The sequence below is a fragment of the Aerococcus sp. HMSC062A02 genome, assembly GCF_001809535.1.
Taxonomy (GTDB): Bacteria; Bacillota; Bacilli; order Lactobacillales; family Aerococcaceae; genus Aerococcus.
The window spans coordinates 101,092-158,453 of record NZ_KV797921.1; the positions used below are offsets into that span (position 1 = coordinate 101,092).

Below are 57,362 nucleotides of genomic sequence, written 5' to 3' on the forward strand. Positions count from 1 at the left end.
GACTTCACCCAATCGGAACGACCGGCTAAAGCCGTTCTTATCCGATTGGGCTCCAGTCATTCAAGTCTAGACGCAACTGCTCACACCCTTGTTAGTTGGGTTTGCAAGAGCAGCTTTGGCGTGCTTTCGCAAGTTGGAAACGTGCAAGCCTGGCTTGCCCTTATTCCAACTTACTCCAAGCAGCCAAAGCTAACCGCTCTTGCTCACACCCTTGTTTTACCCGGCGTAGTAGCCGTAGAGGGCCATGGCGGTGGCGAAGACGACGGAGCCGATGATGGCGATGAGGCCGATCCAGATTAAGATTTGGCCACGACGTTTTTTCTTCTTTTTGTTATTGTACATTTTAGATTTTGGCATGTGCTGTGGCATAAGAAACCTCGCTTTCTCTTGTAAGCTGTACGCTTTTTATTATAGCATAGGGATATATGAATTGCTTAAGGAATATTTTTTCACAAAAACTAAATATTATGGAGATGGAGTGTGAATGAGATGAGTGAAGAAGCAACACGTGTATTAATTATTGAAGATGAAAAGAATTTAGCCCGTTTCATTGAATTGGAGCTGAAATACGAGGGCTATGAAGTGGAAACTTGCTACAATGGACGGACGGGACTCAAGGCCGCTCTTGAAGAAGACTGGGATATTATCCTGCTCGACCTCATGCTCCCAGAAATTAATGGGGTGGAAGTCTGCCGCCGCCTGCGCCATGAGAAGACGACACCAGTGATTATGATGACTGCTCGCGATTCTATTATTGACCGGGTGTCTGGTTTGGATCAGGGTGCCGATGACTATATTGTTAAACCTTTTGCGATTGAAGAACTCCTGGCACGGATGCGGGCCTTGCTTCGTCGCATCAATATTGCAGAGAGTGAATTCCAAGTGAAACAAACCAAGCTGACCTTTAAGGATATCACGGTCGAAAAAGAAAACCGGATTGTTCACCGGGGGGATGATATCATCGACTTGACCAAGCGGGAATACGAGCTCTTAGTCACTTTGATGGAGAATGTCAACGTCGTCCTCTCCCGCCAGGAATTACTCAATAAGGTCTGGAATTATGACACTGAGATTGAAACTAATGTTGTGGATGTTTATATCCGTTACTTGCGCAATAAGATTGACCGCAAAGACCAACCTTCTTATATTCAAACTGTGCGCGGAACAGGCTATGTGATGAGGACTGAACAATGAAATTAGATAATCAACCTGATAACCAAGAGAAGAAAAAGCGAATTTCACTTTTTTGGAAATGGGGGCTCTGCCTATCAGGGATTATCTGGCTCATTGCCATGCTGGTACCAATAGCGATTGTGATCTTGAGTCCGGGAGAATTGGTGGTCTCGCTCACTTTTATCGCTTTTTTCCTCCTCTTTGCTTCAGGGGTGGCAGGTTTCTTAACGGCATCTTGGATGCTCCAGCCCATCCGCGATATTAAATTCACCCTGGACCGGATCTCCTTTAAGAGCATTGCCGATACCCGGGTGATCATCCGTGATAGTCAGGACGAGCTGACGGATATTTCCCTGGGGATTAACCAGCTCTTAGACCGGATGACCCATTATATCGACCAGCAGGTGCATTTTGTCGAGGATGCTTCTCACGAGCTGCGGACTCCAGTTGCGATTGTCCAGGGGCACTTAAAGATGCTCAACCGCTGGGGCAAAGATGATCCAGAAGTCTTACAGGAATCCATCCAATCGGCTCTGAGTGAGATTGAGCGCATGCGCGTTTTGGTCCAAGAGATGCTCGACCTGTCGCGGGCTGGCCAAGTGGAGATTCACTACCAAGATGAGGCGGTTGATGCCGGTATGGTGGTGGAAGAGTCTTATGAGAACTTCAAGATGCTCCACCCTGACTTCACCTTCATCTTGAATAATGAGCTCTCTAAGCCTTATTATGTGGCCATTAACCGCCACCATTTAGAGCAGTGCCTCATTATCTTATTGGACAATGCAGTCAAGTATTCCACCGATACCCCCTTGATTCATATTACGGTATCTACGGATGTGATCCGCTATGTGGAAATCGCCATCCAGGACTTTGGCGAAGGACTTTCTCAAGAAGACCAGGATAAGATCTTTAACCGCTTCTACCGGGTGGATAAGGCCCGGTCTAGGGAAAGAGGTGGCAATGGTCTCGGCCTTCCCATTGCCCGTCAGCTGATCGAGGGTTACAAGGGTCAGCTCTTCGTAGAATCTTCCTTGAATAGCGGCTCGGTCTTCCACATCCGCCTGCCCTTAGCTGAGGAAGTTGATGATAAGGTCCGGTCAGTGGAAGAAGACTCAGATGCAAATTAAAAAAATGCCTTAAAGCAGGACAGAGTGTGCTGCTTTAAGGCATTTAATTTTGTTTTTGTGATAAGTGAGCATCCGTTCTTTTTTTGAATTTGGTCATTAAGTTACAGATGTTCAAGAATTGCTAGCGTCTACTTACGCTTTTGCTTGCCGGCATTCCGACCTTTTTTCGGACCCTTGTCAATTTGACGAGGAGCGTCGTCTTTGACGCTTTGGGTGACGTCTTTGGCTTGTGTGCTTGGACTAGTTTTCACTTTAACTGGATTTTTCTTCATCTCTTCTTCAATACGGGCTGTGATGCGTGGCCGGTAGATGAGATTGGTGTAGAGCGATTGGAGAACACCCCAGAGCGCTGATACAATGAAGTAAAGGGTCAGACCAGCAGGTGCGCTGAAGACGATGAAGCCCATCATAATTGGCATCATAAACATCGACATCTTCATTTGAGCCCGTTGCTCTTCTGGAATACCTTGGAGAGAAACCCAAGATTGCAGGGCATAGAGGGCAATCGTAATGATGGCGAAGAGTAGGCTTGGTTCGCCTAGAGGAATGCCAAAGAAGGTGTAGGCCTTGATTTCAGGGCTGGTTCGGATTGCTGCATAGAGGCCAGAGAAGATCGGTAATTGAATGAGGAGAGGCAGGCAGCCTTTCATCCCGCCTAGCATGGAGATATTATTTTCTTTAAGAAATTCTTGCTGCTCCATGGCGAGGCACATCCGCTCTTCGTCAGAGCTGGCATTCTTTTGCCGCTCTTGCATTTCTTTCATATAGGGCTGGAATTCTTTCATCCGGACCGAATGTTCCATAGTGGAGTTCAACTGGCGCATGGTGAGCGGTAGAAGAACCAGACGCACCAGGATGGTCATGGTAATGATGGCTAGGCCATAATTTCCATTAAAGATCTCAGCAAACCAGTTGAGTAAACGGTTGATCGGCATGGCGAACCAACGGAAGCCAAAGCCGTCCGGATTATTTGGGTTGGCACAGCCAGCTAGTAATAGGCTACTAGTTAGCGTCAGGGCAAGCAGTTTGGCCCGCTTGCCTGTCAATGATTTAAACAATATGTCACGTCCTTTAATCTTTGATAAAACTTACCCTATTATTCTATCGAAACTCGCTTATGATTTCAATAAAGCGTTTCAAAAGAATCTTTAAAGTCTAAGTCTTCCTCGGCTATCAGGTCGACCTGGTCAATCCGCGCATAGGGATTGGCTTTTTCGAGGGCTTGGAGAAATTCCTCTCGGGTCTGGGCATCTGCTTGGAGGACCAGGCTGACACTGCCATCTGCCTCGTTCTTAACCGAACCCCCTAAGTGCCACTGGCGGGCTAGTTGACTGCAGTGAAAACGGAAGCCGACCCCTTGGACCCGGCCGCTGATACGAAGTTTACTGGTTAACATCTTGCAACCTCCTTTCCTTAATCATAGCATGCTTTGTTGGGCTGGGGGAATAGCTAGTAAAGAAATCTAACTTGTGGGGAAATTATTCCTAGCCCATAAGCTGCGTAAAAGCTGAAAATTGTATATAATATAGAGTGTATAATCGTCGAATCGATTAGTCGAGAAAGGATGTTGTCGGAAGTCAATGGCAAAAAGAAGAAGGAAAAAAACAAAAAAACGTACATTTAAAAATGAAGCGGTTGCCCTTGGCATGCTTGTGGTGACTTTATTTGGCATTTTCCGCTTAGGCTTTGTCGGCCGGCTCATTGCCCAGGTTATGCGCTTATTGGTGGGCGAGCTTTACTTGCCGGTCTTTGTTGGCTTGGCCTTGGCCATGGTCTGGCTGATTCTAACAGGTCAGGGCCCTAACTTGCGCAACCGTCTGTCCCAAGCCTGTCTCTGGCTCTTGCCCCTGCTAGCACTGATCTTACATTCTTGGTATTTTTCAGCCTTTGCGGATCAGGGCCAGTCTCTGATTAATGTGACCTGGTCTTTAGCGGCGGAAGCCCTCCGCCAGGGGACCTTCAGCCAGAGTTTGGGTGGGGGCATGCTTGGGGCCTTGCTTTACACTGTCTCTTATTTTACTCTGGGCCAAGTGGGGACCTATGTTCTCATCTTTATCGCCATCCTGGTCCTGCTCTGCTTTGTCATGAATATCTCCTGGCAGGAATTCTTGGAAGGCATCCAGATGCTCTGGACGGTCTTTTCAGATTGGTTCTCCAATTTCCTGGCAGACAGTAAGGAGAACTTGCAGAAGCAGTCAGAGAAGCGCCAGGCCAAGGCCAAGCAAAAGGCTAAGCAGTCTGAGCCCAAAGAAAAGAAGAACCGCATCCGGCCTAAAAAAGAAAGGACTGACCAAGAGGCCCAGCCTGCACCAAGAGAGCCGGTGGAAATCGTCGGCCTATCCTCTTCCCAGTCTTCAGGAGGGAGCCGGGCTAAGTCGAGTCCGAGTCAACAAGAAGCTCCTGCTCAAGCCGGCGCGCCTGCCCAAAATATTCCCTTAAAATTTGAATACGATGAGGAAGAAGAGGAGGACCATGAAGACCTGGCTGACATGAAAATGGAAGCCGAGGAAGAGAATCCTAATTATCGCCTGCCTCAGCCTGATCTCTTGAATGATCGGGAAGAAACGGACCAGTCCGGCGAATATAGTGTGATCCAACACAATATTGAGAAATTAGAGGAGACCTTCGAGAGCTTTAATGTCGATGCCAAGGTGGTCAAGGCTAACCTGGGTCCGGCCGTAACCAAGTTTGAAATCCAGCCAGCTATCGGGACCAAGGTCAGCAAGATCACCAACCTAGCGGATGACATTGCCCTGGCCCTAGCAGCCAAGGATATTCGAATTGAAGCGCCAATTCCTGGCAAATCGGCCATTGGGATTGAGGTTCCTAACCAACAAGTCAGTTTGGTCGCCCTGCGTGATAGCTTGGAGAATGCTCCCAAGTCGCCCAAACTCTTGGAAGTTCCCCTGGGACGGAGTATCGCGGGCTCCATCCAGATGGCTGACCTGGCCAAGATGCCCCACTTGCTGGTAGCGGGGTCTACGGGATCGGGTAAATCGGTTTGTATTAACGGGATTATCATCTCGATCTTGATGAAGGCCAAACCTCATGAAGTTAAGTTAATGATGATCGATCCTAAGAAGGTGGAATTGAATGTCTACAACGGCATCCCCCATCTTTTAACCCCTGTTGTAACCAACCCTCGTAAGGCTGCCCAAGCCCTGAATAAGATTGTGGCAGAAATGGAAAGGCGCTATGAACTCTTTGCTGAAACGGGGGCTCGGAATATGAAGGGCTACAACCAACATATCCGTGAAAAGAACCGGGAAGAGGGGACGGACGATCCCTGCCTGCCCTATATCGTTGTCATCGTTGATGAATTGGCTGACCTGATGATGGTCGCCTCCAAGGAAGTGGAAGCCGCCATCATCCGTCTAGCTCAGATGGCCCGAGCAGCTGGTATCCATATGATCCTGGCCACCCAGAGACCTTCTGTTGACGTTATTACAGGGATTATCAAGGCTAATGTGCCTTCTCGGATCGCCTTTGCGGTCTCCAGTGGGACAGATTCGCGGACTATTATCGACCAGAATGGGGCCGAGAAGTTGCTAGGTCGCGGCGACATGCTCTTCATGCCGATGGGTGAGGGCAAGCCGATCCGAGTCCAAGGGGCCTTCATTGATGATGATGAAGTGGAACGCGTAGTTGATTTTGTGAAGTCCCAGCAAGAAGCAAATTATGTTGAAGCGATGATGCCCAGTGAAGCCAGTGAAGATAATCCAGCTGATGAACTTGATGAGATCTGGTCTGACGCCATGGAATTTGTCAAGGGTCGGGATACAGTATCCACGTCCATGATGCAGCGCCGCTTCCGCATCGGCTACAACCGGGCCGCCCGTATCATTGATGATATGGAACAGCGGGGAATTATCGGACCGGCTAATGGATCTAAGCCACGGGTTGTCAACATTTCCGATAACAGCGATGAGCCTTCACAAGCAAATTAAAGGAGAATTGAGAGATGAATTTACCTAATAAATTAACGATATTTCGGATTTTACTGATTCCCGTCTTCCTGCTCTTAGTGGAATTCCCCTTGGATTGGGGGACCTGGCATTTCTTAGGCAGTGCGATCGACCCTCATTTGTTTTTAGCGGCCTTGGTCTTTATCTTTGCTAGCTTTACTGATTGGTTGGACGGCTATATTGCTCGCCGCGACCACTTAGTCACTAATTTCGGTAAGTTTGCGGACCCCATCGCTGATAAAATGCTCGTCGCGACGGCCTTGATTGAATTGGTGACTCTGGGTAAGTCCCCAGGTTGGGTGGTCAGCCTGATTCTCATGCGGGAATTAGCTGTTTCTGGCCTGCGCTTGATCTTGGTCCAAGAAGGGGAGGTCATGGCAGCTAAATTTATCGGCAAGGTTAAGACTATGACGCAAATGTTCGCTGTCATCTTCCTTTTGGTTGATGATGCGCCCTTTGGCTTCCTACCCTTCTCAATCGGTCAGGTCTTGCTCTACCTCGCCCTCTTCTTCACCCTCTATTCGGGCTTTGACTATTTCATTAAGAACAAAAAAGTATTTAGTGATGGCCTCTAAGGGCTCAGCATAGAAAAAAGAAAAGTGATTAGGTCAAGCTCCTAGTCACTTTTTTATCAGGCAAGGACTTTTGGCCCAAGCTTTTTTTAAAAATTTGTTAGAATAAAAGTGAATTTTGGAAAAAATGGTCTATATATGAATAAGGAGGAAAGAAATGAAAGCTGAAATTATTGCGATTGGGACGGAAATTCTTATGGGGCAAATCCTGAACACTAATGCCCAATTTTTGGCCCAACAACTGACAGAACTGGGGGTGGGGCACTATATCCAAACGGCTATCGGTGACAATCCCGACCGCCTAGCAGCGGTCACCAAGCAGGCAGAAGAGCGGTCTGATATAATTATTTATTCAGGCGGTATCGGGCCTACCCGAGATGACCTGACCAAGCAGGCCCTGTCTGCCTATCTCGATGAGCCCTTGGTCTATGATGAGGAGAATCTAGATCGGGTCCGCCAAGATTTTAGCCGGCGTAAAGCGACCATGTCGGACTTGAACCAACGCATGTCCCTCTATTTTAGCCGGGGGAAAAGTCTCAGAAATCCTGTGGGGCAAGCGGTGGGCACGGCCCTGGTCAAGGATGGTCGACTTTATATAGTCCTACCTGGCTTCCCTAAGGAGATGCGGGCCATGTTCCTTGAAGAGGGCAAGGCCTTAATCCAAGACTTTATAGCTGAAGATAGCCGGCAGGTACTGAGCTCGCGCTACTTGAATTATTATGGGCTGGGGGAGTCCCAGCTAGCCGAAAGCTTAGATGACTTGATTCAAAGCCAGGAAAATCCCACCATCGGAACTTATTCTAAGCATAATGTTCTGACCCTGCGCTTGACGGCTAGTGGCTCGGATGAAGGGACGACCCAGGCCCTCTTAGATACCCTCGAAGAAACAATTAATGACCGCCTCGGGGCTTACTATTATGGCCAAGGCCTGGACTATATGCCCAGCCAGGCCCTGGTCCAGACCCTCAAGACCCAGCAAAAAACAGTCTCAGTTGCTGAAAGCCTAACGGGTGGGATGGCGGCAGCTGCTATTGTTGACTGCCCAGGCGCTTCAGAAATTTTTGAAGGGGGCGTCGTGACCTATAGCCTCCAAGCCAAGCGCGATGTCCTAGGCGTCTCCGCTGAAACATTGGACCAAGAAGGCATGGTTAGCCAGGCTTGCGCCAAGGAAATGGCAGAGAGGTGCCGCCAGCTCTTTCAGACGGACTATGCCTTGAGTTTTACGGGGGTTGCCGGTCCAGACCAGATGGAAGGTCAGGATGTCGGAACGGTCTTTATTGGCCTAGCCGGTCCCGCCGACTGCCAAGTCCACCGTCTGCACTTATCAGGCCAGCGTGAGAACATCCGCCGGTCAGCAGTCCATGCCGCTTGCCTGGCCCTTATCCAAAAATTAAATTAGAACAACCGTTCGCTTTTTGCTTGCTATTTGAGCAGAAGCCCGCTACAATATAGCTAGAGTAAATGTACGACAAGGAGGAAGTACTGTGAGTAAATCCAACAACGATTCCAACCGTCAAAAAGCCCTTGACGAAGCCCTCAAAAAAATTGAAAGAAATTTTGGTAAGGGTGCCATTATGAAGTTAGGTGACACGGCCGACCAAAGAATATCAACAGTACCGTCTGGGTCACTGACTCTCGATATCGCCTTAGGGGTCGGCGGTTATCCTCGGGGCCGGATTGTTGAAGTCTATGGTCCAGAATCTTCAGGTAAAACAACGGTGGCCCTTCATGCGGTCGCTGAAGTCCAAAAGCGGGGTGGCATTGCAGCCTTTATCGATGCGGAGAATGCCCTAGACCCTGAATATGCCAAACACTTAGGGGTCAATATTGATGAATTGCTCCTGTCCCAACCTGATACGGGTGAACAAGGCTTAGAAATTGCCGATGCCTTGATTTCATCAGGGGCCATCGACATTGTAGTCGTTGACTCTGTCGCTGCCCTAGTGCCCCGGGCTGAAATTGAAGGGGAGATGGGGGATGCCCACGTGGGTCTACAAGCCCGACTCATGTCGCAAGCCCTCCGTAAACTATCCGGGACTATTAACAAGACGAAGACCATTGCCATCTTTATCAACCAGATCCGTGAAAAGGTGGGCGTGATGTTCGGAAACCCTGAAACTACACCAGGTGGTCGGGCTCTGAAGTTCTATTCTACCGTCCGCTTAGAAGTTCGACGCGGTGAACAACTGAAAGCCGCAGGGGAAGTAATCGGTAACCGGACCAAGATTAAAATTGTCAAAAATAAGGTAGCCCCACCTTTCCGCGTGGCAGAGGTTGATATCATGTACGGCCAAGGAATTTCCCAAGCTGGCGAATTGGTTGACCTAGCCGCTGACTTGGATATCATCCAAAAATCAGGCTCTTGGTATTCCTACGGGGATGACCGGATCGGCCAAGGTCGCGAAAATGCCAAGAACTTCTTGAAGGAAAATCCGGATATTTTCCAAGCGGTGGACCAACAAGTCCGTGCCCATTATGGCTTTGGCGGTGAAGCCGCTGAGTCTGACTCAGAAGAAGCCACTGGGCAAGCTGCTTTAGACGTGGACGAGAAGGAAGACAATAAGGAATAGGGCCAGAGCTGAAGACCTCTTAGTCCTTCAGTAGCAACAATTAACCGCACTGCCAAAGATTAAGAATAAGCGTTCGTAAATCATAATTTTTACAAAGAGACTGGGAGTTTTCCTAGTCTTTTTTGTGCTTAGTCATTGGTCTAAATTGAGGGGCCGTTAAAGAACAATTGACAGATTAGAAACAAAAATATACAATATATAATAGGTGTAAAAGTTTTTACACTGAGTAAAAATATTTAAAGTATTTAAGACTACAATTAAATAGAAACGGAGGTGAACTATGCAGTTTACAGGAATAGCCTTCGTTATCGTTGCTTTAATTGTTGGCCTTTTAGTCGGGAACTATGTTGGGGACAAGCGTCGCCAGGAACGGATGGAAGCCGACCTCGCTGAAGCTGAACGTTCAGCCCAGGATATTATCAACCGTGCCGAGCGTGATGCCAAATCCCAATATAAAGAAATGATTGTTGAAGCGAAGGAAGAAGCCCAAACTTATCGAACCGAAGCTGAGAAAGATTTAAAAGCTGATCGTGATGAACTTAAACAACGTGAAAACCGTTTGAACCAGCGGGAAGAAAGCATGACCCGCCGCGAAAACACGCTAGATAATAAAGAAGATCAGCTCAACTCCAAAGAACAATCCTTGCGTGACCGCATGACCAATCTTGAAGAAAAAGAAGCCCATGCGGACCAATTGATCCAAAAACGTGAAGAAGAAGTTCAAAGAGTATCGGGTTTAAGCCAAGAAGATGCGAAAAACTTGATTTTATCTGAAACAGAACGTGAATTGAGTAATGAAGTTGCGATTAAAATTCGTGATGCTGAACAAGAAATTCGTGAAAAAGCTGATAAAATCGCTAAATCGATTATCCTTCAAGCCATTGAAACGAGTGGGGCGGACACTGTATCTGAAAGTTCAGTGACAGTTGTCCACTTACCTAATGACGATATGAAGGGCCGGATTATCGGTAAAGAAGGGCGGAACATTAAGACGCTAGAATCCTTAACGGGGATTGACTTAATTGTCGATGATACCCCTGAAGCTGTCGTCTTGAGTGGTTTCGACCCGGTGCGCCGAGAAATTGCTAAGATCGCGCTCGATGCCTTGATCGCAGATGGTCGGATCCACCCGGCCCGGATTGAGGAAGCAGTGGAAAAAGCCCGCAAAGAAATGGATACCCGTATCCGTACCATTGGGGAGGATACCGTCTTCGACCTCGGCATCCATGATATGCATCCGGACTTAATTAAGCTAGTGGGACGCTTGAATTATCGGACCAGTTATGGCCAAAGTGTCCTGGGCCATAGTATCGAAGTGGCTAAATTAGCGGGTACTCTGGCTGGTGAATTAGGCTTAGATGAAGCCTGCGCCAAACGTGCCGGTCTCTTGCATGATATCGGCAAGGCCGTGGATCATGAAATTGAAGGGACCCACGTTGAAATTGGTGTCGAATTGGCCCAACGCTACCATGAGAATGACCTCGTGATCAATGCGATTGCAAGCCACCATGGGGATGTAGAAGCCATTTCACCAATTTCAGTGCTTGTCGCAGTTGCCGATGCGCTATCTGCTGCACGTCCAGGTGCCCGGTCAGAATCGCTTGAAAATTATATCCAACGCCTACGCAGCTTGGAAGACATTGCCAACCGTGCCGACGGTGTCAGCAAGTCTTATGCGATTCAAGCGGGACGTGAGATCCGCGTCATGGTCCAACCTGACCAGGTAGATGACCTTGAAGCAGTGAAACTCTCGCATGACTTAGCCAAGCAAATCGAAAAAGAACTTGACTATCCAGGTCAAATTAAAGTAACGGTAATCCGTGAAAAACGTGCTGTCGACTATGCACGTTAAGTCGTATTACCCCTTATAATTTGCAGCAAAAAGAGCTTGGGAATTTCCAAGCTCTTTTTGCTATCTTTACTTGCTCCAGTGAAGGAAAGCTAAACGCTCTTGCTCTCACCCTTTAGCCCTCTGCTTCTTCCATTTCGGCGGCGAGGTTGTCGTAGTCGATGTCGTTTTCCATAAATTCCGTATAGTCTGTTGCGAAGTGTTGCTCTAGGCTATCGATGGTTTGGATTTGGACCTTGGCATCGGTGACGATGTAGTCCAGGATGTGGCCGCCAAACTTGCGGTCATCGCTAATGAAGTGGCAGTGGAAGCCGCCCTTGGCTACGCCATCGTAGAGGTGGGGCGTATAGATGCCGACTGCCGTCCCCATGATATCGTATTGTTCGAATTCAGGTTGGACCCGGGTGGCTTCAACTAAGCGCGGATAGGGTTTCTCTTGCTTTGGTACCGCCCGGGTATGGACATAATCGAAGTGCCCGTCAATCCGAATCACTGAGAAGACGTTCTTGCTTTGGACCATCTGTCCAATCTCAGAACGCATTTTTTTCAGGGTCGTGGGCCGCTTGATTTCTTCAAAGCGGTCTGGTTTGAAGAAGGTGACGGCAGCATAGGGGCTGGTCAATTCAGGCTCGACCTCTACGACCTGGCCGGAAGCTTGAATTTGATAAGCTTGGCCGTCGACCATGATAAACTCCCCGTCGAAGGCGTGGAAGGTGCCAAGACCGGTATCGCCATGGTCAAGGAGCTCACCGAAACGGATACTGCCATCAAAGAACCCCGCCATCAAATCGCCTAAGCTTTGGTGTTGAAATAATTTAGACATATAGACTCCTTTCATTAAATGGGACGAAAGCCAGAGAAAACTAGTTTTTTGTAGCCTAAGAAGCGAAAGAGTCCAATCTCCCAGTCGCCCCGGTCAGAGAGACGGACAGATCGGTGCAGGAAGATCGTTACCGGCCCGGCTTGGTAGCTCTGATAGTTCTCCGGATGGTCGGGCTGTCCGCACTTGACCTCAGGCTCAAAATTACTAGCTTCACAGCAAGAATTGAATACAGACTGGGGGTATTCCACCCGTAAATCATGGATCCCCTCAGCTTCTAAATAGTCTTGAGCTGCCTTGGAAATCATCGCATCCTCCTTTTATTATCCTTAGTTATTTAAGCTTATTTTAGCACAAGGGATGAAGGCAGAGCAAAAAAGGGAAGGCCCTAAAGTTTGGCTCTAGGGTCCGATAAAATATGTATGCACTTTAAGAAAGTTAGCATTTAAAATTGAAAATTAATGGCCTGGCTTTGAATCATGGGGTCCATGGCATTCTCGTCCATGGTCATAGCAGTGGTCATTTCGAGAGAGAAGCCAGAAAAATTTTCAGTCGGGACGCCAACCAGCATGACTTGGTCAGAGGCTTTAGCTTTAGGAGCTAATTCAGTCGTTTGATTGAGGAGGACATGGTCATCGATTTGTTCACCATTATCTAAAATTAGCCGATCAAAATGAGGACCAATAATTTCTTGATCTGATAGGTTTTCAATGGAATAGACAATTTGTAAGAAGTAACCCTCTTTTGGATTGCCCCCAACCATGTCCCAAACAGGGTCTGCCTCGCCTTTATCAGACTGAAAAAGTTTGACACTATGAATGGTCGCTTTTAATTCGGGAGCAATATCTAGCGTTTCTTCGGGTTGGGCGATTTTTTTGAGTTCGAGACTGCCAAATTCTGGATCATTTGATTTTTGCCCGACTTCTGTGAGTTCTTCAGGCTTATTTTCTTTACTCTCTTCCTGCAGTTCAACCTTCCCAGCAGGGGCTTCCTTAACCTGATCACCGCAAGCACTTAAAGTAGCAGCGGCTAGCGCTAGTAATAACAATTTCTTCATTTCTTTTCCTCCTCGTAAAATATAAATATTTTTATTCACAATACCAGGTGGAAATAAAATGTCAAGAAATATAACGATGCCTGCCTAAGTACTTTTTTGGTTATATAGTATAATAAAAGTGCAAAAAAAATTAAATTCTTAGTTGTGCTTGAAATATAGGGGAGCAATGATTGAAATGCTAGACCGTCTACTATTCGTATTATATGTGTTGTTTGTATCTTTCGTAACGCTAGCATGGTTCTATTTCTGCAAACATTTAACCTTAAGAGGCTTTTGGTCAAGCTTCTTTAAGACAAAAGATGGCGATAATAATGACCAAGATAATTAATTGACTTTGTTTCCTTTAGATAGAAATAATCAAATGAGATGGATGAACAGAAAACAAGCAGCCTTGCAGATTGACCTGCTGGGCTGCTTGTTTTTTTATGGACGCTATTCATCAGCTGATTTAGCTGGTTAACGGTCCAAAAGTTATAGAAATGTTATAGAATTCCGAGTAAAAACTAGCATTTATTAGACATTACTGGCTATTAGTAAGTGTGATAAAGCCCGATAAATCAACATTGGCCTTTACTAGCCCTCACTAGAATTCACAAAAAGGAGACGAAGGGATTCGAACCCTCGTGCCGGTAGTCACCGACAAGTTGATTTCGAGTCAACCGCGTTATGACCTCTTCGCTACGTCTCCATAGAATAAGTACAAGAATTATCTTAACGCTAATCGGCTAAAAATTCAAGTGGAAATCGGCATGCGCCTGGAAAATCAGGCAGCGTCCAGAAAATCTTCCTTGCTTGCCTAGGCGGTCTCGAGAGATTTGTGTTAAAATGGGGAGATGAATCGTTTGGCCAAGCTCATTCTCGCTTGGAAGGCCTAGGTATAGATAAAGATACAAGCAAAGGAGTGCATGATGGTTCAAAAGACAAAGAAAACCCCCATGATGGAACAGTATGAGGCCATGAAGGCTAAGTATCCAGATGCTTTTCTCTTTTTTAGGCTGGGGGACTTTTATGAATTATTTAATGAGGATGCCTTGAAAGCGGCCCAGTTGTTAGAGATTACCTTGACGAGCCGCAATAAGAATGCAGAGAACCCCATTCCTATGTGTGGGGTGCCCTACCATGCGGCGGGGGACTATATTCGCCAGCTGATTCGCTTAGGCTATAAGGTGGCCATTGCTGAGCAGATGGAAGACCCTAAGCAAGCCAAGGGGATGGTGCGTCGGGAAGTGATCCGCTTGATTACGCCTGGGACCTACCTGGAAGAGGGCAGCCAGCAGACCAATAATTACATCTGTGCCTTGGTCAAAGCAAAATCAGGCTATGCTTTGGCCCATAGTGACCTAGGGACTGGGGAGTTGCAGGTGACCCAGCTTGGGAGCTTGGAATCCCTCTTAACGGAGTTTGCCCAGCTTCAGCCTAGTGAGTTAGTGGTAGAAACAGAGCTTGAAGAGGATTTCTTAGACAAGCTCAAGCGCCTAGCTGACTTCACGCTTTCGGTTTACAAGCCGGACCCAGCAGTCATTGAAGGCCAGGACCATCTCTTGGCGGACATAGAAGCAGCAGATGAGCGGGCAGCTCTGACCCTGCTTTTGGCCTATGTGCAAGCTACGCAGTTCCAGATGGTGGACCACTGGCAGGAGGCGGAGCACTATGAGGTGGACCACTACTTGCACTTGGACCACTATGCCAAGCGTAACTTGGAACTGACGGAGTCGATTCGGACCCGTCAGCAGGCTAATAGTCTCTTGGCCTTCCTTAATCAGACCCGGACCGCTATGGGGAGCCGGCTCTTGCGTCAGTGGCTCGACCGTCCTTTGATTATCGCGGCTGATATTGAGCGCCGGCAGAATTGTGTGGCTGATCTCATGGACCAATATTTCGTTCGTTTAGAGATCCAGGAGCAATTGAAAGGGGTCTATGACTTGGAACGCCTGGTGGCTAAGATTTCCATGGGCAGTGTCAATGCCCGGGAACTTCTCCAGCTTAAGCAGTCTCTAGCCAAGGTGCCAGCTATTGTCCATAATCTTCAAATCCTATTAGGAGAGGATGAAAGTCGCCAGGCTCACTGGCAGCCAGTCTTAGAGACTTTGACGGCCCTACCGGAAGTGGTTGACCTGATTGACCGAGCCATTGATCCCAACGCCAATGTGCAGGTTACAGAAGGTGATATCATTCGTGATGGCTTCAATGACCAGCTCGACCACTACCGGGAGGCCATGCGCCACGGCAAGGCCTGGATTGCCCAGCTCCAGGCGGACGAGCGTGAGCGGACAGGGATCAAGTCGCTCAAGCTGGGTTATAATAAGGTTTTTGGCTACTATATTGAGGTTACTAAGGCCAACCTCCACCTTCTTGATGATTTGGAGGAGAATAACTATGAGCGTAAACAAACTCTAGCCAATGCGGAGCGTTATATCACCCCTGAATTAAAAGAAATGGAAAGAACCCTTTTAGAAGCGGAAGATAAGTCCATTGACTTGGAATACCAACTATTTATCCAGGTTCGGGACCAGGTCAAGGCCTATAAGCAGGACTTGCAGGCCCTAGCCAAGTCAGTAGCTAGCCTAGACGTTTTGCAGAGCTTTGCCCAGGTCAGTGAAGACCATCAATTTGTCCGTCCAAAAATTTCTCTAGACGACCGGAATTTAGAGATTATTGACAGCCGCCATCCGGTCGTGGAAGCGGTGATCGGCAAGGACCAATTCGTTCCCAATTCCATTGAAATGGACGACAAAACCAATGTCTTACTGATCACAGGCCCCAATATGTCCGGGAAGTCAACCTATATGCGCCAATTAGCCCTGATTGTGATTATGGCACAGATGGGCTGCTATGTTCCCGCCAAATCGGCCAAGATGCCGATTTTTGACCAAATCTTCACCCGGATTGGGGCAGCTGATGACCTGATTTCAGGCCAGTCTACCTTTATGGTGGAGATGTTGGAAGCCAACCAGGCCATCCAATATGCGACCGACCGCAGCCTTTTGCTCTTTGATGAGATTGGCCGGGGGACCTCGACTTATGATGGGATTGCCTTGGCCCAGGCCATTTTGGAATACCTCCACGACCATTTAGAGGCCAAGCTGCTCTTCTCTACTCACTACCATGAGCTAACCAGCCTAGAAGAGCGTCTGCCAGGCCTGCGTAATATCCATGTGGGAGCGAGTGAGAAGGATGGGGAACTGGTCTTCCTCCACAAGATTTTCCCTGGCCCTGCTGACCGCAGCTACGGGATCCATGTGGCTAAGCTGGCAGGCATGCCAAAAAGTCTCCTAGCCAATGCCGACCGGATCTTGAAAGACCTCCAAGCGAGCCACGGGGAGGATCAAGGGGGACAGTTGAGTCTCTTTAGTGTGGCAGAAACCAGTCCCCAAGCTGAAGACCCGACAGCGACCTGGGTCATGGACCAATTGGACCAGGTGGATTTAAATGATACCACTCCTATGCAGGCCTTTGAGCTCTTACGCAAGCTAGTAGCTAAAGTGGAAGGAGGGGATTAAGCATGGCGATCCAACTCTTACCTAGCCAAGTGGCGGACCAGATTGCAGCGGGCGAGGTGGTGGAACGGCCCGCTTCCGTTGTGAAGGAATTGCTGGAAAATGCCATCGATGGCCAGGCCCAGGAGATTGAAATCCGAGTGGAAGAGGGAGGACTCCGCAGCATCCAGGTGATTGACGATGGTATCGGCATCGCTTCTGATGAGGTGGAGTTAGCTTTTAAGCGCCATGCCACCTCTAAGATCCACCAGAGTCAGGACTTGTTCCGGATTCATTCGCTCGGCTTTCGTGGGGAGGCCCTGCCGAGTATTGCCTCCGTTTCTGAAATGACCTTGGAGACTTCAGATGGCCAGACGGGGACCTGGATCTACTTGCAGGCCGGTGAGCTGGTGGACCGGCGCGACAGCCATCTCCGTCAGGGGACCTCGGTTCTAGTGGAGAATCTGTTCTACAATACGCCAGCGCGCTTGAAGTATATCAAGAGCCTGCCAACTGAGCTCTCCCATATTTCCAATATTATTAACCGCCAGGCACTGGGCCATCCCCAGATTCGTTTTCGTTATTTTAATGAGGACAAGCTGGTCTTTGAGAGTAATGGCAAGGGCCGGCTCCAGGAAGTTTTGGCGGCTGTTTATGGCTTTAAGCAGGCCCGGGAGATGTACCCGATCGAAGCCGAGAGTTTGGACTTCAAGTTGACCGGCTATGTGTCCCCACCGACCTTGACGCGGGCCAGCAAGAACTATATCTCCCTCTACCTGAACGGCCGCTATATCCGCAATTATAAGTTAAGTCAAGCGGTCATCGATGGTTACCGGGAGAAGTTAATGATTGGCCGCTATCCAATCGCTGTCCTCCATATCGAGGCCGATCCCCAGCTCCTGGATGTCAATGTCCACCCCACTAAGATGGAGGTGCGGATCTCTAAGGAAGACGTCCTCTATGATCTGATCAAAGAGAGCCTGGACCATATCTTCCAACCCCTCCAGCGGATACCTGAGGCCAACCAACCCCTCCAGTATACCGAAGAAGCCAAGCCAGAGCCCTTCCGCTTAGAAGAAAGCTATGAGCAGGGCCACTTGCCCTTGTCCAGCCCTCGCCCTCAATCGCCATCAAGGAGAGAAAGCCAGCTAAGCGAGCTGGTTTCCTCAACAAATGACCCTTGGAAAGAAGCGGGAAGGCCAAGTGGAAATGCTAGCCTTGATTCAGAAGCTAGCCCAAGTCAGGCTCAGCCGGTTTCTTCAGAGACGATCCAACCTTCAATTGAGGAGCGCCAGCACAAGCACAGTGAAAAAGAAGTCTGGCGGGACGTGGACCGGGTTACGTCCATTGATGCTAAACAGGTCGACCAGTCCCCGCGCTTTCCTGACCTGGACTATATCGGTCAATTGCACGGGACCTACCTCTTAGCTTCAGACGACACGGGCATGTACCTACTGGACCAGCACGCCATGCAGGAGCGGATTAAGTATGAATACTACCGGGACCATATCGGAACTTACGGGACCGCTATGCAGGAATTGCTGATCCCCGAACTTTTTGAATTCACCCAGGATGAAATGCTTGAGATCCGTCCTCTCCTGCCTAAATTAAAGGAGATGCAGCTTGACTTTGAACTCTTTGGCAGCCAAACCCTGCAATTATCTGCCCATCCCACTTGGATTCGGTCTGACCAAGTCCATGAGACGGTAGAGGAATTGATCCAACTGGCCCTGACCGATAAGTCAGCCAGTGTGAGTAAGTTCCGCCAGGCGACAGCCATCATGATGAGTTGCAAGCTCTCGATTAAGGCCAACCACTACTTGTCCGACGACCAAGCCAAGCAACTGATTGCTGACCTGAGCCAGTGCCAGAATCCTTTTAACTGCGCTCATGGTCGACCAGTCCTGATCCACTATTCGACTTATGAGATCGAGCGTTTGTTTAAACGGATCCAGGATAGCCATTAGTCCCGGGCACAAATGTTCGCATTCGGCAAGCTTTATGTTAGAATGAGAGTGACAAAACCTTAAAGGAGTGACTGAAATGGACCAAGCCAATAAAGAAGCACGTTTGAAAGAATTAGATGATATCCAATACCGGGTGACCCAAGAAAGTGGGACTGAAGCACCTTTTTCAGGTAAGTATGATGACCATTATGATAAGGGGATCTATGTGGATATTGTCGATGGGAGTCCGCTCTTTGCCTCAACGACTAAATTTAATGCGGGGTGTGGTTGGCCTTCCTTCTCTAAGCCGCTCTTTGACGACCAAATTAAGGAAAATACCGACACCAGCCACGGCATGGTGCGAACCGAAGTGCGGAGCCAAGCCGCAGATTCTCACCTCGGCCATGTCTTTAATGATGGGCCTAAAGACCAAGGTGGTTTGCGCTACTGCATCAATTCCGCAGCCTTAGACTTCATCCCTTATGAAGAGATGGACGAAAAAGGTTACGGCGACTATAAGAAATTTGTAGAATAGGAGCATTCCGTCATGTATGCTTATTTTAAAGGAAAGATAACCAGCATCTTACCGAATGCGATTATCATTGAAGTGAATGGGATTGGTTACCAAGTGATTATGGCCAATCCCTATCGCTTTTCTAGCCAGGTGGGGCAGGAAGCAAGGATCTGGCTCTACCAAGCAGTCAGTCAAGATAGCATCCGCCTCTATGGTTTTAGCGATGAAGCGGAGAAGGACTTATTCCTGCATCTGATTTCGGTCTCAGGGATTGGACCTAGGAGTGCCTTGTCTATCCTCAGCTTGGACGACCACGAAGGCTTGATCCGGGCCATTGACCAGGCAGATAGTCAATTCTTGACCAAGTTTCCTGGTGTCGGCAAGAAGACGGCCCAGCAGATTATCCTCGACTTGCAGGGTAAACTAACGAGTGATGTTGAAGATAAAGCGGCATCCCAAGCCGCTTCGGCGAGTCCTTCCCATCCTATTACCCAAGAACTAGAAGAGGCCCTGGACAGTTTGGGCTATTCCCAACGCGATATCCAGCGTGTGGTCAAGCAGATGGACTTTGACCAAGTGGCGACTACTTCGGACGCTATCCGTCAAGCCCTGCGCTTGATGACTGCTCGCTAGTTGATTCAGGACAAAGAAATTTGAAAGGAGGCCTGCAGTGGCAGAGCGTATACTAGATGAGAATAACCAAGGCCTAGGGGAGGAGAAGTTTGAAGGCTCGCTCCGTCCCCAGTACTTAAGGGAGTATATTGGGCAGTCTGCTCTCAAAAAGGAGCTAGCTGTCTATATCCAAGCTTGCCAGGCCCGTGATGAATCCTTAGACCATGTCCTCCTCTACGGCCCACCTGGCTTGGGGAAGACGACCCTGGCTTATGTCTTAGCTAATGAACTCGGGGTAGGGGTCCACACGACCAGCGGCCCAGCGATTGAGAAGACAGGGGACTTACTCGTCTTACTCAATGAGATGGCGCCGGGGGATATTCTCTTTATTGATGAGATCCACCGCCTGCCCCGGGTGGTGGAAGAGATGCTCTATTCGGCGATGGAAGACTTCCGGGTGGATATTATTGTGGGTCAGGATACCGAAGCCCACGCTATCCAGTTCGACCTGCCCCCCTTCACCTTACTGGGGGCCACCACACGGGCAGGGGCCTTATCAGCGCCTCTGCGCGATCGTTTCGGTATTGTCAAACAGTTGCGCTACTACAGTCCTGACGAGCTCAATGCCATTGTTCAGCGGACCAGCCAGGTGCTCAATAGTCCCATCGATGACCAGGCCAGTTATGAGATTGCCTTGCGCTCGCGCGGGACGCCACGGATTGCCAACCGTTTGTTGAAGCGGGTCCGGGACTTTGCCCAGGTCTTCAATGAGGACCAACGCATTGACCTGGCCATTACCCAGAAGGCCTTGGACATTTTGGAAGTGGATGCCAAGGGACTGGACGCTGTTGACCGAAAGATCTTGGAAACCATGATTTTTTACTACCAAGGCGGCCCGGTCGGCTTGTCGACAATTGCTGCTAATATTGCCGAAGACCCCCTCACCATCGAAGATATGTATGAACCCTACCTGATCCAGAATGGCTTTCTCCAACGGACGCCTCGGGGACGGATCGTCACCTCCCTAGCCTATAGCCATTTAGGGATCGACCCAGAAGAAAGCAAGTGAAAAAGGAAGCGAATGGAATGACATTAAAAACTTCAGACTATGACTATGACCTACCCGAAGAACTGATTGCCCAGACCCCAAGCAAGGACCGGTTAAATTGCCGGCTTTTGACCCTCGATGCCCAGACTGGCCACTATGCAGACCATATGTTTGCTGACTTGCTCGATATCTTGGAAGCTGGAGATGTGCTCGTCCTCAATGACACCCGGGTCCTCCCTGCCCGGCTCTTGGGCACCAAGGAAGAAACCGGCGGCCATGCCGAGCTCTTATTGCTAAATAACTTGAATGGGGACCGCTGGGAAGTTCTCGCCAAACCAGCCCGCCGCCTGAAGACAGGGACCATTATCCAATTTGGAGACGGCCAGCTAAGGGCTAAGGTGGTGAAGGAATTAGACCACGGGGGACGAGAAATTGAATTTCTTTATGAGGGCATTTTTATGGAAATTCTGGAAGCTTTGGGAGAGATGCCCCTGCCTCCTTATATCAAGGAGCACTTGGATGACCCGGACCGCTATCAGACGGTCTACGCCAAGGAGAATGGGTCAGCAGCGGCGCCTACAGCCGGTCTGCATTTTACCGAAGACTTCCTAGACCAGGTCCAAGCTAAGGGCGTTGACCTGGCCTATCTGACCCTCCATGTGGGCCTAGGTACCTTCCGCCCTGTGAGTGCCGATGATTTAACTGACCATGAGATGCATTCGGAATTCTACCGTTTGGACGAAAATAATGCCCAGAAGATCAAGACTGCTAAAGCAGCGGGCAAGCGGGTCGTTGCGGTGGGCACCACCTGTATCCGTACCCTAGAGACCATCGCTCAAAAATTTGAAGGTCAGCTGCAAGCAGACTCAGGTTGGACCTCTATTTTTATTTACCCAGGTTTTGATTTCAAAGTGGTTGACGCCATTATTACCAACTTCCACCTGCCCAAGTCGACCTTAGTGATGTTAGTTAGTGCCTTCGCCGGCCGCCAGCATGTCCTGGCAGCCTATAAGCACGCAGTGGAAGCCTCTTACCGCTTCTTTAGCTTCGGGGACGCTATGTATATCCAAGGTCCCCAATACCGTGAAGACGATTAACTTGTGACCATACGGGGAAAGGAGAGAGCTTATGTTTGCCCCCTTGCATGTCAATAGCGCCTATACCTTACTCAAGAGCCCCATATCCCTAGCTGACTATGTGACTTTTGGCAAAAAATTGGGCTACCAGGCACTAGGCTTGGCCGATGTCAATGTCCTGTACGGCGCCTGTGAATTCTACGACCTCTGCCAGGAAGCGGGGATTAAGGCCCTGATTGGTTTATCCCTCCAGCTCCCTTCTGAATTTATGGGCCAGGACTTTGAAGAATATGTGGTCTATGCGCGCAACCAGGCAGGCTACCAGGTCCTCATGCGCTTGTCTACCCTGGTTAAAACCGGGCGTTACGCAGAAGCCTTGGATCGATTAAAAAAGGAGAATGATGACCTCCTAGTAGTCCTATCCGCCGTTTATGGCCCCCATATGGCACGGATTAAAGAGAATCAAGACGCAGAAGCTCTGGCCTGGTGCCAGGGCTTTAAAGCGCATTTTAAGGCAGATAATCTTTATATTGGGCTGAGTGCCCAGGCCTTTGACCGCTACCACTTGGATAGCATTAAAGCGCTGAGCCAGAAGACTGGCTTAGACCTCCTTGCCTTGCCCTATGTTGCCTACTTAGAGACGGAGGACTCTTTCTACAAGCAAGTCCTAGCAGCTATCGATCAGAACCAGCCGCTAGACGATATTGAAGCTAGCCGGGAGGGACGGGGCCCTCACTTTCTAAGGTCGCCGGCAGATTGGCGGGCTGAATACGCTGAAATCGGATTAGCGGAGGCGGTGGACCTTCTGTCTGACTTAGTCGCTGATCTGAATGTAGAGATGGTCTACCACAAGGAACTCTTGCCGCGCTTTCCCCTGGATGAGGGGGAGGATGCCCAGACCTACTTAGCCCAACAGGCAGCCCAAGGTTTGGCCGAGCGCGTGGGCGACCAGGCAAATTTTAAAGCTTACCAGGAGCGTTTGACCTATGAACTCCAAGTGATTCACCGGATGGGCTTTGATGATTATTTCTTGATCGTTTGGGATATTATGCGCTATGCCCGGGCCTCTAAGATTACTGTAGGGCCAGGCCGGGGGTCAGCAGCAGGCTCCTTGGTCGCCTATGCCCTCTTCATTACCCATGTCGATCCGATTGAAAACGACCTGCTCTTTGAGCGCTTTCTCAATCCGGAGCGCCACAGCATGCCCGATATCGACTTGGATTTTCCCGACAACCGCCGCCAGGATATCCTCCACTATGTCTTTGAAAAATATGGGGCCGACCATGTGGCCCAGATTGCTACCTTCGGAACTTTTGCTGCGCGCAAGGCCTTGCGCGATGTGGGCTCAGCCCTAGGTAAGAGCCAAGCCGAAATCAGCACCTGGGCCAATCAAATTGAGGGGCAAATCAGCTTGCGTGAGGCTTATCAAGGATCCAAAGACTTCCAGCGTTTGCTAGAGGAAACGGAAGATGGCAAGCTCTGGCTCCAGGCAGCACTCAAACTGGAAGGCTTGCCCCGCCATGTCTCAACCCATGCGGCAGGGGTCCTGATTAGCGACCGGCCCCTGGTGGCGGATATTCCCCTCCAGCAGAACGCCAACAATGAAATCTTACTCTCTCAATTCACCATGGGCGAAGTCGAGCGGATTGGCCTCTTGAAGATTGACTTCTTAGGTCTTATCAACTTGAGCATCCTCCACGATGTCAAGGAAGCCGCTGAGAAATTAGGCTATAAGGACTTAGACCAAAAATTGGCTCAAAAGGATGATCCGGAGGTTTACCAGCTCTTCCAGCGGGCTGAGACCCTGGGCGTCTTCCAGTTTGAATCGGATGGTATTCGCAATGTCCTGCGCCAAGTGAGTCCCGAATCCATGGAAGACCTGGCAGCCGTCAATGCCCTCTTCCGGCCGGGACCAATGAAGCAGATCAACCACTTTGCCCGACGCAAGCACGGCCAGGAAGCCATCAGTTATCCCCATGAGGACCTTGCTCCGATCTTGGAAGCGACATACGGGGTCATGGTCTACCAAGAGCAAGTCATGCAGGTGGCCCAAAAGATTGCTGGCTTTAGCCTCGGTCAGGCCGATATTCTGCGCCGGGCCATGGGCAAGAAGCAGCAGGAAGTTTTAGATGGCCTCCATGATCAATTCATCACGGGAGCTATCGACCAGGGCTATGAGGCAGGCTTGGCCGAAGAGGTCTACCACTATATCGATGCCTTCGCCAATTATGGCTTCAACCGGTCCCATGCCTTTGCCTATTCTTACTTGGCCTATGACTTGGCCTGGTTCAAGGTCCATTGCCCGGCTGCCTTTTACTACGGCAACCTTCGCCACACCAGCATCCATGACGTCAAGGGTAAACAGCTCTTAACGGAGGCCCGATCAGCTGGCATTCAAATTGACCTGCCCAGTGTCAACCGGTCCTTCATGCCCTTGGACCTGGTCGACCAGTCGACCCTCCGCCTGGGCCTATCCAATATCAAGACCCTGAGCCGGCCGGTGAGTCGGAGCATTATTTCAGAGCGCCAGTACGGAGGTGCCTACAAGGATCTTATGGATTTTGTCAGTCGCTTGGATCAAGCAGCCGCCAGGGAAAAGGTGCTGACCGCTCTGGCCTTATCCGGCGCCCTGGATGACTTTAACTATAACCGCCGGACCCTGGTTGAAGATGCCCTGCCTAAGTTGCTGGACCACCGCAAACTTTTTGGTCAGCAGAGCCAACAGAACCAGCTAGACCTGGGCATGGCCAATGACTACCAGTCCCTCTTCGCTCCGGTCATTGAAGAATACGAAGAGTACAAGGATTCCGAACTGATCCAACAAGAAATTGACTACCTAGGCCTCTGTCTGAGTGTCGATCCCTATGCAGCCTGGAAGGACTTCTACCAGACAGGCCAGCTCCAGGCCATTAGCGATCTCAAGCCAGGCCAGGGAGTTCAGGTTATCGGTGAAGTCGTCCATGTCAAACGGATCCAAACGAAGAAGGGGCAACCCATGGCCTTCCTGGAAGTCCAAGATGCCACGGGGACGGTTAACTTAACCGCCTTTCCCCAGACCTATATCCGCTATGTCGCCTTCTTGCGGGATAAGCAGAAACTGGCCGTGCGCGGGAAGACTGAAGAGCGGCGCGACCAACTCCAAATCCTAGTCGATCAAGTTTATCGCCTGGACCAAGCCTACTACCAGCAGCTCAAAGATCAAGCCATTAAGCAGGGCAGGGCGGGGGCCTTCCACATCGAAGTTGCCAACCAAGCAGCAGCTTCCCAGAAGAAAGCAGACTTGCTGGCCCTCGTCCAAGACCAACCTGGCATCACGCCCCTCCACTTTATCTTCAAAGAAGAGGGCAGCCAGTACTGGTTGGCTTCTCAATTTGCGCTCGCTCATACGCCCCAGGTCCTCCAAGCCCTAAAGGATATTTATGGGGAAAAACATGTCATTCTCAGCTAACAAGTTCGTGAAAAAATTACAAATGGGGCGACATTCTTTGAAAAAAATGTTAAGATAAAATTGTATGAATTAATTTTTTGAAACGAGGTGTCCAAGTGGTTAAACGTATTGGCGTTTTAACAAGTGGTGGTGACGCACCAGGGATGAATGCCGCCATTCGTGCTGTCGTTAGAAAAGCAATCTACGACGGCAACGAGGTTTATGGTATCCGCTATGGCTTTCGTGGACTAGCAGAAGGCGATATCTATCAAATGGGTATTGATGATGTCGGCAACTTGCTGTCGCGCGGGGGGACCATGCTGTACACGGCGCGCTATCCTGAATTTGCTGAGAAAGAAGGACAGGAGAAGGCCATTGCGCAATTAAAGAAATTTAAGATTGATTCTTTAATTGTAATCGGTGGGGACGGTTCCTTCATGGGAGCCAAAGCCCTTAGTGAGCACGGTTTTCCAACGGTTGGTATTCCTGGGACGATTGATAATGATATTGCAGGGACTGATTTTACCATTGGTTTCGATACAGCCTGCAATACCGTCATCGAGGCAGTCGATAAGATTCGGGATACAGCTACCAGTCATGAGCGGACCTTCATTATTGAAGTGATGGGGCGTAATGCTGGAGATATTGCCCTCTGGACCGGTATTTCTTCAGGGGCTGAGAAGGTAATTATTCCTGAAATTGGCTTTGATATGGACCAAATTGTGGAAGATATCAAGGCAGGCCGTGAGCGGGGTAAGAAGCATATCATTATTATTCTCGCTGAAGGCGTGATGTCTGCTAATAAATTCATGGATAAGCTCTCGACTTACGGAAACTTCCACAGCCGGGCAACGGTGCTCGGTCACATGCAGAGAGGGGGCGCCCCTTCCGCACGCGACCGTGTCCTTGCAACCATGTTTGGCTTTAGGGCTGTAGAGCTCTTGAACCAAGGTCACTCAGGTATCTGCTTGGGCATCCGTGGCAATGATATTGTCTATGGCGATATTTCGGAAGTCTTGAACCGAGAAACCCACACCCCATTGATGGAATTGTATGAAATTAATGGTGACATTTCCTATTAAGTCGCTTATAATGTCTATTCGTTCAAAGGATTAAAGCAAAAAAGGAGAACAAAAATGCAAAAGAACACTAAAATTGTTTGTACTATTGGCCCAGCTTCTGAGTCAGTTGAAACCTTAGTTCAATTAATGGAAGCGGGCATGAACGTTGCTCGTTTGAACTTCTCACACGGTTCGCATGAAGAACATGAAGCCCGGATTAAGAACATCCGTGAAGCTGCCAAACAAAGCGGCAAGCGGGTTGCCCTCTTATTGGACACAAAGGGGCCTGAAATCCGTACCCACAATATGGTTAACCATGAACCTGTTTTACTTGAAAAAGGTACTACCGTTTCCATCTTTTCAAGTGAAGTGGAAGGGGACGCAAGCAAGTTCTCAATTACTTACCCAGAATTGATTGATGATGTTCACGTTGGTTCACATATCTTAGTCGACGATGGTCTGGTTGACTTACTGGTTACTGACATTAACAAAGCCGATGGTGAAATTGTAACTGTTGTAGAAAACAGCGGGATCATCAAAGACAAGAAGGGCGTCAATGTACCAGGCGTTTCAATCAATTTACCTGGGATTACGGATAAAGACGAAGCAGATATTCGCTTCGGTTTGGAACAAGGCATTGATTTTATTGCGGCTTCCTTTGTTCGTAAACCAGAAGACATCCTTGAAATCCGCGAAATCTTAGAAGAAACTGGCAATGAAGATGTTCAAATCCTGCCTAAGATCGAAAACCAAGAAGGCGTGGACAATATTAAAGAAATTATGAACGTTTCCGATGGTTTAATGATTGCCCGCGGGGACTTAGGGGTTGAAATTCCTGTAGAAACTGTTCCAATCGCTCAAAAAGATATGATTGAACTCTGCAATAGCTTGGGTAAACCAGTCATTACAGCTACCCAAATGTTAGATTCCATGCAACGGAACCCACGTCCAACGCGTGCTGAAGCGTCAGACGTTGCCAATGCTATCTACGACGGTACCGATGCGATTATGTTATCTGGTGAAACAGCTGCAGGGGACTATCCTGTTGAAGCCGTTCAAACTATGAATCGGATTGCTTTAGCAACTGAAGCTCAAATCGCTGCACACTCAGAAGGTGTTTTACCTAACCATGTGGAACGTGGTGACCATGCCCAATTAGACGTGGCCGAAGCTATCAGCCAATCCGTTGCTTATACAGCAAGCAACTTGGGCATCCGTACCATTGTTGCTGCCACAGATTCTGGTTTTACTGCTAAAATGATTTCTAAATACCGTCCAAATGCGACAATCTTGGCTTTAACCTTCTCTGAAAGCCGCGCCAATAAGCTCATGCTTTCGAGTGGGGTAGAACCAATTGTAGCTGAACGTCCAGCAACAACTGATGACATGATGATCTTAGCTGCTAACTTAGCCAAGGAAAATGGCTATGCCCAAGACGGCGACAAGATCTTAGTAACTGCTGGTGTTCCTGTCGGTGAACGTGGCACAACTAACTTAATGAAGATCCAAATCGTTGGCCGTCAAATCGTTCGCGGCCAAGGTATCGGGGAAAATTCTGCTGTCGGTCACGTTGTCTTAGCTAAGGACGCGAAAGAAGCTAACGAAAAAGTAACGGCTAATTCTGTCCTTGTTGTGAAGACAACAGATGAATCATACAACGATGCCATTAGCAAAGCGAAGGCAGTTATCGTTGAAGAAGGCGGCGTAACGAGCCATGCTGCAGTACTTGGCATTAACACCAATACCCCAGTCATCGTAGGGGCTGAAGGTGCAGTTGCAGAAGTGACTGAAGGTCAATTAGTCACCGTCGATGCCCGTCGTGGTGTCGTTTATGAAGGCGGCGACGCTTAATTAAGCTGAAACTAGATTGAGAATTTTGCTTGTTGGATTAACCAATGAGCAAAATTCTTTTTTTTATAAGATCAGGTCGAGCGCTCAGAGCTTAAAGTATGCTAGAATAGAAAGCGTATGAAATTGGATACGATTCGACCAATGAAAGAGGTAGACCATGAATAAATATTTAGGAAGCCTGGTGACAGGCATTGTTACCGATGAGAACGACAAACACTTTTTTGTGCAAAAAGATGGCTTGTCCTACCGCTTAGACAGAGACCAAGCTGGATCGCTCAAAATGGGTGACAGCATTCGCGGCTTCGTTTATGAGAACAGCCACAAGCAATTGTGCATGACCCTGGACCTGCCTGATGTCCGCCAAGACCGCTACGGTTGGGGAGAAGTCACTTCTGTTAAACAAGATTTAGGGGTCTTTTTGGCTATTGGCTTGCCGGATAAGGACATGGTTTTATCCCTGGATGACCTCCCACAAGAGAAGCATCTGTGGCCTAAAAAAGGCAGTAAGCTCTTTGTGCGCTTGGAAGTGGACAAGAAGGACAGGGTCTGGGCTAAACTTGCGGACGACCAGGTCTTCCAACAAATCTCCAAGCGTTTGTCCCCCCATACTTCGACTTGGAATAATAAAACGGTGAAAGCTCGGGTTTACCGCTGTAAGTTTGTGGGGACCTATCTTTTGACAGAAGACTACTACCAGGCCTTTATCCATGAGAGTGAACGCTATGAAGAGCCCGCTCTGGGTGAGGAAGTGACCGCCCGGGTGATCGGTGTGGGCCAGCACGGCAACTTAAACCTGTCCCTTAAACCGCAAGCCTACCAGGTCATCAATGAAGATGCTCAAATGATTCAGGCTATCCTGGAAAGGCAACCAGACCACTTCCTACCTTACAATGATAAGAGCCGGCCGGAAGATATTCGTAAGTTCTTCAACCTTTCCAAGGCCCAGTTTAAACGTGCCCTCGGCCATCTGATGAAAGAGGGGATCCTGCGCCAGGACCAGGCAGGGATTTATTTAGTAAACAAAGGGGATGAGGACTAGTGGGGACAGACCAATTTCAAGAGCTGAAGGCTTCGGTTCAAGCTTCTGGATTTAAGCTGACGCCCCAACGTCAGAGCACCCTACAGGTATTGATTGAGCAAAGCGACCAGTTGCTGAGTGCCGAACAAATCTATATGTACACCCGGGAAAAGAATGAATCGATCGGTCTGGCCACTGTCTACCGGACCTTGGAGATCTTAACATCCATCCAGGTGGTCAGCAAGGTCATGGGCAGCGAAGGACTGGCCTACTACAGCCTCATCAACCGGCAATCCCAGCATGCTCCCCACCACCTGGTCTGCATCCATTGTGGTCGAATAATTGAAATCAACGAGGACCTCCTGGACGCTGTAGAAAAAGAAGTCGAAAAAAACTTCCACTTCAAGGTGACTAACCACCACTTGGTCATCCACGGTCTCTGCCAGGACTGCCAAGAAGGAGACTTGCCCTATGACGAATAAGGAACTTTTGGAAGATTTTCTGATGACACTCAAGGTAGAAGCAGGTTTATCGAATAACACTATCAAGAGCTATGCCAATGATATCCGGGGCTTGGATACTTGGATGGAGGACCAAGGCTTTAGCCATTACAAGGACCTAGATCGCACAGATATCCGAGCCTTTCTCAAGTTCAAGAGCGACCAAGGACAGAAGACGACTACCCTCAGCCACTTACTGTCAAGCTTGCGGCGTTTCTTTTCTCACTTATTGTTGAACGGACAGATTGACCAGAATCCCGTCGACCAGATTGCCATGCCCAAGAAACGGCAGACCCTGCCCACTGTCTTAAGCATGGATGAAGTGGACCGCTTGCTCCAGGCCCCAGATATCGGGACACCCCTAGGACTTAGAGACCGGGCCATGCTGGAGCTCCTCTATGCTTCGGGCCTTCGTGTGAGTGAGCTCGTCCATCTCAAAGTGACGGATATCCATCCAGAATTAGGCTTCCTCCAGAGTCTGGGCAAGGGGGACAAGGAGCGGATTGTGCCCCTGGGGGAAGTGGCTGCTGATTGGATTGGCCGCTACCAGGACTATGCCCGCGACCAACTGCTCAAGGATAAGGATTCGGAGATCTTATTCCTAAACCACCACGGAAAGGGGATCAGCCGTCAAGGGGTGTGGAAGCGCATCAAGGCCTATGTCCAAGAAGTCGGTATCCAAAAAAATGTGAGCCCCCACACCCTCCGCCACTCCTTTGCGACCCATATTCTTGAGAATGGGGCGGATTTGCGGGTCGTCCAAGAATTACTTGGCCATAGCGATATTTCCACGACTCAAATTTATACCCACATCCATGCTCCCCATCTCAAAGAAATTTATGCTAAGTCCTTCCCACGGTCTTAAATGCACTAAAAAAGCCTTAAAGTAAACAGCTTGCCTGTTTCACTTTAAGGCTTCTTTATTTGCCCTAGGGCTTATTAATTTCCAGATTATCTAAGTTAAGGTCTGGAGCAACACTGGCAAAGTCTTTGTCAGTGGAATATTTCAGTTCTTTCGTTTCGCCATTCTTCAGGACGTCAATTTTTTCGCTTTGCTTATCCACTTCATTGCCATCCTTATCGAGGAATTTGATGGTGATGGTGAAGTTGGCTAAGTCCGCCCCTGTAGTATTGGATAATTGACCGCTGATATTGGTTTGGCCATTTGCATCCTTGCTCCCTTGGAAGCTCAGTTTATTGAGGTCTTCTTGGAATTTCTTCAGGATATCGGTTCGCTCCTCAGCCTTGGCCTTGTCTTTCTTAATCTGTTCACGGTCTAAGGCTAGGTCATCTTCCGAGCCCTCAGGTAGGACATAACGCTTGTCTTTGGAGAGCTCCTTGAGATAGCCCACCCGCTTGTCATAGTGGTTAAGATAGTTTTCAAGGTCGTCATAGCCCAATTGGTCCGTGTCTAGGGCTTCAAGACAGGCTCTAACTTCTTTGAGATAATTTTGAACCGTTTGACCGAGTTCAGGATCTTCGAAATCAGCATTTTCATACTTTTCTAGGCCCTTTAATTCCGTTTCAAAGATTGCCTTGAAGGACTTGGTGATATCATTTTCCTTTTCCACTTTCTTCATAGTTTCCGTCCGATCCTGCCAGGTTGAGGCCAGGTCGGCGAAGAAGGCGTCGTCCGTCTTTTGGACTTGGGAACAGCCGCCTAAGAAAATAAACAAGGCCAAGCCGATGATGGATAAGAATTTACGCATTAGGAATAACCTCCACTTCTTTATGTATTATATTAACAGAAAATGCAATAAAGGGTTAATATTTTCCTTTAAATTTCTGCTTTTTCCTAAGCTCTGTTAAAATAGAAGCAGAGCTTGAATCGATGAACTGAGAAAGGGTGGTATCATGGAAAAAATAGAACAATTGCAAGCATTAATTGATAAGAGTCAACATCTGGTCTTTTTCGGTGGGGCAGGGGTGTCAACTGAGAGTAGTATCCCCGATTTTCGCTCCTCTGAGGGGCTCTATAGCAGGGACCAAGGGGTACAGATTCCGGCCGAAGAGGTGATTTCCCACCATTACTTTATGGCCCATCCAGAAGAATTCTTTGCTTTTTATTTCGAACACCTGGTCTTCCCTGAGGCGAAGCCCAATCCTGCCCATCGCTACCTGGCGGACTTGGAGGATAGAGGAAAGGATGTAACGGTCATTACTCAAAACATTGATGGCCTCCACCAGAAGGCTGGTAGCCAGCGGGTGTTTGAATTACATGGGTCCGTTTGGCGCAATTACTGTATGGACTGTGGCCAGGCTTATGCCTATGAAGACTTGCATAAGGACCGAGACGGGATTCCTCGCTGCGAAAAAGATCAGGGCATCGTGCGGCCAGATATCGTGCTCTATGAAGAGGGTTTAGATTCCTCTGTCCTCCAAGCTGCTGTCCAGGCCTTGCAAGAGGCGGATTTGCTGATTATTGCTGGGACTTCCCTGGTCGTTTATCCGGCAGCGGGCTTGATTAATTATTACGGCGGCAAAGACCTGGTCTTAATTAATAAAAGCCCCCTCCAAGTGGCTCAGAAGCAATCACTCACTGTCTTCCAAGACCGGGTAGGCCGGGTCTTTAGCGCTCTGGATTAGCTTGGTCGTTGGCTAGAACTTCTTGCTGGCGTTCGCGGGATAGGCGCATGATTTTCTGGTAGAGCTTTTGGACACTGTCAGCATTGGCTGGATTCTTTAAGCCTTTTTGAACATTCTCGATCACGGCTTGTTCCCGGTCAGCTACGAAGATATCCGCCCCCTGAGCGGCTTTGAGTCGGGCAATTTCTTCACTGACTTTGAGCCGGTCTTCATAGAGGGCAACAATTTGCTGGTCAATCTGGTTAATTTTCTTTCTTTCTTGGTCTAGGGACATGCTTTCACTCCTTATGATTTACTGCATTTTACTTAATTATAGATAAAATTTTGAGTTCTGACAATTAGCAGAACTAGAAAGGTAATGATGAATTTATTATTTGCTATTGACCATCACTTTGTCGATCAAATGTTGACGACCCTTACTTCGGTGATAGAGAACAGCAAGGAAGCGGTTGAGGCCGTCTATATTTTGACTAAGGGAGACTTAGCGGGGAAAGAAGCGATCCAAAGTCTGACGGCTAAGTTTGCCATCGACCTCCACTTGATCAATATGGAGGAGGCCGACTTTAGCCAGGCCCCTGTTTCTAAACGCTATCCGGAAACCATTTACTACCGGCTTTTGGCCCAAGACTTCTTACCGGACCATTTAGATCGGATCCTCTACCTGGATGCAGATATCCTCTGCATCAATGACTTGTCAGAGCTCTACCACTTAGACCTGGCTGACCACCTATATGCGGCGGCTAGCCATTCCCGTCTCACCAGGCTTTCGGATGACTTTAATCGGCTTCGTTTACAGCGAGAGGACGGGGGCTCCTACTATAATTCAGGAGTGCTCTTGATGAATCTGCCGGTCCTTCGAGCCCAGGTGCGTGCGGATGACATTTACCGCTACATTGCTTCCCATTACTTCCAGCTCTTCTTACCGGACCAGGATGTTCTCAATGCCCTCTATGGCCACCAGGTCTATGCCTTGCCCGACCAAATTTATAATTACGACATGCGTTACCAGAAGACCTATGAACTGATTTCAGCGGGGGCATGGGATGACCAGTGGGTGATTGCCCATACGGCTCTCTTGCATTTCTGTGGCAAGCGCAAGCCCTGGGAGGCCCATGCAAGCGATAAATTTGCTCTTCTCTACCAGCACTATTGGCAGCGGATGCACCGCCACTTAAGCCAAGAAAGCTTGTAAGAATTGCAAGATCTGTGATAATATGTTAGAGTTTCGTTAATTAAATTTTGACTTTTAGATTGGGAGATAACATATGCTAACACCATATATTCCAAAGTATAAAAAAGTAGCAATGGGTTTACTCTCTTATATTCCGCGTTTTAAGGACTATGAGGAGATGAGTAATGAAATTACCAAAATCGAATCCGGCTACCGGTCCTTATACCTCTACAGGGACCAGGCATCCGATAACTACCATGCCTTGATTGCTTTTGATGAAGACTTGGATAGCCAAAGCATTATTTTGCGCTATGTGGCGGTGACGCCTTCTTTTAGGGGTGAGGGCTTGGTTTCGCAGATGATAACGGAACTCAGTGAGCTTTTTCCCCAGCGTAATTTCTCAGCTTCAATTGAGATGTCGGATTTTTTCAAGAAATGGAATCTTGAGATGCGCCAGGCTAAAGGCAAGCATTCAGCAGAGGAAGTGTCAGACCTTTAATGGAAGAAAATAAGCAGCTTGAAGACTATCCAGCCTCTGCTTTGAGGCTGGATTTAGCTAGTTTTGAAGGGCCCTTGGACCTGCTTTTGCACTTGATTAAGACCCTTGAAGTGGATATCTTTGATATTCCCATTGTCTTGGTTACGGAGCAGTATTTGGCCTACTTGGAGGCAATGAAGGAATTGGAACTGGACCTGGCCAGTGAGTACTTGGTTATGGCGGCGAGCCTGATTGAAATTAAGTCGAAGATGATGCTGCCAAAGCCCAAGAAAGAAGCGACAGAAGAGGAAGAAGATCCCCGCGAAGACCTGGTCCAGCAATTATTGACCTACCAGCAATACCAGAATGTGAGCAAGCTCTTGGAAGAGAAGCAGGAGGCCCGGCAACTGGAGTATCCCAAGGCAGCTAGCGACTTATCCGCCTATCAGACCAAGCTCCCCTTAGCAAAAGGGGCTTTCGACCAAGATGACTTACTGGCGGCCTTACGTAAAATGATGCGCCGCTTGAAGAGCCAGGCCCCTTTGGAACGCCAAGTGCAAGCAGAGACTTACTCTGTCCAGGAAGCCATGGATGACCTGCTCCAAGCTTGTCCTCATGGTCGGGTAATTTCTTTTTATGACTTGATCGTGGATGGCCCGTTGACCCGCGAACGGATCGTGACACTCTTCTTGGCCCTTCTACAACTGGTCAAAGCTGCGAACTTGTCCTTTGCCCAGACTTTGGGCCAGGCCGATATTGAGATCAAACGAAATGAGGTGGGGGAATGAGAGCCATGCAGGCCATTGAAAGTTTATTGTTTGTTGCCGGTGACCAAGGCTTGGACCTAGAAGAATTGGCTCAATTGCTCGACTTGTCCATCGACCAGACCCGCTATGCCCTTTTGAAATTGGCTGAGAAATACCAGGCGGACCAGCAGTCTGCTTTGAAGCTATCTTGGGTCAACCAGCGCATCCAGCTCGTTACTAAATCAGAGCTAGCGGATGTGGTCAAGTCTTATGCTCTGTCGCCTTTCTCGGTTAAGCTATCGCAAGCGGCCCTGGAAACTTTGGCCATCATTGCCTACCAGGCCCCTATCACGCGGATGGAGATCGATGATATCCGGGGAGTCCAGTCCTCAGCCATGATTCAGAAACTCCTCCAGCATGACCTGATTGAAGAACAAGGCCGTAAAGAAGGTCCTGGCCGGCCCATCATCTATGGAGTGAGCGATTACTTCTACCAATATTTTGGTCTGTCTTCCTTAGATGAACTACCGGACCTCACTAGGCTCAAGACGGATGAGACAGAGGAGGCTGAACAGACGGCTTTATTTGATGCAGGAGAGCTCGCTGACAACAGTGTGGAGATATAATTTGCTTAAAGGAGATTGAGCTATGGAAAGATTACAGAAAGTCATTGCACATGCAGGCGTGGCTTCACGCCGACAAGCGGAAAAGTTAATTACAGCTGGCCGGGTGAAGGTCAATGGCGAGACGGTGGTGGAATTGGGGATCAAGGTGAGTCGCCACGACCGGGTGGAAGTGGATGAGGTTCCAATCTACAAGGAAGAACCCAAGTACTTTGTCCTCAACAAGCCGACGGGCGTCATTTCAGCAGTGGAAGATGACCGTGGGCGCCCTTGTGTGACCGACTATTTCCCAGATGTGGAAGAGCGGATTTATCCGATTGGCCGCTTGGACTATAACACGAGTGGCCTCTTGCTCTTAACCAATGATGGGGAATTTGCTAACCTCCTCATGCACCCCAGTCACGAGGTGGCTAAGGGTTATATCGCCAAGGTCAACGGCATTCCAACCCGCGACGACCTCCGCCGCTTGGAGAAGGGGGTCATTATTGACCGCAAGAAGACGGCCCCAGCCAAGGCACGGATGATTAAGACGGAAGAAGCCAAGGACTATGCTGTGGTTGAATTAGTCATCCACGAAGGCCGCAACCGCCAAGTCCGTAAAATGTTCGACGCCATCGGTCATTCCGTACAAAAATTGCGCCGTGAATTCTATGGGAATATCTACCTGGATGATCTGCGGCCCGGTCAATCCCGTGTCCTCCTGCCCTTTGAGGTCCAACAGCTCAAAGACTTGGCAGAAGATGGAAAGGAGAAGTAGTTGTGAAGGCTAAAAGATTAATGTTTATAGCGATTATGGGAGCACTGGCTTATCTCTTAATGTTCTTTGCCTTTCCCATTCTTTTCGCCTTGCCGTTCTTAAAGATTGACTTCTCAGATATCCCGCTCTTATTAACGACCTTCCTCTATGGTCCCCTGTCCGGTGCTCTAGCAGCCTTGATCCGGACCCTGCTCCACTATATCCAAACTGGTGGGGATGCGGGTTACCCAATTGGCGACTTGGCCAGCTTCTTAGCTAGCCTGGCCTATATCTTACCGATTTACTATTTCCTGCGGGGTCACTTAGGAACCATCAAGGCTAAAGATCGCCAACTAGCTTGGTCGAGACTCCTCTTAACTTATGGCTCGGCGACCCTATCGTTGACCCTAGTGATGGTCGCTTTGAACTATTTTGTGCTAGCGCCTTTCTATTCGGCAGTGATGAATTTTCCAATTAATGACATGGTCCAATACCTACTCATGGGCATTGTGCCCTTTAACCTCGTCAAGGGGATCTTGGTATCTATCGTCGCTCACTTCTTCCTCAGACGCCTCCTACCGATCTTGGATCGTTGGTTGTAGAGCTTGTAGAGGAAGAGGGCAGACAAAGAAAAAGCTTTCCGTTATAATGGAACTGAAAGGTCCCATAACGGAAAGCTTTTTTAATTTTTGACCCGCTGGATAGCGCCTGTCGGACAGTGGGTGAGGGCCTGGCGGAAGGCCTCGACTTGATCGTCTGGAATCTGGGCTCGGTAAGCCTGGTCTGCGTTTTTGAAGTAAGCGATGCCTTCATCGTCATAGTCGAAGATTTGCTCGGCTTTGAGCTGGCAAATCCCGCAGGCAATGCAGGCTTCGGGAATAATTTGTCCTTGCATCATCAATCACCTTTCTGGAGGGAGTCGCGTGAACGAAATTCTTGTCAAAGTTATCACTAGCTGTCAGGGCCTGGCGCCGAATTCGACCTACCAAGTGTTGGTTGGCAAGCGGACGCCATCAACCCTCTACTTTGCGAAAAAGCATCAATTGGAGGCTTATTTTGGTCTTTTCCCCCAGCTCAAGAAGTCTGACTGGGGCCAGGTTTTAGCCCAGCAAGCGAGTCGTCAGGATTATTCTAACACAAAGCCTTCTTTCTTGGCAGACCTGCTTGATTACCGCCAGGGCATGGTCTTCCCCCAAAACCGGCAGAAACGCTATGAGGCCTACTTGCTTCTCGTCCAAGCTGCCTCCCAGCTGGCTTATGGCCAGAAGCGCTATGTGACGGTGACCCAAGACTGGGAAGTCCAGCAATTTGTGAAAGCCTATTTTAGCCAGCTAAGGATTCAGGGACGGGAGGCCTTTACTGCTTCATTTTACCAGGAATGGGCACGGCTTTTAGAAGACTGGCCTCAGGACAAGGCTGATTTCTTGCTCAGTCAATTTTCAGGACACGACCTCCCCGCTTTGGCGGCTGAGGATTGGTTAGATGTATTGCAGGGCCAGGAATTTACCTTGGCCCGACATTTTGTTTTAGGGCGCTTGGACCAGGCCCTTGAAACAGCAGAGGCTTGTCCTTATCTTATTTATTTCAAAAAAGGACTCAACCGGCGCTTCCCTGCCTGGAAGTCTTCTGCTGATCTGACCTTGAAAGGCTTGGACCAGGGAGCTAGCCTAGCGGAAGTCCAGGCCAGGAGGGGACTCAAAGCCTCGACACTGGCCGATCATTTGATTGAAGTGGCTATCTTTGACTGTGACCGTTTCTTGCCCGACCTGAGCCGAGCTCTGGGGAAAGCCCCTGAAAGCTTCTATGAGGAAAAAGCTCCAGAAGACTTTGCCTCTTTCCAGGATCAATATGGGGACCAGGCATTTTGGCTCTACCGGGTCTGGCAGATTGCTAATCTTGAAGCAGAAGGGGGGGACTTCGCTCGTGCGTGATTTTAAGCAGGAATTACGGACTTATTTTGGCTTGGACACCTTTAGACCCGGTCAACTAGAAGCCTTGGAGGCTTTGGAAGCCGGCAAGCAGGTCATGGCCTTGATGCCAACTGGGGGCGGAAAATCCTTGATCTACCAACTCTTTGCCCAGGGCAAGTCTGGACTAACGGTCATTGTATCTCCTTTGATTGCCTTGATGCAAGACCAATTGGCCCAGCTTCAGCTCGGCGGTTTTAAAGGAGCCATGGCCTTAAATAGTGCGCTTAGGCCCCAAGCCTTCAACCAGGCCTTGACCCAGCTAGGGGACTATCGTTTTCTTTTCTTATCGCCAGAGATGATCCAACAAGGACGAGTCAAAGACCGGCTCCGGCAACTAGCGATTGACCTCTTTGTGGTGGATGAGGCCCATTGTATCCTCCAATGGGGGGTAGACTTTCGGCCCGAATATTCCCAGCTCAAAGCCCTCCGCCAAGACTTGGGCCGTCCCCTAACCCTAGCTCTGACCGCAACGGCCAGCCCGGCTGAACTTGGGACCATTCAGACCTACCTCTTTGACCCTGAAGAGAAAGTCAAGACGGTGAAACTCCCTCTGGACCGCCCCAATATCTTCTACGATTGTGAGCTCTTGGATGCGGCGGACAAGTTTGAATTTCTCGGTCAAAAATTGAGCCACTTACCTAAACCTGGTATCGTCTACGTCCACCAAAAAGCCGAACTCGAAGCACTGAGTCAGACTTTTCGGTCCCAGGGTCTGAATGTGGCAGCCTACCATGCTGACCTTCCGGATAGCCAACGTTTTGCTATCCAGGAACAATTTCTGAACCATAGCTTGGATGTGATTTTTGCCACGTCAGCCTTCGGAATGGGGATTAACCAGGCAGACTTGCGCTTTGTTATCCACTACCACCTGCCTTTTTCTTTGAATGAATTGAGTCAGGAGAGCGGCCGCGCCGGTCGCGACCGCAAGCAGGCTTACCACTTGATCTTAGTGGACCAGGAAGAGAAGCGGCGCATGCTTTACTTTAGGCAACATCCAGAAGAAGAGGCCGACAACTTCTTAGCTTTGTTAGCTCATAGTTTTAAGATGACTGACCGCCAACTTTCCCAACTTTCCCACGGGCTTGACCAGGGAGTCAGCGCCCGGCTTGACTTTTACCGTTTTCATTTTAATGATTTTGACCAGGCTAAGGCTCACTATCAGGCTTATATCAAGAAGAACCAGCTAGCCCTAGACCATCTACTGGCTCTAGTTGAAGGGGAGACCTGTTTGAGACAAGGGCTTCTGGCCTATTTCCAAAGTGGGGAAGAGGGAGAAAAACCTGCTTTTTGTTGCAGCCGCTGCCAGCCTAACTTTGAATCTTTGGCCCCCTGGCAGGCTTACTTGGCATCTGGACAGGCGGCCAAAAAGGCGGGGCGTCCGAACTGGCAAGAACGTTTGGACCAACTATTTAACCGCAAGTGAGCGAGGAATTTAAATGACTTTTCAGCTATAAAGTGATACAATTTTTTTAAATGAATTGGAAAGGATTGACCCGTTATGAGCTTACGCGATAAGTTTAATCAGTTTAGAAAGCGCCCTTCAGATGATTTGGACCAGGAGGACTTCGACTACGACGCTTATGATGAAGTCGATGACTATGACTACGAAGACCTAGGAGATGACCCTGAAACGAGTGAATTTACTGATGAGGCCGACCAGAATTTTGGTGAATACGAGAACCTGAAGAAACGCCAATATTCCCGTTCAGCCCGCAATCCCAAGGGCCATGATGAGAAGATCTCACCCTTTGCTAAAGTCTTGACCTTCATCCTCTTAGTGATGGTGATTGTGCCTTTGATCATTACGGTCTACACCGCTAACCAGAAGAAGACGGTTGAACCCCAATCAACCGACCAAGTGATGGTGTCCAAGACCCAGAATGTTTCCGCTAGCAAGGCTGAGGAAGAGAGCCGGAAGAAGGCTTCGGAGTCCAAGGCTAAAGAAGAAGCCGATAAGAAGTCAGCCTCTATCGCTTCCTCAGAACAAGCGGAGAGCGCTAACCAAGCTAGTCAGTCAGCAGCAGCTTCAGCTAGCATCGCAGCTCAGCAACAACAAGCTGCCCAAGCTTCCGAACGTGCTTCCTTGGCCCAGTCTTCGGCTAATGCCCAACAGAACCAACAAGGGCAAAATACTGCTGGGACTTCTGGCACCTATACCGTTCAAGCAGGGGACAACCTCTACCGGATTGCTGTTAACCATGGCATGACCTTGGACCAATTACTCCAAGCTAATGGCCTGAGTGCAAATTCGAATATTGCCCCAGGTACCGTCCTTAGGGTACAGTAATGCGGAAAGGAGCGCCTGAATTGACTCAAAATTTCCAAATTGCGATTGACGGACCAGCTTCTTCGGGCAAGTCGACCTTGGCTAAACGCCTGGCCCAACACTATGGTTATATTTACTTGGATACTGGGGCCATGTACCGCTGTCTAAGTTTAGCCGCTAGCCGGGCTGGGATTGCACCAGAAGAGGAAAAGACCTTAAAAAAACTCTTGGAGGAAATTGAGATTTCCTTTCAAGCTTCAGACCAGGGCCAGTTGGTCTATCTGAACGGCGAAGAGGTGACTCGGGCGATTCGTGAGGACCAGGTATCTAACCTGGTCTCTTATTATGCAGCCATTCCCTTGGTTCGCCAGGAATTAGTTAAGCGCCAGCAAGAGATTGCTAGCTGTGCGGCAGGGATCGTCATGGATGGCCGGGACATTGGGACAGTGGTCCTGCCCCAGGCCCAAGTCAAGATTTACTTGATCGCTTCCGTTCATGAGCGAGCCAAGCGTCGCTATCTCGAGAACCAGGACTGCCACTATTCAGACCAAAGCCTGGAAGAAATTGAAGAAGAAATCCGCCAGCGGGACCATTATGACATGAACCGGGAGGAAAGCCCTTTGCGCCCAGCCCTTGATGCGGTCCATGTCGACAGCTCAGAATTGACCATCGAAGAGGTCCAAGAGCGTTTAATTACCATTATCGACGAAAAAAAGCGTGAGAAAGCTGAAAATATTTAGTGGATCGCTTGTTTTATTAAGGCAAACATGGTAAAATCAACGTTGTAACACTGGTCTCTTGACTGGTGGCTAGTACTTTAGGAGAGGATACAATATATGTCAAACGAATTTGAAGCACAAAATCATGAAGTAGAAGAAACAGAGGCAATGCCATCAATGGAAGATGTCCTTGATCAAACCTTGGACGTTAAAATTGGCGACACTGTTAATGGTGAAGTTTTAACCATCGATGAAAACAACCAATTAATCGTAGGGATCGAAGGCGCCGGCGTTGAAGGCGTTGTGCCATTCCGCGAAATCTCATCAACACCTATCGACAATGTTGAAGACGTAGTTAAAATTGGCGACGTCATTGAATTGGTTGTTGTTAAACAAATCAAAGAAAAAGAAAACGGTTCTTTCTTACTCTCACGCCGTCGCGTTGAAGCTAAGAAGATCTGGAAAGAACTTGAAGAAAAAGCTGAAAACGACGAAACAATCACTGTTCCCGTTAAGAAAGTGGTTAAGGGTGGTTTAGTTGTTGACGCTGGCGTTCGTGGTTTCATTCCTGCTTCAATGGTAGAAGATCACTTTGTTAAGGACTTCACTCCTTACAAAGACAAAGAATTAGAAGTTAAAATTGTGGAAATCGATCCTGCTGAAAACCGCTTGATCCTATCCCACAAAGAAATTGCTGCTGAAAAGGCTGCTGCTGAACGTGCTGAAAAATTAGAGCAATTCGAAGCTGGTCAAACTGTTACTGGTACAGTTGCTCGTTTAGCTAACTTCGGTGCCTTTATCGATTTAGGCGGCATTGACGGTTTAGTTCACATTTCACAAATTGCTCACCATCACGTGAAGCATCCTTCAGATGTTTTAACTGTTGGCGAAGAAGTAGACGTGAAGATCTTATCTGTTGATGAAGACCGCGGTCGTATTTCACTTTCAATTAAGGAATTGGTTCCTGGACCATGGGAAGATATCGAAGAAAAAGCGCCTAAGGGTGCCGTATTAGATGGTGTTGTACGCCGTCTTGTTGACTTTGGTGCCTTCGTTGAAGTATTCCCAGGCGTTGAAGGTTTAGTTCACATTTCACAAATTGCGCATGAGCATGTGAATACACCAGCTGATAAATTATCAGAAGGTCAAGAAGTACAAGTTAAAGTGCTTGATGTGGACCCAGAAGAAAACCGCTTATCATTAAGTATCAAAGCCTTAGAAGAAGCACCTGCTAAAGAAGAAGGCGCTGACCGTGACCACAAACCACGTGCTAAGAAATCTCGTCCAGCACGTAAGAATAACCGTGGCCAAGCTGCACGTCAAAACCAAGCAGCTGAAGAAGATACAGGCTTTACTTTTGGCGACTTATTAGGCGACCAATTAAAAGGATTAGACCTTAGCGACGAAGACTAATCTAAAGATAATGAGTTGAAAATAGAGGCTTGAGCAAAATACTTTATTTTGCCAGCCTTTATTTTTTTATCAGAAAGAAAGTTGTTTAAAGGAGGTTTTTAAATGGCTAATTTAACCATTGCGATTGTGGGACGGCCCAATGTTGGTAAGTCGACCATCTTTAACCGCTTGGCGGGGGACCGGATCTCCATTGTGGAAGATACGCCTGGCGTCACCCGCGACCGGATCTATGCCCATGCGGAGTGGCTAGGCCGACGCTTGAATATTATTGATACCGGTGGGATTGACTTTTCCAATGAATCCTTCCAGGACAAGATTCGCGCCCAAGCAGAGATTGCTATGGAAGAAGCAGACGTGATTGTCATGCTGACCAATGTCCGCGATGGCGTGACCGACACCGATGAAATGATTGCCCAATTGCTCTACCGGACCAATAAGCCCGTTATCTTGGCAGTCAATAAGGTGGACAATGCGGAACAACGGGCGAATATCTATGACTTCTATTCCCTAGGTTTAGGCGATCCTGTGCCAATTTCAGGTGCCCACGGTTTGGGCTTGGGTGAGCTCTTAGAGACGGCATTGAAGCTCAGCCCCCAGGAACCAGACCAGGGCCCTGTGGATGATACCATTTCCTTTGCAGTGATTGGACGGCCAAATGTGGGCAAGTCCTCGATTGTGAACGCCATGCTCGGGGAAGAGCGGGTTATTGTCTCTAATATTGCTGGAACGACCCGCGATGCCGTCCATACCCAGTTCACAGTGGACAAGCAGAAATATCGGATTATCGATACAGCTGGCTTGCGCAAGCGGGGGAAGGTCTACGAAAAAACGGAAAAATATTCGGTCCTTCGTTCGATGCGCGCCATTGAAGAAGCCGATGTGGCCCTCCTCGTTTTGAATGCTGAAGAGGGAATCCGCGACCAGGATAAGAATATTGCGGGCTATGCCCATGAAGCGGGGCGTGGCTTGATTATCGTTGTCAACAAGTGGGATGCTCTTAAGAAGGATAATCACACGATGAAAGAATTCGAAGCCGAAATCCGTGCCCACTTCCAATTCATCGACTATGCACCGATTGTCTTTGTTTCAGCTAAGACCAAGCAACGCCTCCACCAATTACCGGAACTAATTAAGCACGTTCATGAGAACCACCAACGCCGGATCCAATCCTCACTTCTCAATGATGTCTTAAACCGGGCCATTACCATTAACCCAGCGCCTTCAGACAAGGGGCGCAAATTGAGAGTCTATTACCTGACCCAGGTGGCTACAGCTCCTCCTTGCTTTGTTGCTTTCGTTAATGATGTTGATCTGATGCACTTCTCCTATGAACGCTTCCTCGTGAATCAAATCCGAGAATCCTTCGATTTTGAGGGGACACCGATCAAATTAATTACCCGTGAAAGAAAGTAAAAGAGACATAAACTTTATCTAATTTACCTAGAAAAACATTGTAGTGACAAGGCTTCTGTGGTATCCTTAGAATGGATTATCTAAGTAGATAGAGAAATCCTAAAAATGTTTTTCAATAAACATTCCGATAATCTTTATCGGAGGAGGTGAACTAAATTGGCAAATAAAGCAGACTTAGTACAAAGTGTTGCTAACGCAGTTGGAGATTCAAAGAAAAATGTGACTCCAGTAGTTGATGCAGTTTTTGAATCCATCCAAGCTTACCTTGAAGAAGGTGAAAAAGTACAAATCATCGGCTTCGGTAACTTCGAAGTTCGTGAACGTGCAGCACGTAAAGGACGTAATCCACAAACAGGTGAAGAAATCCAAATCGCAGCAAGTAAAGTACCTGCCTTCAAACCAGGTAAAGGCTTGAAAGACGCTGTTAAAGGAAATTAATCTCGTCAAAGAGTAGTAAAAGTCAGGTCTTCGGACCTGGCTTTTTATTTTTACTAGTCGCTTCAAGGACTTATCCTTGGGTTGGGCGAACAGTATGCTAAAATATAGCGGAGGAGGAATGCGCATGCAGACTGAAAAAAATATTAGCCGCTTGCTTCAAGCGATTCGCTTGCAGGACCAAGCGGGTATCGAGACATGCTTGGAAGACTTGCAAGCTAACTTCCAGGATTACAGCCAAGACCAGCTCTTAGACCTGATTGAGGCGGTCCGGACCCTAGGTGACTTGACCAGCTTGCTTAAGATTTATGACTTGGCCCAGGAGGCAGAGCCAGGTAATTTGGAATGGCAGCTCCTGAAGGCAGAGGCCAAGATTGACCAAGGCGCTTACGCGGAAGCTATCGATGACCTGCTGGCCTTAGGTGACGGCCACCCTTACCAGGTGGAGGCCCTCTTGATGCAGGCAGATGCTTATCAAATGCTGTCACTGCCAGAAGTGAGCATGGTCAAACTCCAGGAAGCCCAGGCCCTGGCCCCAGATGAAGCAGTCATTCGTTACGGGATTGCCCAATTGAAGTTTGACCAGGGAGACTTCCAATCCGTCTTATTGGACTACCGTCAACTCTTGGATGATGAAGAATTGCCGGACCCAATTCGCGAGAAAGTAGAAGAGAACTATCTTTTTGCCCAGACCGCTGTGGGTAACTTTGATGAAGCCTTGGACCGGCTCCAAAGCAAGAACCCGGAAGAGCGGACGGAGGCTGAAGAGAAGCAATTGGGCCTGCTTTATGCCCTGAACGAAGACTATGAGAAGGCCCAGGGGATCCTGGAATCCTTCTATCTCGAAGACCGATTGACTGCCAAGGAATTGGCCCTCTATGCGGAAGTGAAAGAGGCCTTCCACGAAGACGATGAAGCGCTCAGGATGCTGACCTCTGCCCTTAACAGCCAACCCTTTGATGCGGACTTGTGGGGCCAGCGGGCAAGACTCTACCAGAAGCTCGGTCAAAGTGACCAAGCCCTAGCTGACGCCCAGCAAGCCCTGGCCTTAGACCCTGACTATACGACCATGCATGAACTCATCCTCCACGGCTATCTAGCAGCGGAGGATGGTCAAGCCGCCTTGGACCAGGTCCAAGCTATGCCGGTCGAATCCTATCAGTCGGGCGAATTGGCCTGGCTCGTTGCCCGGACCTATGACTTAAACGAAGACTTCGCTAAGGCCCACGACTACTATCAAAAAGCTTATCCTGACTTAAAAGGAGATGCTAGCTTTGTATATGACTACTTGCGCTTTATGCGTGAAGAGGGCGACCAAGAAGCGATCACACACTTATTAGCTGACCGGCCTGAACTCAAGTCCGACCCGTCCTTCTATCCCTTCTTATCGGACCAAGATATGGGTGAATATTTCTAGGAATAAATGCTATAATGGAAGGGTAATCTTTTGAGACAAAAGAAAAGCGAAAGGATGCGTAAGGATGAAAGTTTTAGTAACAGGATTTTTAGGACGGATGGGGCAGACTTCTGCTTATATGGTGGTTGACCATGAGGGTTTCGACTTGGCTGCCCTGGTTGATATCAGGGCTGATCAAGCCGAAGACCTCAGCGCTTGGCAAGACCTAGCCCCTGTCTACAGCAGTATTGAAGAAGCTTTAGACAAGGAAGCCATCGATGTAGCCATTGATTTCTGCCAACCTGATGCGGCTTACTACAACACCCGCTATTATATTGAACATGGGGTCCATCCCGTTGTTGGGACCACTGGCTTTAGCGCTGACCAGATTGAAGAACTGAAGGAACTGAGCCAAGAAGCCAAACTAGGTGGCATGATTGCGCCTAACTTTGCGATCAGCTCGGTATTAATGCAGGTCTTTGCCCAGCAAGCGGCCAAGTATCTTCCTGATGTTGAGATTATTGAAATGCACCATAATCAAAAATTAGATGCACCAAGTGGGACCGCCCAAAAAACTGCTGAACTCATTTATGAAGAGCGGGGCGATTATGCGAGCGGTCACCCTGATGAAAAAGAACAAATGGCTGGCGCACGGGGCGCTGACTTCCATGGCATCCGCATTCACAGTGTCCGCCTGCCTGGCCTCAACTCCCACCAAGTCGTGCAATTCGGTGGTACTGGTGAAGCGCTGACCATCCGCCAAGATTCCTTTACCCGGGAATCTTATATGAAAGGGGTGGCTATGGCAGTTGACCATGTGATGGCAAGTCAAGAACTGATCTATGGCCTTGAGAATATCCTATGATTCAAGATCCTGTCTTTCAACAGGCCCTGCCTGTCCTCAAGGCCTTAGAAGCAGCAGGCTATGAGGCTTATTTTGTCGGTGGGGCGATTCGGGATGCCTTACTAGGCCTGCCCATCCATGATGTGGACATTGCGACTTCGGCCTACCCCCAAGAGGTCCAAGAAGTCTTTCCCAAACACTTTGATGTGGGCTTAGAACATGGAACTGTAATGGCCTGGTATGAAGGGGAGACCTATGAGATTACGACCTTTCGAACAGAGTCTGGCTACCAGGACTATCGGCGGCCGGACAAAGTTGAATTTGTTCAATCTTTACAGGAGGACCTCCTGCGCCGGGACTTTACCATGAACGCCCTGGCAATGGCTTCAGATGGTCGGATTATCGACTACTTTGAGGGGCAAGAGGCGATTAAAGAGGGGCGGATTGAAGCGGTTGGCGTGGCCAATGAACGTTTCCATGAAGATGCCCTGCGCATGATGCGGGCTGTCCGGTTTGCTAGCCAATTAGATTTCGATATTGCCGAAGAAACCTCCCAAGCTCTCAAGACCAATGCCCCTCTCCTCGAGAAGATTGCCATTGAGCGCATCTTAGTGGAGATGAACAAGTTATGGCAAGGTAAAAATTGGCAAAAAGGCCTTGCACAGATGCTGGAAGCTGACTTGTGGGCCTATTGCCCTTATCTGGACCGCCAAGTCTTGGAGGCCATGCTAAAACTCTTAGCAGCTAGTCCTTTTGCGGATTCGGATATGGCCTGGGCCTTCTACCTCTATTTAGACCTAGGCCCTGCGGCAGACCGTCAAGCTTACAATCAAGCCAGTCACCAGCTGGCCCGAGCCTGGAAGATGTCCAAGCGTGAAGACCAGCACATTGCCGGCCTGGCTTATGCCTTGGCTGTCCGCCAGGGGCTAAGTGTTTGGGACCCCGAGGCACTCTATCCCCTCGGTTTTGACCTTGCTTGGCAGGTAGAAAAGGTCCTAGACCAGGAAGAAACTGAGGGAAGCTTGCTGAGCCAGAGCTTTAGTCCAGCGAATCTCGCCGCTTGCCAGGCGAATTGGCAAGCCCTTCCCATTCATTCCTTAAAGGACCTGGCTGTGAATGGCTCGGACTTGATCCAGGCCTTCCATCCCCAAGAAGGGGCACAGATTGGTCGCTGGTTAGGGGCTTTAGAGGCTGCTGTTTTGGCGGGTCAAGTCGCCAATGATAAGGCCAGTCTGCTGGCCTGGCTAAAAGAAGAAATTGCAACGGAGGAGGAACATCTGTGATAAGAAGATATGCCGTGGTAGATATTGAAACAACCGGTCCTTCCTTTAAAGAAGGGGACAAAATCATCCAAATCGGTCTGGTTCAGTTAAGTGACCAAGGCATTGAAGCTGAATACAGCTGGGATGTCCAACCTGGGCAAAAAATTCCTCCGCGCATTGTCGACTTAACTGGAATTACGGATAGGCAGTTGGCCCAGGCCCCGACTTTAAGAGAAATTGCCGATGACTTCCTAGATAAGTTGGGCGACCGGATCTTAGTGGCCCACAATATCAACTTTGACTACAAATTCTTGAGTCGGAGCTTGGAAAAGCTGGGCTATCCGCCGCTTAGCAATGAGGGGATTGACACGGTCGAATTGATCCGTCTCCTCTATCCCTGTGATCAGAGCTATAAGTTAGGAGACTTTGCGGAAAAACATGGTATTGACTTGGTTCATGCCCATACTGCCCTCGATGATGCCCGGGCCACGGCCCAACTTTTGTTACTGATTCAAGAAAGAATTAAAGCCTTGTCTTATGACTTGCTCCAAACGATTCAGCCTTTGACCACGACGATGATCCGACAAACGGGTCTCTACTTCAATGCTTGGGTCGAGGACTGGGCGCCGCGGAGAAGGGAAGGCTTGGTTAAGAAGGGCCCCTTCTACCTTGCTGAACAGAAGGGGCAGGGCTTGGTCTTTCCTAAACAATTTGGCCAAGACCAGGCTGACTTTGTTGAATTAGAGGGCCGGACCCTCTGCATAGGCCAGGGAGACTGCCAGTTGAGCCCACTCCAGTTGGCTATGTGCCGGGACTTGTCTCAATTCTTTGACCAGGATAAGTCGGGTCTGGCCTACCTCGATGCCCCTGCAGGTTCGGGCAAGAGCCTGGCCTATCTTCTGGCAGCCTTGCAAGCGCCAGCGGGCCAGCCCAATCTCGTCCTAGCGACCTCGACCCGCTTGCTCCAGGACCGTCTGGCTCAAGAGAGTCTCCAGCAGGCAGCCGATATTCTTGGCCGGCCCTTGCGCTATGTCCAGCTCAAGAGTTCTCGTCACTATATCGACTTGTCCGCTCTAGCGGCCTTCCATGAAGAGATCTTAACTTCTAAGCAGGTCAAGAAACGGGATGCCTTGCTCTTGGCAGCCCTCATGATCTGGTTGGCCCAAAGTCAGACGGGACTGTTGGTGGAATTGAACCCGGGACTTTTGACCAAGGACTTCAGCTGCAAGCAGGCGACACAAGCGGCTTGCGACCAGGCTCTGTCCAAGTGGGGCGACCACGCCTATTATGCCCGGGAGTGGGAGGCCATTCCTGAAGCAGACCTGGTTTTAACCAACCAGGCCTTCCTCTGCCAGCACCAGGCGGACTTGGAAGACTGGGGTCTGCTCAGCTCTTCCGGCCTGCTCTTAGTGGATGAGAGCCACCAATTGCTGGATACCCTCCAGGCCCAGGCGACCGCTTCTTGGTCAACTCAGGCCTTCGAGAACCAGCACAAACACCTACAAAAATTACTGGCTAATCTGATACATTTTCCTGAGGCCTATCAGTTCTCCGGCCAATCTTTTGATGACTTGTACCAGTCTAGTCAATTGATCCAGGATGTCTGGCAGACATTTGACCAGATTATGGCTTATTTGGAAGAGCATTACCGCAAAATTGTCTATTATAAGCAACAGAGCGACCACAAAGATAGCTTTATGCTAAAAGCTGCCTTTCAGGCTTCGGACCTTTACAATCAGCTCAAGGCTGTCCAGGCCCAGGTGAGAGATCTATCGAATTCTCTTCAACATTTATGCCGGGCTGTCCAAGTTAAGCCAGGCTTTAGCAGCCAGCGCTTGGACCAATTGCAGGACATGGTTTGTTCCCAGAAAGTCATGAATGACCAATTGACCCAGTTAGTTCAAGGAAAGGACTTGGACTATTATGTTCTGGACCTGCTTGAAGCCGGGGAGGATCTTCACTGCCAGCTCCAGGGCAAACCCTTTGAAGACCAGCGCCTACTGGAAGGCTTTCTCGATACTTTGGCCTGTCAGACCGTCTTTATTTCGGCTAGCCCCTTGGCTGACCAACGCTTTGATAGCCAAGCCATCCATTATTCTTATGCCAGCTCCAAGGGTAGCCAGGAGGTTCAGGTCTTGATGGATGGTTTGTCCATTGATAAAATGAATGCCAAAGCGGCAGCAGCTTGGACGGCGGACTGCCTGCTTGAGCTCTGGCCCATGTATTACCAGCGGGTCTTGGTCTTAGTCAATGCCAAAAAACAGGCCCGCTTACTCGAAGCTGCCTTAAAAGACCGCCTCGACTACCAGGCCTATCAGAAGCTCTATTGCCAGCTCAACTTCAAACATAGCCATAAACTCTTCCAACTCTTTGACCAGGAAGACCAAGGCCTACTCATCGGTTTACAGAACTTCAGCGAAGGCGTCCACTTCAAGCAAGCTTTGGATCTTGTCGTGCAGCCGCGCTTGCCTTTTGCAGCACCGGAAGCAGCGGATGAATTGGCTAAACAGGCCCTGGCCCGAGAAGAGGCTAGGGATTACTTTGAGAGCGTAGCCCTTCCAGATATGCTGGTCCGGCTCAAGCAAGCCATTGGTCGGGCAGCTAACGGTCAGGGGGACCGAGCGGACTTCCTTTCTTTAGATCAACGGATACTCAAGAGTGCTTATGCCGACCACTTGCAAGCCAGTCTGGCCAGCAGCGCTGACTTTAGACCCGTTCGCCTCCAGGACTTAGAAAATATTTCAAGGAATTTTAGCCAAAACAAAGGATGACAGCATGAAAAAAAGATTACTCTACATCCTAATTGCCGTTCTCACCCTCTATATTGTGCTGACCAATAACGTTTATTTTTCTTCCCAAAAACCACTCATCGATGCGGAAGACGAGGTCAGCCAGCTGGCCCAGGACCACAAGCTATCGGACATCAAAGATTTTTATCTCTTTACCAAGGACGAGACTTGGTACAGTGTTCGGGCAGAAAATGAAGAGGGGCGGGAGGTCTATCTAACTTACCAACCGGACAGTCAAAGGGTACACACAGGCTTTGTTGACGAGATGATAACAGAAGAAAATGCCATCGCCTTGACCCAAAACGAACTGCCTGAAGTCGAGGTTAAAGAAGCCCGGCTCGGTTTTGATGAAAAATTTTTCGTTTGGGAGGTAAGTTTTGTCGATAAAGACGGTAATTTAGGGTATCATTATATCAATGCAACTAACGGCACTTGGTATGAAACGATCAATAATTTATAGAAACAATGAGGTGACGCTATGATCTCTGAACGCATCATGAATTTACAAGAATCGAAAACACTAGCTGCTAATGACAAGGCCCGAGAACTCAAGGCCCAGGGTCGGGATATTATTTCACTGACAGTGGGTGAACCAGACTTCGACACACCCCAATATATCTTGGACTATGCCAAGGAAGCCATGTATGCCGGCAAGGGCCACCATTACACGCCAGCCAGCGGGGCTTTAGAATTACGCGAAGCTATTGCCCACTACCATGAAAAACATGACGGTGTTGTCTATGAGCCAAGTGAAATTTTTGCCGGGAACGGGGGTAAACTTGTCCTCTATTATCTCTTCCAAGTCTTAGTCAATCCTGGCGATGAAGTTCTTATTCCCCAACCTTACTGGGTCAGCTACTATGAGCAGATCCGCCTAGCTGGGGGAAAACCTGTGATTGTTGAAACTAAAGAAAGCAATAATTTTATCTTAACCGTTGAAGAATTGGATGCAGTTTGTACCGATAAGACCAAGCTGCTTGTTCTGAATACCCCTTCCAATCCTTCTGGCGCTGTGCTCAGTCCAGAAGAAATGCGGGCCATCGGTGACTATTGTGTGGACAAGGGCATTCTGATCATTTCCGATGAGATGTACTATCAATTGGTCTACAATGGTACCCAAGCGATTTCCATGGCCTCTATCTCACCCTCTATCCGCAAACAAACCATCGTCGTGAACGGCGCTTCCAAGGCCTATGCTATGACGGGCTGGCGCCTAGGTTATTGCATGGGTGATGAAGATATTATTCGCGCGATGAATAAGTTGGCTAGTCAAGTAAGCGGGAACCCTTCCGGTATTGCCCAATATGCGACGATCGGTGCTTTGACAGGCCCCCAAGATGACCTGGAGGAGATGCGCCAGACCTTTGAAAAACGTTTAAACGCTGCCTATGACCGGATGAAAGCTATACCTGGTTTTAATCTAGCAGCTAAACCGCGGGGCGCCTTCTATCTCTTCCCTAATTGTAGTGAAGCTGCAGCCTTAACCGGCTATGCAACGGTCGATGACTTTGCTATGGCTCTCTTGGAGGAGGCTGGGGTAGCTAGTGTGGTTGGGAGTGCTTTTGGTATGCCAGACTTCTTGCGCTTCTCCTATGCAGCTGACCAGGACAAGTTCCTTGAAGCCATGGACCGGATTGACAACTTTATGACAGACCACCAAGTCCAAGCGTAAAGACTTAGAAAGTGAGCATGATCAAGATTGAAAATCGAAAAATATACGGTTTTGCGGACACTCCTTCTTGAGATGTATCACGAAATAGGCATCACCAATGAGGAGATGCTTTTTTTCATACATTTGATTAGTTTCCAGCAAGATAATGTGGAATTCCCCAGCTTTTCTATGCTGATGAAGCGGATGGGGATGACCCGGGATGAGATCTTAAGCTTGATTAATTCCTTAGTGGACCGCCAGTACTTGCGGATTGATAGTAAGAAAAATGAAAATAACCAACAAACGGAGTACTATAACCTGGAATTCTTGTATAATAGGATTGACGCCTTAGTCAAGCAGCGGCAAGCCGAAGAAGAGAGTAAACAAACAGAAGACCAAGAAGCCGAGATCTTCCAAGTCTTGGAGACTGAATTTGGCCGGCCCCTGTCACCTATTGAATACCAAGAGGTGGTAGACTGGCTGCATAAGGATAAGTTTCCAACTGACATGATCTTTGAAGCCATTAAGGAAGCTGTCCTGGCCCAGGCCTATAGCCTGCGCTATATTGACAAGGTTTTAATGAATTGGCGACGCAATCCCAAGCAAAGGAACGTTAAGCAAAGGGACCAACACTCGCTTTCAGACTTGCCACCAGCACCTATGAAGAAAATTATCAAAAAAGACCAGGAGTAAGGAGCTAGCAACTTGGATAATATGACCGAGCAAAAACTGCATACCCTACGTGTCTTGTTACGGTCCCATCAACTAATGATGCGGGCCCTCAAGCAAGACATGAGGACTTATGGATTGACTGAAAATGAATTTATGATACTCGAATATCTTTTGAACAAGGGACCCCATGTCGTCCAAGACATCAAGGAACACCTGCTTATCCCCAACAGTTCGGTGACCTACGTGATCGATTGTTTGGAAGGCAAGGGGCTAGTTAAACGGGAACGGTCGTCAAAGGATATGCGCCGGATTATCATTGCTTTAACCCCCAAAGGACAGCGTAAGATAGCTGCTGACTATGAAGAACATAAGGACTATGTCAACCAGCTTTTCTCTGTCCTTGATGCGGATGAATTGAAGCGCCTGCGACTGATTCATAAGAAATTAGGCTTCCAGGCCGAAGAGTATTACAAGCGCGACCAAAAATGAAAGGAGGATGCCCATGCCAAGGAAGAACAGCCCGGAAAAGAGCCCTGAACAAGAAGCCTTCCCCAAAGCTGAGATCCAACGAACGGATAACCAGGAACTATTGATCAACGGCCAGCCTTTTATTGTTAAGGAATGGAGCCAGGAAGAGGCTATCGATTTGGAAGCTTTAGCTGACCGCTATATGCCGATTCTGGATACTTATGACTATATCGTCGGCGACTGGGCCTATGAACAAGTTCGTCTAAAGGGCTTTTATAAAGATGATGTACCCCATGTACCCCTGGAGCGTAAGATCTCACACCTAACGGATTATCTCTTGGAGTACTGTAATTTTGCCTGCGAATATTTTGTCTTGGAACACCAGCGCGACGAGGAAGAACGCCAAGAGCGCAACCGTCAATTGAAAAAACGGCCCAAAAAGAACCGAAACAATAAGAACTATAAGAAGAAAAGCCAGCGCAAGGATAAGGGCAAGAACAAGTCACACAAGCGCCATCGGGATAAGAAGGCTAATTTCAGTATTAAAACGGATAAAAGCTCGACCAAGTCCTCAAATAAAGGCGTTAAGCGTAAGACGATTACCCAGGGCAATAAGAAAAAAGAGGGCTTTAAAATTCGTTCAACGAAAGGAAAAAAATAAGCATGAAAAAGAAACGTGCCATGTTTTTAGACTTGGATGGAACGGTCTACAAGGGCAAGTCCGCCATTCCTGGTGCTCGGGAATGGATCGAGCAGATGCGTGCTGCCCAGGAGCCTTTCCTCTTTGTGACTAATAATTCCATGCGGTCCCACCAGGAAGCTGTCCAGTTCTTGGCGGACTACCACCAGATTGAGGCGGAGCCTGATCAAGTTTATACTAGCGTGGACGTCTTGTCCCATTTATTGGGGCAGGAAGCCAGCCAAGCTGGACAGAAGGCTTATGTCATGGGGAGCGATTATTTGAAGGCTACGGTAGCAGAAGAAGGCTATAAGATCGTTTCTGATACCTTGGCCGAGCCAGTTGAGCTCTTAGTCATGGGCTTAGACCAAAGTGTGACCTACCAAGAACTCGCCCAGTGCGCCTATGCTGCCCAGTCAGGCGCCAAGTTTTATTTAAGCAATCCGGATATCCAATTTCCTTCCAGCCATGGCTTTGTTCCTGGGGCAGGGGCCTTGGGTGAATTGGTGGCCCATGTGTCCCGAACCGAGCCGATTGTCTGCGGCAAGCCTAGCCCCAATATTATCCTCGGTGCCTTGGAGCTCTTGGGCCTCGAAGCGGATGAAGTCGTGATGCTAGGGGATAACCTGACCACGGATATTTTGGCTGCTAACCGGGCTGGTCTTTCAACGATCTTAATTGAGACCGGAGTTCACCAGAGAGCCGACATTGAGCAATTAAATATTGAACCTACCTGGCTGGTGAAGGACTATCAAGAGTTGATGGACTTATGGCCAAGTATCTAAAAGCCGGCCTAGTGACCTTAAGCCTCTTAATTGGGCTAGTAGCAGGCGGCTTGCTATTGACGATTTGGTGCTTGCCCCTCTATCTCTTGGTCTTGTATGCCGGCAATCTAGCTGAGCGAGTGGGCTTGACCAATCAAGAAGTCCTCCATGACTACTGGCAGATGCTCACTTATTTGAATTTTCCATGGCGGACAGGACTAGACTTTGCTTATTTTCCTTCTTCCGCCTCAGCCCGTTTCCATTTTTACGAGGTCAAGCAGCTCTTTTTGATGGTCTATCCGACTTTCCTAGCTGGCCTCGGCTTCAGCTGGCTCCTCACTAGGAAGCCTTTAAAAGCAGGCACCCTTTACCTTCTTTATCGGATTTTTGCTTACCTGCGTTATCTGCCCCTTATAGCTATTATCGGCTTAACGTTGAACTTCAACCGCGTCTTTGTTCTCTTCCATCAAGTTTTGTTTGATAACCAGGCCTGGCTCTTTGATCCCGCAACAGATCCAATTATTGAAGTCCTACCAGAAAGTTATTTTATGCTCTGCTTTATCCTCTTCTTTGTTCTCTTTCAGTTAGGGATTCAAGGACTTTATGCTTGTTTGAAAAAGAAATTGCAAAGAATATAAAAATAGCGCTTAGCTGAATTTATTTTTCAGCTAAGCGCTATTTATTTTTATTTTGTTTTGTCCTCTTTCAGTAAGTCAGAGGAGTGCAAGGGGCTGATGCGTTTTTCCGGATAGATGTAGTGGTAGGCAGCGTTGATGGCGGTAGGGGCTTCGCCAAAGCCAGAAACAATTAAGTCGCTTTTACCCGGATAGCCTGCAATGTCGCCAATGGCAAAGATACCAGGCCGGTTTGTTTGGCAGTGACCGTCGACTAGGACTTTATTCTTTTCGATGTCCAGTCCCCAATTCTTAATTTCGCCTAGGGAAGAAGTAAAGCCATAAGCCATGATGACTTGGTCCACTGGGATGCGTTGGCCTTCGTCTGACCGTGCTTTTTGCAGGTGGATGGCAGAGAGATTGATGCCGTCTCCCTCGAGGCCAGTTGGGACATAGGGGGTGATGAAGTTAATGTTGTCCTTTTGCCGGGCGGCTTCAACGGAGTATTCATGGGCCCGGAAGCGGTCGCGGCGGTGGATCAGATAGATTTCCTTGGCGTAATCGCTCAGGGCCAGGGCTGTATCGAGGGCACTGTCGCCGCCTCCGCAGATGGCGACATTCTTACCCGCATAAGCCGTATAATTGCTGACGAAATAGGCGACGCCGCGGTTTTCATAATGGTCTAATTGGTCCAGGTCAACCTTGCGGGGGCTGAAAGAGCCATTACCAGCTGCAATGATGACTGCCTTAGCGCGATAGGTCGCACGGCTAGTTTCGACGACAAATTCCTCATTATCGTTTTCTAAATTTAAAACTTCTTGGTTGAGGCTGAATTGGGTGGTCGCATGGAAGCGGGCCAGCTGTTGGGATAAGCGGTCGATGAGTTCCGCCCCCGAAATTTCGGGATAAGCAGGGATGTCATAGATGATCTTGTCGGGGTAGAGAGCCTTGGGTTGGCCACCTAATTCAGGCAGGCTATCAATAATATTTACGCTCAACTGGCGCATACCAGCATAGAAAGCCGCAAAAAGGGCACTAGGTCCAGCACCAATAATGATCAGATCACTTGAGAGAGTTTCCATAGAACGTCCTTTCTATATAAATGCTTTAAAAATTAAAGAAGCTATTAAGGAGTAAGGTCACGACAATACCTGTCAGAATGCCACCAATAACCTCTGAAGGCTTGTGGCCTAAATAATCATCGATAACGAGCTTGCTCTCCTTAATGGCTTTCAATTGGCGATTGAGGATAGGATCGTCTTCTTTAGCTGCTCGCTCTTCGAGAATCAAGAGCAATTGGCGAAGAAGCATGCCCTGCTCACCGCTTTGCCGCCGGACCCCCATGGCATCGAACATAATAATCACGCCAAAACACACCCCAATCGCAACGTAGGCGGATTGGTAGCCATATTTAAGGATAAGCGCAGTAATCAAGGCTGTCACAGCAGCCGAATGAGAACTGGGCATACTCCCTGTCGCATGGAGCAAGGCAAGTTTGGCATTGCTCTTGCGCATTAAGAGCGCGATGGGAAATTTTAGGGCTTGGGCAACAACAATGGCACTGAGGGTTGCCACAAGCGGTAGGTTAGTTAGTACGTCCATAGGGCCTCCGGTAATTTTTTGGCTACATGTAAAAGTATGCTGTCGATTGGACAGCTACTTAATAAATATAACATAAATCTCACCATTAGAGAACTAGCGATAACTATACATTTTCTTTAACTATTGGTACAATAGAGAGGAATAGAAATAAAAAATATGTATAGTTTTAGAGGAGGAATGTTATGTCATTTCCACAATTAGAAGAACAAGCTAAAGAAATTAAAGCAATCATTAAAACCAAGCAAGGTCAAATTGAAGTCGCTCTTTTTCCCGAATTAGCACCAAAAGCTGTCGAAAACTTTATCCAACATGCTAAAGAGGGTTACTACGATGGTGTGATCTTCCACCGGGTCATCCCTAACTTCATGATCCAGGGCGGGGACCCAACTGGAACGGGCCGCGG

The 57,362-nt window shown here is 48.7% G+C and carries 56 protein-coding genes and 1 tRNA gene (1 of these 57 running past the window's edge); 45 read left to right on the forward strand and 12 right to left on the reverse strand.

The window, feature by feature from the left end; genetic code table 11:
• Positions 1–216 precede the first annotated feature (216 nt).
• Positions 217–369, reverse strand: a complete 153-nt coding sequence (locus HMPREF2626_RS10015) for a MerR family transcriptional regulator (RefSeq protein ID WP_141744581.1) — start codon at positions 367–369, stop codon at positions 217–219.
• A gap of 120 nt (positions 370–489) precedes the next feature.
• Here HMPREF2626_RS10015 and HMPREF2626_RS04025 point away from each other — a divergent pair, with 120 nt between their 5' ends.
• Positions 490–1,194 (forward strand): response regulator transcription factor, encoded by a 705-nt coding sequence (locus tag HMPREF2626_RS04025; protein WP_067972011.1) that lies wholly within the window; start codon positions 490–492, stop codon positions 1,192–1,194.
• Positions 1,191–2,300, forward strand: coding sequence for a sensor histidine kinase (locus tag HMPREF2626_RS04030; RefSeq protein ID WP_070617780.1), 1,110 nt, complete (start codon positions 1,191–1,193; stop codon positions 2,298–2,300). The genes HMPREF2626_RS04025 and HMPREF2626_RS04030 overlap by 4 nt, the downstream gene beginning before the upstream one ends.
• 128 nt (positions 2,301–2,428) lie before the next feature.
• On the opposite strand, the gene yidC is transcribed toward HMPREF2626_RS04030, so the two are convergent.
• Both yidC and HMPREF2626_RS04040 read right to left on the reverse strand, forming a co-directional pair.
• Positions 2,429–3,358, reverse strand: a complete 930-nt coding sequence (gene yidC, locus HMPREF2626_RS04035; RefSeq protein ID WP_083294333.1) for a membrane protein insertase YidC — start codon at positions 3,356–3,358, stop codon at positions 2,429–2,431.
• Between the two features lie 65 nt (positions 3,359–3,423).
• Complete coding sequence (locus HMPREF2626_RS04040; protein ID WP_070617782.1) at positions 3,424–3,696, reverse strand: acylphosphatase; 273 nt, start codon at positions 3,694–3,696, stop codon at positions 3,424–3,426.
• 184 nt (positions 3,697–3,880) lie between these two features.
• Between HMPREF2626_RS04040 and HMPREF2626_RS04045 the strand changes: the two genes are divergently transcribed.
• The 5 genes from HMPREF2626_RS04045 to rny all read left to right on the forward strand — a co-directional run bounded on the left by HMPREF2626_RS04045 (position 3,881) and on the right by rny (position 11,259).
• Positions 3,881–6,247 carry a DNA translocase FtsK gene (locus tag HMPREF2626_RS04045; RefSeq protein WP_070617785.1) on the forward strand — a complete coding sequence of 789 codons (2,367 nt, stop codon included), beginning with the start codon at positions 3,881–3,883 and terminating at the stop codon, positions 6,245–6,247.
• A 14-nt stretch (positions 6,248–6,261) separates the two neighbouring features.
• Positions 6,262–6,840, forward strand: a complete 579-nt coding sequence (pgsA, locus tag HMPREF2626_RS04050; protein WP_070617788.1) for a CDP-diacylglycerol--glycerol-3-phosphate 3-phosphatidyltransferase — start codon at positions 6,262–6,264, stop codon at positions 6,838–6,840.
• Between the two features lie 154 nt (positions 6,841–6,994).
• The gene (locus HMPREF2626_RS04055; RefSeq protein ID WP_070617791.1) at positions 6,995–8,236 is read left to right on the forward strand and encodes a competence/damage-inducible protein A; all 1,242 of its coding nucleotides are present in this window, start codon (positions 6,995–6,997) and stop codon (positions 8,234–8,236) included.
• A gap of 85 nt (positions 8,237–8,321) precedes the next feature.
• Positions 8,322–9,407: a recombinase RecA gene (gene recA, locus HMPREF2626_RS04060; RefSeq protein WP_070617796.1), complete on the forward strand. Its 1,086-nt coding sequence runs from the start codon at positions 8,322–8,324 to the stop codon at positions 9,405–9,407.
• A 280-nt stretch (positions 9,408–9,687) separates the two neighbouring features.
• Positions 9,688–11,259, forward strand: coding sequence for a ribonuclease Y (gene rny / locus HMPREF2626_RS04065; RefSeq protein WP_070617798.1), 1,572 nt, complete (start codon positions 9,688–9,690; stop codon positions 11,257–11,259).
• Between the two features lie 112 nt (positions 11,260–11,371).
• On the opposite strand, the gene budA is transcribed toward rny, so the two are convergent.
• From budA to HMPREF2626_RS04085, 4 genes are all read right to left on the reverse strand, one after another.
• Positions 11,372–12,079, reverse strand: a complete 708-nt coding sequence (gene budA / locus HMPREF2626_RS04070; protein ID WP_070617801.1) for an acetolactate decarboxylase — start codon at positions 12,077–12,079, stop codon at positions 11,372–11,374.
• 14 nt (positions 12,080–12,093) lie between these two features.
• Positions 12,094–12,384 carry a CC/Se motif family (seleno)protein gene (locus HMPREF2626_RS04075; protein ID WP_070617803.1) on the reverse strand — a complete coding sequence of 97 codons (291 nt, stop codon included), beginning with the start codon at positions 12,382–12,384 and terminating at the stop codon, positions 12,094–12,096.
• 137 nt (positions 12,385–12,521) lie between these two features.
• Positions 12,522–13,133 (reverse strand): hypothetical protein, encoded by a 612-nt coding sequence (locus tag HMPREF2626_RS04080; protein WP_070617805.1) that lies wholly within the window; start codon positions 13,131–13,133, stop codon positions 12,522–12,524.
• Between the two features lie 598 nt (positions 13,134–13,731).
• Positions 13,732–13,821, reverse strand: a tRNA-Ser gene (locus HMPREF2626_RS04085).
• Between the two features lie 220 nt (positions 13,822–14,041).
• Here HMPREF2626_RS04085 and mutS point away from each other — a divergent pair.
• From mutS to xerD, 12 genes are all read left to right on the forward strand, one after another.
• Entirely contained in the window at positions 14,042–16,633 is a 2,592-nt protein-coding gene (mutS, locus tag HMPREF2626_RS04090) for a DNA mismatch repair protein MutS (RefSeq protein ID WP_070617807.1), read from the forward strand.
• 2 nt (positions 16,634–16,635) lie between these two features.
• Positions 16,636–18,576 carry a DNA mismatch repair endonuclease MutL gene (gene mutL, locus HMPREF2626_RS04095; RefSeq protein WP_070617810.1) on the forward strand — a complete coding sequence of 647 codons (1,941 nt, stop codon included), beginning with the start codon at positions 16,636–16,638 and terminating at the stop codon, positions 18,574–18,576.
• A 76-nt stretch (positions 18,577–18,652) separates the two neighbouring features.
• Positions 18,653–19,090 (forward strand): peptide-methionine (R)-S-oxide reductase MsrB, encoded by a 438-nt coding sequence (gene msrB / locus HMPREF2626_RS04100; RefSeq protein ID WP_070617813.1) that lies wholly within the window; start codon positions 18,653–18,655, stop codon positions 19,088–19,090.
• Positions 19,091–19,102: 12 nt separating this feature from the next.
• Complete coding sequence (ruvA, locus tag HMPREF2626_RS04105; RefSeq protein ID WP_070617815.1) at positions 19,103–19,702, forward strand: Holliday junction branch migration protein RuvA; 600 nt, start codon at positions 19,103–19,105, stop codon at positions 19,700–19,702.
• 37 nt (positions 19,703–19,739) lie between these two features.
• The gene (gene ruvB, locus HMPREF2626_RS04110) at positions 19,740–20,750 is read left to right on the forward strand and encodes a Holliday junction branch migration DNA helicase RuvB (RefSeq protein WP_070617819.1); all 1,011 of its coding nucleotides are present in this window, start codon (positions 19,740–19,742) and stop codon (positions 20,748–20,750) included.
• Between the two features lie 17 nt (positions 20,751–20,767).
• Positions 20,768–21,826: a tRNA preQ1(34) S-adenosylmethionine ribosyltransferase-isomerase QueA gene (gene queA / locus HMPREF2626_RS04115; protein ID WP_070617822.1), complete on the forward strand. Its 1,059-nt coding sequence runs from the start codon at positions 20,768–20,770 to the stop codon at positions 21,824–21,826.
• A 31-nt stretch (positions 21,827–21,857) separates the two neighbouring features.
• On the forward strand, positions 21,858–25,253 hold the full coding sequence (locus HMPREF2626_RS04120; protein WP_070617825.1) for a DNA polymerase III subunit alpha: 3,396 nt from the start codon (positions 21,858–21,860) through the stop codon (positions 25,251–25,253).
• 143 nt (positions 25,254–25,396) lie between these two features.
• Positions 25,397–26,314, forward strand: a complete 918-nt coding sequence (gene pfkA, locus HMPREF2626_RS04125) for a 6-phosphofructokinase (RefSeq protein ID WP_067976491.1) — start codon at positions 25,397–25,399, stop codon at positions 26,312–26,314.
• 54 nt (positions 26,315–26,368) lie between these two features.
• The gene (gene pyk, locus HMPREF2626_RS04130; protein WP_070617828.1) at positions 26,369–28,144 is read left to right on the forward strand and encodes a pyruvate kinase; all 1,776 of its coding nucleotides are present in this window, start codon (positions 26,369–26,371) and stop codon (positions 28,142–28,144) included.
• A gap of 157 nt (positions 28,145–28,301) precedes the next feature.
• Complete coding sequence (locus HMPREF2626_RS04135) at positions 28,302–29,183, forward strand: CvfB family protein (protein ID WP_070617830.1); 882 nt, start codon at positions 28,302–28,304, stop codon at positions 29,181–29,183.
• Positions 29,183–29,644, forward strand: coding sequence for a Fur family transcriptional regulator (locus HMPREF2626_RS04140; protein ID WP_067971942.1), 462 nt, complete (start codon positions 29,183–29,185; stop codon positions 29,642–29,644). The genes HMPREF2626_RS04135 and HMPREF2626_RS04140 overlap by 1 nt, the downstream gene beginning before the upstream one ends.
• Entirely contained in the window at positions 29,634–30,527 is an 894-nt protein-coding gene (gene xerD, locus HMPREF2626_RS04145) for a site-specific tyrosine recombinase XerD (RefSeq protein ID WP_070617833.1), read from the forward strand. The genes HMPREF2626_RS04140 and xerD overlap by 11 nt, the downstream gene beginning before the upstream one ends.
• A gap of 64 nt (positions 30,528–30,591) precedes the next feature.
• Here the strand turns inward: xerD and HMPREF2626_RS04150 are convergent, their stop codons facing one another.
• Positions 30,592–31,371: an FxLYD domain-containing protein gene (locus HMPREF2626_RS04150; protein ID WP_070617836.1), complete on the reverse strand. Its 780-nt coding sequence runs from the start codon at positions 31,369–31,371 to the stop codon at positions 30,592–30,594.
• 145 nt (positions 31,372–31,516) lie between these two features.
• On the opposite strand from HMPREF2626_RS04150, the gene HMPREF2626_RS04155 reads away from it, so the two are divergent.
• Complete coding sequence (locus tag HMPREF2626_RS04155) at positions 31,517–32,248, forward strand: NAD-dependent protein deacylase (RefSeq protein WP_083294334.1); 732 nt, start codon at positions 31,517–31,519, stop codon at positions 32,246–32,248.
• Here HMPREF2626_RS04155 and HMPREF2626_RS04160 read toward each other — a convergent pair.
• Complete coding sequence (locus tag HMPREF2626_RS04160; RefSeq protein WP_070617842.1) at positions 32,232–32,522, reverse strand: chorismate mutase; 291 nt, start codon at positions 32,520–32,522, stop codon at positions 32,232–32,234. The genes HMPREF2626_RS04155 and HMPREF2626_RS04160 overlap by 17 nt on opposite strands.
• A gap of 87 nt (positions 32,523–32,609) precedes the next feature.
• Between HMPREF2626_RS04160 and HMPREF2626_RS04165 the strand changes: the two genes are divergently transcribed.
• From HMPREF2626_RS04165 to HMPREF2626_RS04190, 6 genes are all read left to right on the forward strand, one after another.
• Positions 32,610–33,440: a glycosyltransferase family 8 protein gene (locus HMPREF2626_RS04165; protein ID WP_070617845.1), complete on the forward strand. Its 831-nt coding sequence runs from the start codon at positions 32,610–32,612 to the stop codon at positions 33,438–33,440.
• 73 nt (positions 33,441–33,513) lie between these two features.
• Positions 33,514–33,918 (forward strand): hypothetical protein, encoded by a 405-nt coding sequence (locus HMPREF2626_RS04170; protein ID WP_070617847.1) that lies wholly within the window; start codon positions 33,514–33,516, stop codon positions 33,916–33,918.
• Complete coding sequence (locus HMPREF2626_RS04175) at positions 33,918–34,685, forward strand: segregation and condensation protein A (RefSeq protein WP_070617850.1); 768 nt, start codon at positions 33,918–33,920, stop codon at positions 34,683–34,685. Before HMPREF2626_RS04170 ends, HMPREF2626_RS04175 begins: the two co-directional genes overlap by 1 nt.
• Entirely contained in the window at positions 34,682–35,269 is a 588-nt protein-coding gene (gene scpB / locus HMPREF2626_RS04180) for an SMC-Scp complex subunit ScpB (RefSeq protein WP_070617854.1), read from the forward strand. Before HMPREF2626_RS04175 ends, scpB begins: the two co-directional genes overlap by 4 nt.
• A gap of 22 nt (positions 35,270–35,291) precedes the next feature.
• Positions 35,292–36,023: a pseudouridine synthase gene (locus HMPREF2626_RS04185; RefSeq protein WP_070617856.1), complete on the forward strand. Its 732-nt coding sequence runs from the start codon at positions 35,292–35,294 to the stop codon at positions 36,021–36,023.
• 2 nt (positions 36,024–36,025) lie between these two features.
• A complete protein-coding gene (locus HMPREF2626_RS04190; RefSeq protein ID WP_230080880.1) occupies positions 36,026–36,604 on the forward strand; it encodes an ECF transporter S component in 579 nt (192 codons plus the stop codon).
• A gap of 80 nt (positions 36,605–36,684) precedes the next feature.
• Here HMPREF2626_RS04190 and HMPREF2626_RS04195 read toward each other — a convergent pair whose 3' ends face one another.
• Entirely contained in the window at positions 36,685–36,900 is a 216-nt protein-coding gene (locus HMPREF2626_RS04195; protein ID WP_230080846.1) for a ferredoxin, read from the reverse strand.
• Between the two features lie 25 nt (positions 36,901–36,925).
• Between HMPREF2626_RS04195 and HMPREF2626_RS10100 the strand changes: the two genes are divergently transcribed.
• From HMPREF2626_RS10100 to HMPREF2626_RS04285, 18 genes are all read left to right on the forward strand, one after another.
• Complete coding sequence (locus HMPREF2626_RS10100) at positions 36,926–37,933, forward strand: YpbB family protein (protein WP_070617859.1); 1,008 nt, start codon at positions 36,926–36,928, stop codon at positions 37,931–37,933.
• Complete coding sequence (locus HMPREF2626_RS04205; protein ID WP_070617862.1) at positions 37,926–39,395, forward strand: RecQ family ATP-dependent DNA helicase; 1,470 nt, start codon at positions 37,926–37,928, stop codon at positions 39,393–39,395. The genes HMPREF2626_RS10100 and HMPREF2626_RS04205 overlap by 8 nt, the downstream gene beginning before the upstream one ends.
• 75 nt (positions 39,396–39,470) lie before the next feature.
• Positions 39,471–40,259 (forward strand): LysM peptidoglycan-binding domain-containing protein, encoded by a 789-nt coding sequence (locus HMPREF2626_RS04210; protein ID WP_067971907.1) that lies wholly within the window; start codon positions 39,471–39,473, stop codon positions 40,257–40,259.
• Positions 40,260–40,279: 20 nt separating this feature from the next.
• Positions 40,280–40,978: a (d)CMP kinase gene (gene cmk / locus HMPREF2626_RS04215; RefSeq protein WP_070617931.1), complete on the forward strand. Its 699-nt coding sequence runs from the start codon at positions 40,280–40,282 to the stop codon at positions 40,976–40,978.
• Positions 40,979–41,074: 96 nt separating this feature from the next.
• Positions 41,075–42,370, forward strand: coding sequence for a 30S ribosomal protein S1 (gene rpsA / locus HMPREF2626_RS04220; protein ID WP_070617865.1), 1,296 nt, complete (start codon positions 41,075–41,077; stop codon positions 42,368–42,370).
• A 102-nt stretch (positions 42,371–42,472) separates the two neighbouring features.
• Positions 42,473–43,783 carry a ribosome biogenesis GTPase Der gene (gene der / locus HMPREF2626_RS04225; RefSeq protein WP_070617868.1) on the forward strand — a complete coding sequence of 437 codons (1,311 nt, stop codon included), beginning with the start codon at positions 42,473–42,475 and terminating at the stop codon, positions 43,781–43,783.
• A gap of 156 nt (positions 43,784–43,939) precedes the next feature.
• Positions 43,940–44,221, forward strand: a complete 282-nt coding sequence (locus tag HMPREF2626_RS04230; protein WP_067971897.1) for an HU family DNA-binding protein — start codon at positions 43,940–43,942, stop codon at positions 44,219–44,221.
• Between the two features lie 124 nt (positions 44,222–44,345).
• Positions 44,346–45,635, forward strand: a complete 1,290-nt coding sequence (locus HMPREF2626_RS04235) for a tetratricopeptide repeat protein (protein WP_070617871.1) — start codon at positions 44,346–44,348, stop codon at positions 45,633–45,635.
• 64 nt (positions 45,636–45,699) lie between these two features.
• A complete protein-coding gene (gene dapB, locus HMPREF2626_RS04240) occupies positions 45,700–46,479 on the forward strand; it encodes a 4-hydroxy-tetrahydrodipicolinate reductase (RefSeq protein ID WP_070617878.1) in 780 nt (259 codons plus the stop codon).
• Complete coding sequence (locus HMPREF2626_RS04245) at positions 46,476–47,741, forward strand: CCA tRNA nucleotidyltransferase (RefSeq protein WP_070617882.1); 1,266 nt, start codon at positions 46,476–46,478, stop codon at positions 47,739–47,741. The genes dapB and HMPREF2626_RS04245 overlap by 4 nt, the downstream gene beginning before the upstream one ends.
• Positions 47,738–50,491: an exonuclease domain-containing protein gene (locus HMPREF2626_RS04250; protein ID WP_083294336.1), complete on the forward strand. Its 2,754-nt coding sequence runs from the start codon at positions 47,738–47,740 to the stop codon at positions 50,489–50,491. The genes HMPREF2626_RS04245 and HMPREF2626_RS04250 overlap by 4 nt, the downstream gene beginning before the upstream one ends.
• A 4-nt stretch (positions 50,492–50,495) precedes the next feature.
• Positions 50,496–50,969 (forward strand): cell wall elongation regulator TseB-like domain-containing protein, encoded by a 474-nt coding sequence (locus HMPREF2626_RS04255; RefSeq protein ID WP_070617890.1) that lies wholly within the window; start codon positions 50,496–50,498, stop codon positions 50,967–50,969.
• Positions 50,970–50,987: 18 nt separating this feature from the next.
• Positions 50,988–52,181, forward strand: a complete 1,194-nt coding sequence (locus HMPREF2626_RS04260) for a pyridoxal phosphate-dependent aminotransferase (RefSeq protein WP_070617893.1) — start codon at positions 50,988–50,990, stop codon at positions 52,179–52,181.
• A 51-nt stretch (positions 52,182–52,232) separates the two neighbouring features.
• Positions 52,233–52,853 carry a DnaD domain protein gene (locus HMPREF2626_RS04265; protein WP_371440390.1) on the forward strand — a complete coding sequence of 207 codons (621 nt, stop codon included), beginning with the start codon at positions 52,233–52,235 and terminating at the stop codon, positions 52,851–52,853.
• Between the two features lie 21 nt (positions 52,854–52,874).
• Complete coding sequence (locus HMPREF2626_RS04270) at positions 52,875–53,321, forward strand: MarR family winged helix-turn-helix transcriptional regulator (protein ID WP_070617934.1); 447 nt, start codon at positions 52,875–52,877, stop codon at positions 53,319–53,321.
• 13 nt (positions 53,322–53,334) lie between these two features.
• Positions 53,335–53,961 carry a YutD family protein gene (locus HMPREF2626_RS04275; protein ID WP_070617898.1) on the forward strand — a complete coding sequence of 209 codons (627 nt, stop codon included), beginning with the start codon at positions 53,335–53,337 and terminating at the stop codon, positions 53,959–53,961.
• Positions 53,962–53,963: 2 nt separating this feature from the next.
• Positions 53,964–54,764 carry an HAD-IIA family hydrolase gene (locus HMPREF2626_RS04280; RefSeq protein WP_070617901.1) on the forward strand — a complete coding sequence of 267 codons (801 nt, stop codon included), beginning with the start codon at positions 53,964–53,966 and terminating at the stop codon, positions 54,762–54,764.
• Positions 54,749–55,381, forward strand: a complete 633-nt coding sequence (locus HMPREF2626_RS04285) for a TIGR01906 family membrane protein (RefSeq protein ID WP_070617904.1) — start codon at positions 54,749–54,751, stop codon at positions 55,379–55,381. The genes HMPREF2626_RS04280 and HMPREF2626_RS04285 overlap by 16 nt, the downstream gene beginning before the upstream one ends.
• 47 nt (positions 55,382–55,428) lie before the next feature.
• Here HMPREF2626_RS04285 and HMPREF2626_RS04290 read toward each other — a convergent pair whose 3' ends face one another.
• Together HMPREF2626_RS04290 and HMPREF2626_RS04295 are read right to left on the reverse strand one after the other, a co-directional pair.
• Complete coding sequence (locus tag HMPREF2626_RS04290) at positions 55,429–56,439, reverse strand: NAD(P)/FAD-dependent oxidoreductase (protein ID WP_070617908.1); 1,011 nt, start codon at positions 56,437–56,439, stop codon at positions 55,429–55,431.
• A 25-nt stretch (positions 56,440–56,464) separates the two neighbouring features.
• Complete coding sequence (locus HMPREF2626_RS04295; RefSeq protein ID WP_070617911.1) at positions 56,465–56,959, reverse strand: divergent PAP2 family protein; 495 nt, start codon at positions 56,957–56,959, stop codon at positions 56,465–56,467.
• A 182-nt stretch (positions 56,960–57,141) separates the two neighbouring features.
• Between HMPREF2626_RS04295 and HMPREF2626_RS04300 the strand changes: the two genes are divergently transcribed.
• Positions 57,142–57,362: the start of a peptidylprolyl isomerase gene (locus HMPREF2626_RS04300; protein ID WP_070617914.1), read on the forward strand. Its footprint extends 379 nt past the window's final position; 221 of the gene's 600 nt are visible here — the first part of the coding sequence; the start codon lies at positions 57,142–57,144; its stop codon lies beyond the right edge, outside the window.

Bases quoted from the DNA above. Each gene is read 5' to 3' on its own strand.
- HMPREF2626_RS04055 (WP_070617791.1), top strand. From the start codon at position 6,995: ATGAAAGCTGAAATTATTGCGATTGGGACGGAAATTCTTATGGGGCAA.
- HMPREF2626_RS04235 (WP_070617871.1), top strand. From the start codon at position 44,346: ATGCAGACTGAAAAAAATATTAGCCGCTTGCTTCAAGCGATTCGCTTG.
- rpsA (WP_070617865.1), top strand. From the start codon at position 41,075: ATGTCAAACGAATTTGAAGCACAAAATCATGAAGTAGAAGAAACAGAG.
- HMPREF2626_RS04120 (WP_070617825.1), top strand. From the start codon at position 21,858: ATGTTTGCCCCCTTGCATGTCAATAGCGCCTATACCTTACTCAAGAGC.
- HMPREF2626_RS04295 (WP_070617911.1), bottom strand. From the start codon at position 56,959: ATGGACGTACTAACTAACCTACCGCTTGTGGCAACCCTCAGTGCCATT.
- HMPREF2626_RS10015 (WP_141744581.1), bottom strand. From the start codon at position 369: ATGCCACAGCACATGCCAAAATCTAAAATGTACAATAACAAAAAGAAG.
- msrB (WP_070617813.1), top strand. From the start codon at position 18,653: ATGGACCAAGCCAATAAAGAAGCACGTTTGAAAGAATTAGATGATATC.
- pfkA (WP_067976491.1), top strand. From the start codon at position 25,397: ATGAATGCCGCCATTCGTGCTGTCGTTAGAAAAGCAATCTACGACGGC.
- HMPREF2626_RS04045 (WP_070617785.1), top strand. From the start codon at position 3,881: ATGGCAAAAAGAAGAAGGAAAAAAACAAAAAAACGTACATTTAAAAAT.
- HMPREF2626_RS04080 (WP_070617805.1), bottom strand. From the start codon at position 13,133: ATGAAGAAATTGTTATTACTAGCGCTAGCCGCTGCTACTTTAAGTGCT.
- HMPREF2626_RS04245 (WP_070617882.1), top strand. From the start codon at position 46,476: ATGATTCAAGATCCTGTCTTTCAACAGGCCCTGCCTGTCCTCAAGGCC.
- HMPREF2626_RS04165 (WP_070617845.1), top strand. From the start codon at position 32,610: ATGAATTTATTATTTGCTATTGACCATCACTTTGTCGATCAAATGTTG.
- HMPREF2626_RS04275 (WP_070617898.1), top strand. From the start codon at position 53,335: ATGCCAAGGAAGAACAGCCCGGAAAAGAGCCCTGAACAAGAAGCCTTC.
- HMPREF2626_RS04260 (WP_070617893.1), top strand. From the start codon at position 50,988: ATGATCTCTGAACGCATCATGAATTTACAAGAATCGAAAACACTAGCT.
- HMPREF2626_RS04170 (WP_070617847.1), top strand. From the start codon at position 33,514: ATGCTAACACCATATATTCCAAAGTATAAAAAAGTAGCAATGGGTTTA.
- dapB (WP_070617878.1), top strand. From the start codon at position 45,700: ATGAAAGTTTTAGTAACAGGATTTTTAGGACGGATGGGGCAGACTTCT.
- HMPREF2626_RS04040 (WP_070617782.1), bottom strand. From the start codon at position 3,696: ATGTTAACCAGTAAACTTCGTATCAGCGGCCGGGTCCAAGGGGTCGGC.
- mutL (WP_070617810.1), top strand. From the start codon at position 16,636: ATGGCGATCCAACTCTTACCTAGCCAAGTGGCGGACCAGATTGCAGCG.
- budA (WP_070617801.1), bottom strand. From the start codon at position 12,079: ATGTCTAAATTATTTCAACACCAAAGCTTAGGCGATTTGATGGCGGGG.
- HMPREF2626_RS04255 (WP_070617890.1), top strand. From the start codon at position 50,496: ATGAAAAAAAGATTACTCTACATCCTAATTGCCGTTCTCACCCTCTAT.
- HMPREF2626_RS04160 (WP_070617842.1), bottom strand. From the start codon at position 32,522: ATGTCCCTAGACCAAGAAAGAAAGAAAATTAACCAGATTGACCAGCAA.
- xerD (WP_070617833.1), top strand. From the start codon at position 29,634: ATGACGAATAAGGAACTTTTGGAAGATTTTCTGATGACACTCAAGGTA.
- mutS (WP_070617807.1), top strand. From the start codon at position 14,042: ATGGTTCAAAAGACAAAGAAAACCCCCATGATGGAACAGTATGAGGCC.
- HMPREF2626_RS04155 (WP_083294334.1), top strand. From the start codon at position 31,517: ATGGAAAAAATAGAACAATTGCAAGCATTAATTGATAAGAGTCAACAT.
- HMPREF2626_RS04030 (WP_070617780.1), top strand. From the start codon at position 1,191: ATGAAATTAGATAATCAACCTGATAACCAAGAGAAGAAAAAGCGAATT.
- HMPREF2626_RS04185 (WP_070617856.1), top strand. From the start codon at position 35,292: ATGGAAAGATTACAGAAAGTCATTGCACATGCAGGCGTGGCTTCACGC.
- HMPREF2626_RS04150 (WP_070617836.1), bottom strand. From the start codon at position 31,371: ATGCGTAAATTCTTATCCATCATCGGCTTGGCCTTGTTTATTTTCTTA.
- HMPREF2626_RS04195 (WP_230080846.1), bottom strand. From the start codon at position 36,900: ATGATGCAAGGACAAATTATTCCCGAAGCCTGCATTGCCTGCGGGATT.
- HMPREF2626_RS04135 (WP_070617830.1), top strand. From the start codon at position 28,302: ATGAATAAATATTTAGGAAGCCTGGTGACAGGCATTGTTACCGATGAG.
- queA (WP_070617822.1), top strand. From the start codon at position 20,768: ATGACATTAAAAACTTCAGACTATGACTATGACCTACCCGAAGAACTG.
- HMPREF2626_RS04175 (WP_070617850.1), top strand. From the start codon at position 33,918: ATGGAAGAAAATAAGCAGCTTGAAGACTATCCAGCCTCTGCTTTGAGG.
- HMPREF2626_RS04025 (WP_067972011.1), top strand. From the start codon at position 490: ATGAGTGAAGAAGCAACACGTGTATTAATTATTGAAGATGAAAAGAAT.
- HMPREF2626_RS04290 (WP_070617908.1), bottom strand. From the start codon at position 56,439: ATGGAAACTCTCTCAAGTGATCTGATCATTATTGGTGCTGGACCTAGT.
- HMPREF2626_RS04210 (WP_067971907.1), top strand. From the start codon at position 39,471: ATGAGCTTACGCGATAAGTTTAATCAGTTTAGAAAGCGCCCTTCAGAT.
- pyk (WP_070617828.1), top strand. From the start codon at position 26,369: ATGCAAAAGAACACTAAAATTGTTTGTACTATTGGCCCAGCTTCTGAG.
- pgsA (WP_070617788.1), top strand. From the start codon at position 6,262: ATGAATTTACCTAATAAATTAACGATATTTCGGATTTTACTGATTCCC.
- scpB (WP_070617854.1), top strand. From the start codon at position 34,682: ATGAGAGCCATGCAGGCCATTGAAAGTTTATTGTTTGTTGCCGGTGAC.
- ruvA (WP_070617815.1), top strand. From the start codon at position 19,103: ATGTATGCTTATTTTAAAGGAAAGATAACCAGCATCTTACCGAATGCG.
- HMPREF2626_RS04075 (WP_070617803.1), bottom strand. From the start codon at position 12,384: ATGATTTCCAAGGCAGCTCAAGACTATTTAGAAGCTGAGGGGATCCAT.
- HMPREF2626_RS04280 (WP_070617901.1), top strand. From the start codon at position 53,964: ATGAAAAAGAAACGTGCCATGTTTTTAGACTTGGATGGAACGGTCTAC.
- HMPREF2626_RS04285 (WP_070617904.1), top strand. From the start codon at position 54,749: ATGGCCAAGTATCTAAAAGCCGGCCTAGTGACCTTAAGCCTCTTAATT.
- rny (WP_070617798.1), top strand. From the start codon at position 9,688: ATGCAGTTTACAGGAATAGCCTTCGTTATCGTTGCTTTAATTGTTGGC.
- HMPREF2626_RS04270 (WP_070617934.1), top strand. From the start codon at position 52,875: ATGACCGAGCAAAAACTGCATACCCTACGTGTCTTGTTACGGTCCCAT.
- der (WP_070617868.1), top strand. From the start codon at position 42,473: ATGGCTAATTTAACCATTGCGATTGTGGGACGGCCCAATGTTGGTAAG.